This window comes from Micromonospora olivasterospora, assembly GCF_007830265.1.
GTDB lineage: Bacteria > Actinomycetota > Actinomycetes > Mycobacteriales > Micromonosporaceae > Micromonospora > Micromonospora olivasterospora.
In genome coordinates, this window is sequence record NZ_VLKE01000001.1 from 57,672 (window position 1) to 114,991 (window position 57,320).

50 protein-coding genes and 2 pseudogenes (2 of these 52 cut by a window edge) are annotated in these 57,320 nt (G+C 74.5%); 32 read left to right on the forward strand and 20 right to left on the reverse strand.

Annotated elements, in window-relative coordinates; all coding sequences use genetic code 11:
- The 5 genes from JD77_RS00155 to JD77_RS00175 form a co-directional block, all read right to left on the reverse strand.
- A protein-coding gene (locus tag JD77_RS00155) for an ABC1 kinase family protein (RefSeq protein WP_246140462.1) crosses the window boundary here: on the reverse strand, window positions 1-127 show its 5' end (the start). Its footprint begins 1,160 nt before the window's first position; 127 of the gene's 1,287 nt are visible here — the first part of the coding sequence; its start codon is at window positions 125-127; its stop codon lies off the left edge, out of view.
- A 5-nt stretch (window positions 128-132) separates the two neighbouring features.
- Window positions 133-771: an NHL repeat-containing protein gene (locus tag JD77_RS00160; protein ID WP_145772509.1), complete on the reverse strand. Its 639-nt coding sequence runs from the start codon at window positions 769-771 to the stop codon at window positions 133-135.
- Complete coding sequence (locus tag JD77_RS00165; RefSeq protein WP_145772510.1) at window positions 771-1,670, reverse strand: class I SAM-dependent methyltransferase; 900 nt, start codon at window positions 1,668-1,670, stop codon at window positions 771-773. Before JD77_RS00165 ends, JD77_RS00160 begins: the two co-directional genes overlap by 1 nt.
- A gap of 129 nt (window positions 1,671-1,799) precedes the next feature.
- Complete coding sequence (locus JD77_RS00170) at window positions 1,800-3,002, reverse strand: DUF6004 family protein (protein ID WP_145772511.1); 1,203 nt, start codon at window positions 3,000-3,002, stop codon at window positions 1,800-1,802.
- 424 nt (window positions 3,003-3,426) lie between these two features.
- A complete protein-coding gene (locus tag JD77_RS00175; RefSeq protein ID WP_170286324.1) occupies window positions 3,427-5,358 on the reverse strand; it encodes an AfsR/SARP family transcriptional regulator in 1,932 nt (643 codons plus the stop codon).
- Window positions 5,359-5,609: 251 nt separating this feature from the next.
- Here JD77_RS00175 and JD77_RS00180 point away from each other — a divergent pair, with 251 nt between their 5' ends.
- Entirely contained in the window at window positions 5,610-8,075 is a 2,466-nt protein-coding gene (locus tag JD77_RS00180; RefSeq protein ID WP_145772513.1) for an ATP-dependent Clp protease ATP-binding subunit, read from the forward strand.
- Window positions 8,076-8,218: 143 nt separating this feature from the next.
- Here the strand turns inward: JD77_RS00180 and JD77_RS00185 are convergent, their stop codons facing one another.
- The 3 genes from JD77_RS00185 to JD77_RS00195 all read right to left on the reverse strand — a co-directional run bounded on the left by JD77_RS00185 (window position 8,219) and on the right by JD77_RS00195 (window position 12,237).
- Window positions 8,219-9,358 (reverse strand): class I SAM-dependent methyltransferase, encoded by a 1,140-nt coding sequence (locus JD77_RS00185; protein ID WP_145772514.1) that lies wholly within the window; start codon window positions 9,356-9,358, stop codon window positions 8,219-8,221.
- 47 nt (window positions 9,359-9,405) lie between these two features.
- Window positions 9,406-10,575: an FAD-dependent monooxygenase gene (locus tag JD77_RS00190; protein ID WP_145772515.1), complete on the reverse strand. Its 1,170-nt coding sequence runs from the start codon at window positions 10,573-10,575 to the stop codon at window positions 9,406-9,408.
- Window positions 10,576-10,650: 75 nt separating this feature from the next.
- The gene (locus JD77_RS00195) at window positions 10,651-12,237 is read right to left on the reverse strand and encodes an MFS transporter (protein ID WP_145772516.1); all 1,587 of its coding nucleotides are present in this window, start codon (window positions 12,235-12,237) and stop codon (window positions 10,651-10,653) included.
- 291 nt (window positions 12,238-12,528) lie between these two features.
- On the opposite strand from JD77_RS00195, the gene JD77_RS00200 reads away from it, so the two are divergent.
- The gene (locus tag JD77_RS00200) at window positions 12,529-13,731 is read left to right on the forward strand and encodes a DUF885 domain-containing protein (protein WP_246140463.1); all 1,203 of its coding nucleotides are present in this window, start codon (window positions 12,529-12,531) and stop codon (window positions 13,729-13,731) included.
- A 42-nt stretch (window positions 13,732-13,773) separates the two neighbouring features.
- Here JD77_RS00200 and JD77_RS31710 read toward each other — a convergent pair whose 3' ends face one another.
- Both JD77_RS31710 and JD77_RS00210 read right to left on the reverse strand, forming a co-directional pair.
- Window positions 13,774-14,034 (reverse strand): LysE family translocator, encoded by a 261-nt coding sequence (locus JD77_RS31710; RefSeq protein WP_170286325.1) that lies wholly within the window; start codon window positions 14,032-14,034, stop codon window positions 13,774-13,776.
- Window positions 14,031-14,513 (reverse strand): LysE family transporter, encoded by a 483-nt coding sequence (locus JD77_RS00210; RefSeq protein ID WP_145772517.1) that lies wholly within the window; start codon window positions 14,511-14,513, stop codon window positions 14,031-14,033. Before JD77_RS00210 ends, JD77_RS31710 begins: the two co-directional genes overlap by 4 nt.
- A gap of 123 nt (window positions 14,514-14,636) precedes the next feature.
- Here JD77_RS00210 and JD77_RS00215 point away from each other — a divergent pair, with 123 nt between their 5' ends.
- Genes JD77_RS00215 through JD77_RS00250 form a run of 9 tightly spaced genes read left to right on the forward strand, consistent with a single transcriptional unit; the run spans window position 14,637 to window position 23,227 of the window.
- Complete coding sequence (locus JD77_RS00215; protein ID WP_145772518.1) at window positions 14,637-15,392, forward strand: M20/M25/M40 family metallo-hydrolase; 756 nt, start codon at window positions 14,637-14,639, stop codon at window positions 15,390-15,392.
- On the forward strand, window positions 15,380-16,036 hold the full coding sequence (locus tag JD77_RS00220; protein WP_170286326.1) for a M20/M25/M40 family metallo-hydrolase: 657 nt from the start codon (window positions 15,380-15,382) through the stop codon (window positions 16,034-16,036). The genes JD77_RS00215 and JD77_RS00220 overlap by 13 nt, the downstream gene beginning before the upstream one ends.
- Window positions 16,023-16,844: a sulfotransferase-like domain-containing protein gene (locus tag JD77_RS31715; RefSeq protein ID WP_170286327.1), complete on the forward strand. Its 822-nt coding sequence runs from the start codon at window positions 16,023-16,025 to the stop codon at window positions 16,842-16,844. The genes JD77_RS00220 and JD77_RS31715 overlap by 14 nt, the downstream gene beginning before the upstream one ends.
- Window positions 16,841-17,341 (forward strand): GNAT family N-acetyltransferase, encoded by a 501-nt coding sequence (locus JD77_RS31720; protein ID WP_170286328.1) that lies wholly within the window; start codon window positions 16,841-16,843, stop codon window positions 17,339-17,341. Before JD77_RS31715 ends, JD77_RS31720 begins: the two co-directional genes overlap by 4 nt.
- Before the next feature lie 29 nt (window positions 17,342-17,370).
- Window positions 17,371-18,540: a nucleotide disphospho-sugar-binding domain-containing protein gene (locus tag JD77_RS00230; RefSeq protein WP_145772521.1), complete on the forward strand. Its 1,170-nt coding sequence runs from the start codon at window positions 17,371-17,373 to the stop codon at window positions 18,538-18,540.
- Window positions 18,524-19,876 (forward strand): nucleotide sugar dehydrogenase, encoded by a 1,353-nt coding sequence (locus JD77_RS00235; RefSeq protein WP_145772522.1) that lies wholly within the window; start codon window positions 18,524-18,526, stop codon window positions 19,874-19,876. Before JD77_RS00230 ends, JD77_RS00235 begins: the two co-directional genes overlap by 17 nt.
- On the forward strand, window positions 19,873-20,871 hold the full coding sequence (locus JD77_RS00240; protein WP_145772523.1) for an NAD-dependent epimerase/dehydratase family protein: 999 nt from the start codon (window positions 19,873-19,875) through the stop codon (window positions 20,869-20,871). Before JD77_RS00235 ends, JD77_RS00240 begins: the two co-directional genes overlap by 4 nt.
- Window positions 20,872-20,882: 11 nt before the next feature.
- Window positions 20,883-22,007, forward strand: coding sequence for a DegT/DnrJ/EryC1/StrS family aminotransferase (locus tag JD77_RS00245; protein ID WP_145772524.1), 1,125 nt, complete (start codon window positions 20,883-20,885; stop codon window positions 22,005-22,007).
- Window positions 22,008-22,012: 5 nt separating this feature from the next.
- On the forward strand, window positions 22,013-23,227 hold the full coding sequence (locus tag JD77_RS00250) for a class I SAM-dependent methyltransferase (RefSeq protein ID WP_145777344.1): 1,215 nt from the start codon (window positions 22,013-22,015) through the stop codon (window positions 23,225-23,227).
- 27 nt (window positions 23,228-23,254) lie between these two features.
- Here the strand turns inward: JD77_RS00250 and JD77_RS00255 are convergent, their stop codons facing one another.
- Window positions 23,255-23,953, reverse strand: coding sequence for a class I SAM-dependent methyltransferase (locus JD77_RS00255; RefSeq protein WP_145777345.1), 699 nt, complete (start codon window positions 23,951-23,953; stop codon window positions 23,255-23,257).
- Between the two features lie 143 nt (window positions 23,954-24,096).
- On the opposite strand from JD77_RS00255, the gene JD77_RS00260 reads away from it, so the two are divergent.
- Complete coding sequence (locus JD77_RS00260) at window positions 24,097-25,128, forward strand: class I SAM-dependent methyltransferase (RefSeq protein WP_145772525.1); 1,032 nt, start codon at window positions 24,097-24,099, stop codon at window positions 25,126-25,128.
- A 75-nt stretch (window positions 25,129-25,203) separates the two neighbouring features.
- Here JD77_RS00260 and JD77_RS00265 read toward each other — a convergent pair whose 3' ends face one another.
- A complete protein-coding gene (locus JD77_RS00265) occupies window positions 25,204-27,177 on the reverse strand; it encodes a KedN5 family methylcobalamin-dependent radical SAM C-methyltransferase (protein ID WP_145772526.1) in 1,974 nt (657 codons plus the stop codon).
- Window positions 27,178-27,336: 159 nt separating this feature from the next.
- On the opposite strand from JD77_RS00265, the gene JD77_RS00270 reads away from it, so the two are divergent.
- On the forward strand, window positions 27,337-28,194 hold the full coding sequence (locus JD77_RS00270) for a class I SAM-dependent methyltransferase (RefSeq protein WP_145772527.1): 858 nt from the start codon (window positions 27,337-27,339) through the stop codon (window positions 28,192-28,194).
- A gap of 58 nt (window positions 28,195-28,252) precedes the next feature.
- On the opposite strand, the gene JD77_RS00275 is transcribed toward JD77_RS00270, so the two are convergent.
- Window positions 28,253-28,750, reverse strand: coding sequence for an SRPBCC domain-containing protein (locus tag JD77_RS00275; protein WP_211372444.1), 498 nt, complete (start codon window positions 28,748-28,750; stop codon window positions 28,253-28,255).
- A gap of 596 nt (window positions 28,751-29,346) precedes the next feature.
- Window positions 29,347-29,859, reverse strand: a complete 513-nt coding sequence (locus tag JD77_RS35300; protein WP_145772529.1) for a hypothetical protein — start codon at window positions 29,857-29,859, stop codon at window positions 29,347-29,349.
- 462 nt (window positions 29,860-30,321) lie between these two features.
- Between JD77_RS35300 and JD77_RS35305 the strand changes: the two genes are divergently transcribed.
- The 5 genes from JD77_RS35305 (at window position 30,322) to JD77_RS31725 (ending at window position 34,245) form a co-directional block, all read left to right on the forward strand.
- Window positions 30,322-30,633 (forward strand): alpha/beta hydrolase, encoded by a 312-nt coding sequence (locus JD77_RS35305; protein WP_425463584.1) that lies wholly within the window; start codon window positions 30,322-30,324, stop codon window positions 30,631-30,633.
- A gap of 17 nt (window positions 30,634-30,650) precedes the next feature.
- Window positions 30,651-32,117 (forward strand): alpha/beta hydrolase, encoded by a 1,467-nt coding sequence (locus tag JD77_RS00295; protein ID WP_170286329.1) that lies wholly within the window; start codon window positions 30,651-30,653, stop codon window positions 32,115-32,117.
- 19 nt (window positions 32,118-32,136) lie between these two features.
- A complete protein-coding gene (locus JD77_RS00300; protein WP_145772533.1) occupies window positions 32,137-33,225 on the forward strand; it encodes a cysteine synthase family protein in 1,089 nt (362 codons plus the stop codon).
- 196 nt (window positions 33,226-33,421) lie between these two features.
- Entirely contained in the window at window positions 33,422-34,150 is a 729-nt protein-coding gene (locus tag JD77_RS00305; protein ID WP_170286330.1) for a hypothetical protein, read from the forward strand.
- Window positions 34,075-34,245 carry a hypothetical protein gene (locus tag JD77_RS31725; RefSeq protein WP_170286331.1) on the forward strand — a complete coding sequence of 57 codons (171 nt, stop codon included), beginning with the start codon at window positions 34,075-34,077 and terminating at the stop codon, window positions 34,243-34,245. The genes JD77_RS00305 and JD77_RS31725 overlap by 76 nt, the downstream gene beginning before the upstream one ends.
- Before the next feature lie 1,267 nt (window positions 34,246-35,512).
- On the opposite strand, the pseudogene add reads toward JD77_RS31725, so the two are convergent.
- Window positions 35,513-36,331: pseudogene (gene add / locus JD77_RS00320) on the reverse strand (adenosine deaminase); the annotation flags it as partial.
- Window positions 36,328-37,119, reverse strand: a complete 792-nt coding sequence (locus tag JD77_RS00325; protein WP_145772535.1) for a helix-turn-helix domain-containing protein — start codon at window positions 37,117-37,119, stop codon at window positions 36,328-36,330. The pseudogene add and the gene JD77_RS00325, both read right to left, overlap by 4 nt.
- Before the next feature lie 450 nt (window positions 37,120-37,569).
- Here JD77_RS00325 and JD77_RS00330 point away from each other — a divergent pair, with 450 nt between their 5' ends.
- From JD77_RS00330 to JD77_RS00360, 8 genes and pseudogenes are all read left to right on the forward strand, one after another.
- Window positions 37,570-39,519 carry a CRTAC1 family protein gene (locus JD77_RS00330; RefSeq protein ID WP_145772536.1) on the forward strand — a complete coding sequence of 650 codons (1,950 nt, stop codon included), beginning with the start codon at window positions 37,570-37,572 and terminating at the stop codon, window positions 39,517-39,519.
- Entirely contained in the window at window positions 39,516-40,499 is a 984-nt protein-coding gene (locus JD77_RS00335) for an enediyne biosynthesis protein (protein ID WP_145772537.1), read from the forward strand. Before JD77_RS00330 ends, JD77_RS00335 begins: the two co-directional genes overlap by 4 nt.
- A gap of 38 nt (window positions 40,500-40,537) precedes the next feature.
- Window positions 40,538-46,294 carry a type I polyketide synthase gene (locus JD77_RS00340; RefSeq protein WP_145777347.1) on the forward strand — a complete coding sequence of 1,919 codons (5,757 nt, stop codon included), beginning with the start codon at window positions 40,538-40,540 and terminating at the stop codon, window positions 46,292-46,294.
- 3 nt (window positions 46,295-46,297) lie between these two features.
- Window positions 46,298-46,732, forward strand: a pseudogene (locus JD77_RS33180) (acyl-CoA thioesterase); the annotation flags it as partial.
- Between the two features lie 27 nt (window positions 46,733-46,759).
- A complete protein-coding gene (locus tag JD77_RS33185) occupies window positions 46,760-47,329 on the forward strand; it encodes a flavin reductase family protein (protein WP_342799674.1) in 570 nt (189 codons plus the stop codon).
- Window positions 47,319-47,882, forward strand: a complete 564-nt coding sequence (locus JD77_RS00350) for a hypothetical protein (protein ID WP_145772538.1) — start codon at window positions 47,319-47,321, stop codon at window positions 47,880-47,882. The genes JD77_RS33185 and JD77_RS00350 overlap by 11 nt, the downstream gene beginning before the upstream one ends.
- Window positions 47,882-48,502, forward strand: coding sequence for a copper resistance CopC family protein (locus tag JD77_RS00355; RefSeq protein ID WP_145772539.1), 621 nt, complete (start codon window positions 47,882-47,884; stop codon window positions 48,500-48,502). Before JD77_RS00350 ends, JD77_RS00355 begins: the two co-directional genes overlap by 1 nt.
- Window positions 48,499-48,696, forward strand: a complete 198-nt coding sequence (locus JD77_RS00360; RefSeq protein WP_145772540.1) for a hypothetical protein — start codon at window positions 48,499-48,501, stop codon at window positions 48,694-48,696. The genes JD77_RS00355 and JD77_RS00360 overlap by 4 nt, the downstream gene beginning before the upstream one ends.
- A 5-nt stretch (window positions 48,697-48,701) precedes the next feature.
- On the opposite strand, the gene JD77_RS00365 is transcribed toward JD77_RS00360, so the two are convergent.
- Entirely contained in the window at window positions 48,702-49,406 is a 705-nt protein-coding gene (locus JD77_RS00365) for a winged helix-turn-helix transcriptional regulator (RefSeq protein ID WP_145772541.1), read from the reverse strand.
- A gap of 188 nt (window positions 49,407-49,594) precedes the next feature.
- On the opposite strand from JD77_RS00365, the gene JD77_RS00370 reads away from it, so the two are divergent.
- The 3 genes from JD77_RS00370 to JD77_RS00380 all read left to right on the forward strand — a co-directional run bounded on the left by JD77_RS00370 (window position 49,595) and on the right by JD77_RS00380 (window position 52,227).
- A complete protein-coding gene (locus JD77_RS00370) occupies window positions 49,595-50,206 on the forward strand; it encodes an NUDIX hydrolase (protein WP_145772542.1) in 612 nt (203 codons plus the stop codon).
- Window positions 50,207-50,209: 3 nt separating this feature from the next.
- Entirely contained in the window at window positions 50,210-51,067 is an 858-nt protein-coding gene (locus JD77_RS00375) for a class I SAM-dependent methyltransferase (protein ID WP_145772543.1), read from the forward strand.
- A gap of 191 nt (window positions 51,068-51,258) precedes the next feature.
- The gene (locus JD77_RS00380) at window positions 51,259-52,227 is read left to right on the forward strand and encodes a DUF1702 family protein (protein WP_145772544.1); all 969 of its coding nucleotides are present in this window, start codon (window positions 51,259-51,261) and stop codon (window positions 52,225-52,227) included.
- Window positions 52,228-52,257: 30 nt separating this feature from the next.
- Here the strand turns inward: JD77_RS00380 and JD77_RS00385 are convergent, their stop codons facing one another.
- Both JD77_RS00385 and JD77_RS00390 read right to left on the reverse strand, forming a co-directional pair.
- Window positions 52,258-52,890 (reverse strand): YncE family protein, encoded by a 633-nt coding sequence (locus JD77_RS00385; protein WP_145772545.1) that lies wholly within the window; start codon window positions 52,888-52,890, stop codon window positions 52,258-52,260.
- A complete protein-coding gene (locus JD77_RS00390; RefSeq protein ID WP_145772546.1) occupies window positions 52,887-53,336 on the reverse strand; it encodes an SRPBCC domain-containing protein in 450 nt (149 codons plus the stop codon). The genes JD77_RS00385 and JD77_RS00390 overlap by 4 nt, the downstream gene beginning before the upstream one ends.
- A gap of 211 nt (window positions 53,337-53,547) precedes the next feature.
- On the opposite strand from JD77_RS00390, the gene JD77_RS00395 reads away from it, so the two are divergent.
- The gene (locus tag JD77_RS00395; RefSeq protein WP_145772547.1) at window positions 53,548-54,339 is read left to right on the forward strand and encodes an SAM-dependent methyltransferase; all 792 of its coding nucleotides are present in this window, start codon (window positions 53,548-53,550) and stop codon (window positions 54,337-54,339) included.
- 109 nt (window positions 54,340-54,448) lie between these two features.
- Window positions 54,449-55,129, forward strand: coding sequence for a class I SAM-dependent methyltransferase (locus JD77_RS00400; protein WP_145772548.1), 681 nt, complete (start codon window positions 54,449-54,451; stop codon window positions 55,127-55,129).
- 72 nt (window positions 55,130-55,201) lie between these two features.
- On the opposite strand, the gene JD77_RS00405 is transcribed toward JD77_RS00400, so the two are convergent.
- Complete coding sequence (locus JD77_RS00405) at window positions 55,202-56,437, reverse strand: aminotransferase class V-fold PLP-dependent enzyme (RefSeq protein ID WP_145772549.1); 1,236 nt, start codon at window positions 56,435-56,437, stop codon at window positions 55,202-55,204.
- A 423-nt stretch (window positions 56,438-56,860) separates the two neighbouring features.
- On the opposite strand from JD77_RS00405, the gene JD77_RS00410 reads away from it, so the two are divergent.
- Window positions 56,861-57,320: the beginning of an ABC transporter substrate-binding protein gene (locus tag JD77_RS00410; RefSeq protein WP_145772550.1), read on the forward strand. Its footprint extends 1,316 nt past the window's final position; only the first 460 of its 1,776 coding nucleotides appear in the window; it begins with the start codon at window positions 56,861-56,863; the stop codon falls past the right edge of the window.

Genomic DNA, 57,320 nt, shown 5'->3' on the forward strand with positions numbered 1-57,320 from the left:
GCAGCCCCGCCTCGCGCCCCCGTACCGCCGCGAGGACCGCCGCGGAGACGACGGCGGGCACCAGCACGCCGAGGCTCACGACCACCGTGTGCGCCGCCCGGACGGCCAGCGCGACCCTGCCCGCCACTGGTCTCAACTCCCCACGAGGCCGGGCACGTCGATGGCCCGCAGCTGCAGGGTGCCGTGGTCGCAGTACCAGATCCGGCTGCCGTCCCAGGTCACCCCCGTCGGCCTGCCCGCCACCGAGTACGCCGCGACCTCCCGGCGCTCCCGCAGGTCGTAGACGTTGATGGTGGCGGCGGCGTAGTCGGCGTAGACGAGGTAGCTGTCCGACACGGTGAGCCCGGCGACGCCGTGGCGGACCGGGAACGTGTCGATCAGCCCCATCCCGCGCGGGTCGCGCAGCTCCACCAGGCGCAGGTCCTCGTACCCGAGCCACAGCCCGTGCCGGGTGGCCTCCAGCCCCCGCAGCAGGTGCCCGGGCCGGGGGTTGGGCAGTTCGGTAACCTCCTCGCCGGTGGCCGGGTTCAGCCCGCGCAGGCAGCGTTGCTCCCCGCACACCTGCAGCAGGTACCCGTCGAGGGTGGTCAGGTCGGTGCGCACCTCCGGGCACGGGATCCGGTGCTCGACCAGCCCGGTGTGCGGATCCAGGGCCATGATCTGGTTGGACACCGCCTCGGAGAACCACAGGAACTCCCCGAACCACGTCAACCCGCAGAGCTTGAACGCGCGGACCGGGATGTCCCGGACCGTGCCGGCCGCGAAGGGCATCAGGACCTCCCCGCCCGGACGATCCCGCAGTCCAGGCGCCAGTCGGTGACCACCCGCGCCCCGGCCGCGTTGCGCGGGCGGCGCAGGTCGACCCGCAGCTCGTCGCCCTCGGCCACCCGGGTGTGGCGCAGCGGCCAGATCCAGACGGCCCAGTTGCACCCCGGGTACGAGGGGAAGTTCGACAGGGCGACGCCGTCGGCCATGTCGGCGGTGAACCAGCCCATCACGGCGTGCAGGGTGCCGGGACGCACGACCCGCAGCCGCTGGCTGGACCGGGGTCGGGTGGAGCCGGACCGGCCCAGCGCCGAGTCGGCGACGGGCGCCGGATCGCTGAGCAGGCGCGGCTCCCGCTGGAAGAAGTGCAGGTGCGCCTGCGGCTCGACCAGGTCCTGCACGGCGTCGAGCCGGTAGCCGAGGAAGTCGCCGCCCCACAGCCCCCAGCCCTCGCCGTCGAACTCGATGGCCGCCAGCCGGGTCACCAGCCGGCGCGGCACCACCCGTCCGCCCGGCCGCAGCACCCGGCGGGCGGTCACGGCGAGCACCTCGGCCATCTGCTCCTCCGGCCCGAGGTTGCCCATCATCTCGGAGACGAGCACGTCGGCCGGCTGCGGCAGCCGCACGGTGCGGGCGTCGCCCGCCACGAGGGTGAGCCGGTCCTTGAGGTCGTTGCTCTCGACGATCCGGGCGGCGACCTCGACCATCCGGGGGTCGGCCTCCACGGCGTACACGTGGCCGGCGCCGTGGCGCAGGGCCAGCAGGGACAGCGCGAGCGTCCCCGCGCCGACGTCCACCACCACGTCGCCCGGGTCGATCGACCGTTCGAGGGCCCGGTCGTACGCGGACAGGCGGGGAGCGTCGGCGAGCATCGTCTGGTGCATCAGGAGCAGGCGCTGGTCCACAGTGTCCTCCCCATGTCACGTGGCATCCCTCCCGGGCCCTGAGGGGACCGGCCCGGGAGGGATGCCACCAGACACCTGGCGCTATCGGATTTCTTAGTTAATCGACAGGCCGAGATGTCGTCAAGTGGTTCAGACGTTGACAGCCGCGGTCTCGCCGACGACCGCGTCCCGCATCACCAGGTTGACGCCGGTGAGGCGGGCCCTGGGCTGCTCGTCGGTGGTGACCAGCGCGGTGTCGCCGGCCTCCAGGCGCAGCTCGGTGCCCGTGGCCTCCATGTCGCGCAGCTTGCCGTTGATGTGCACGGCGTTGGCCGCGTACAGGGTCTGGCTCGGGGTGACGAGCTCGAACTCGGCGTCGATGTGCAGCTCGCTCGGGAACTTGACCCGGCTGAGGCTGTCCTCGTTGCCGTCGCCGAGCGTGCCGCCGGAGACCCGCGGCCAGCTGGCCCGCAGCATGACCCGGCCGCCGAGTTCGGGGCTGTGCCCGACCATGGCGACGCGGGCGAGCTGCGCGAGGACGCCGGCGCCCTCGTCGTGCTTCTCCGGGCCGAAGAGCAGCACCTCCGCACCGGCGGCGTTCCGGTAGTCACCGGCCAGGTCGATCCGGACGGTCCTGCCGTTGACCTCGACCTCGATCTGCCCCTCCATGGAGGTCTGCATGATCATGGAGGGGTCGACCAGCATGGACATGCAGGGACCGGCGCTCGGCGCGAAGAACAGGTTGGGCGTGATGCCCACCGGCTGGTTCTCGTCGTTCGCCGGGTACCACGCCTCCGGCAGCGTGGTGCCCCGCACCACGTTCGGCGCCTGCATGACGTCGAACGGGCCGTCGCCGCGCGGCTTGCCCAGGTACGGGCCTGTCAGCGGCTTCTTGAACGGCGGGACGCTGTCCACCACCCCGTAGATGTCGATCACGTTGCGGTGGGCCAGGCGCAGCGTGCTCGACTCCAGGATGCCGAACCGGCGGATGTAGAACTCGGCCGGGAAGTTCTTGCCCGGCACGATCTGCCGCACGTGCCCGCTGTTGGGCAGGAAGGGGTTCGACAGGACCTGGATCCGGTCGTCCAGCTCGTAGCTGAAGCCCTTGATGCCCACCTCCGGGGCGCTGATCAGCTCCGTCTCGAACTCCGCGTAGCCCTTCTCGTCCACCCGGTGCTCGAAGCCGGGCATCGGCCACTTGTTCAGTTGCACGAAGCCCGACAGGTTGATCGTCTCGCGTCGACCCGAGTAGTAGTCCTCACCGAAGACCACCGTCGCGGCCGCCAGAATATGCGGCCGGATCGGCTTCGGCTCGAGGTTCAACGACTCGTAGGTCTCCCGTACTCCACTCACCCCGTACACCTCCGTAGGGCGCTGACCGGTCACCGGGAGCAACCTGTCCCGGCCCGGGCCCGGGACCGGACCCGCGCCCGAAAGCTATATGTTTTTATAGCAAGCTGTCAATCACTCTCCGCCTATCTCCCCCGTGGATGCACATCGCGGGCGGCACAGCCGTCCGCCCCGGCGGGGGCGGGCGCCGGGCAGGGACGGGCGGCGAGGGCGGACGCCGGGCGGCCACGGCGAAACCGGCGGGGCAGGCGGGACCGCCGCCGCGTCGGCGGCGGGGCGGCGCAGCGCCGGCCGGGATCAGCGCGGCTCGGCGCCGTTCGGAATCAGCGCGGCTCGGCGCCGGCCGGAATCAGCGCGGCTCGGCGCCGGCCGGGATCAGCGCGGCTCGGCGCCGTTCGGAATCAGCGCGGCTCGGCGCCGGCCGGGATCAGCGCGGATCGGCGCCGGGCGCCTCGGCGGCGTTCAGCTCGGTCGAGAGCCGACGCAACAGGTTCAGGCAGCGGTGCCGGCGGCGGGGCCCACCGGGCTCCGGCAACAGGAGGGACTTCTCCTCCAGCCGGGCCAGCGCCCCGGCGACGTCCACCCCGTCCGACGACGAGTACCGCGGGAACAGCCGCCCCGCCTCCTCCTCGTCGAACACCGGCGGCAGGACGGCGAGCCGGGTGAACACCCACCGCTCCGCCGGGGTCAGCGTCCGCACGCTCCGCTCCAACACCGAGCGTAGCGAGCGGCCACCGGTGGACCCGCGGCGCACGGTGGGCCGCAGCCGGGCCAGCGGCGCGTCGAGCTGGCGCAGCACGGCCTCCAGGGAGCTGTCGGCCAGGTAGTCCGCGGCCATCTCCAGGGCCAGTGGCAGCCCATCCACGCGCCGGCAGATCCGCTCGACGAGGGGAAGGTTGCCGGCCGTGACGCGGAAGCCGGGCCGCGTCTGCGCCGCCCGGCGGCCGAACAGGTCGACCGCCGGCCCGGGCGCGGGCCGGTCGCCGGCAGCCAGGGGCAGCGGCCACAGCCGCCGGACCGCTTCGTACGGCAGGTTCAGCGGCTCCCGGGAGGTCACCAGGACCCGCAGCGGCCCGGGATCGCGCAGCATGGTGTCCACCACCAGGGCGCAGGCGTCGACGAGGTGCTCGGCGTTGTCCAGCAGGAGCAGGGCCGCCGGCCCACCGGGGGCCGGTGGCCCGGCGGCCGGGACACCCAGCGCGTCGCACACCCGCGCGCACAGCTGCGCCCGGTCGGCGAGGTCGGCGACGTCCACGGCCACGACCCCGTGCGCGAACGAGTCCCGCAACCGGCGTCCGACCACCCGGGCGAGGGCGGACTTGCCGCAGCCGGGCGGCCCGGCCAGGGTGACCAGACGGTGCCGCCGGAGCAGGTCGAGCACCACGCGCAGGTCGGCGTCCCGGTGCACCAGGTCGTCGGCGCGCCCCGGGTCGCCGATCCCCGCCGGGTCGCCGATCCCCGCCGGGTCGCCGATCCCCGCCGGGTCGCCGGCACCGACGACGCGGGCCACGGCGCGCGGGTCGGCCTCGGCGCCGACAGGCGCGGCGCCGGCCGGGCGGGTCGTCGGGTCGGCCTCGGCGCCGACACGCGCGGCGCCGGCCGGATGGGTCGTCGGGTCGACCAGCCGGCGGTGCACCACCTGGAGCGCGGGCCCCGGCTCGACACCCAACTCCTGGCGGAGCAGGTCACGCACCTTCCGGAAGTGGGCCAGGGCCGGCGAGCGTCGCCCCGTCCGCTCCAGGACGGTCAGGTAGTGCGCCTGGACCCGCTCGTCGAGGGGCTCCACCGCCGCCAGCCGGGCGGCGACCTGCCGCACCTCCGTCGGGCGGCCGACCCGTATCCCCAGGTCCACGTACTCGAGGGCGACGTCGGCCCAGGTCAACCGGAGCGCCTCGACCTCCACGGACCGGCCCAGCAGCGCGCTCAGCTCGCCGAGCAGCGGATCCCGCCAGAGCTGGAGGGCACGCCCGAAGAGCCGGAGGGCGGGCACGGCCTCGCCGCGCACCAGCCGCCCCCTCGCCTGACCGACGAGGTCCCGGAAGACGCCGAGGTCGACGTCGCGCTCGTCCATCCGCAGCACGTAACCGTCGGAGGTGGAGGCGATGACGTTGGTCCGGCCGCGGCGGGGAGCGTCGGGCTCGATGATCTGCCGTAGCCGGGCGACGTAGGTGTGCATGAGCTGGCGCGCCCGCGCCGGGGCCTCCTCGCCCCAGATCACCCCCTGGAGCTCGTGGACCGCGACGCCGCGGTCGGCCCGCACGGCCAGCGCCGCGAACAGCGCCTTCTGCTTGGTGGGACCCAGGTCGACGGCGACTGAGTCTCTGGTCAGCCGGAGCGGCCCGAGGAGTTGAAGACGCAACGCCGCATCCGACACCGGAACCGCCATTCGTCGTGGGGGGCCAGGAGAAACACCAAGAGTGTTCGTGACACTACCTGGAGTCTCAACCGAGCATACCGACCAACTTATCGATATCCATGAGCGCATTTCGGCACGCGGCCCGGCCGGGAGCCGCCCGCACCGCGAGCACGGACGCCCAACTCCGGCAGGAAACGATAAGTTACTATCGAAATCTATAGCTATCGCGTCGATGTCAGGCAGTGGGTGGTCCCATGTTCGAGCGGTTCACCGACCGAGCGCGACGGGTTGTCGTCCTGGCCCAGGAAGAGGCCCGGATGCTCAACCACAACTACATCGGTACGGAGCACATCCTGTTGGGCCTGATCCATGAGGGTGAGGGCCTGGCGGCCAAGGCCCTGGAGAGCCTCGGCATCTCGCTGGAGGGTGTGCGTCAGCAGGTCGAGGAGATCATCGGCCAGGGCCAGCAGGCGCCGAGCGGGCATATTCCGTTCACGCCGCGGGCGAAGAAGGTGTTGGAGCTGTCGCTGCGTGAGGCGTTGCAGCTGGGGCACAACTACATCGGCACGGAGCACATCCTGCTCGGTCTGATCCGTGAGGGTGAGGGCGTCGCCGCGCAGGTCCTCGTGAAGCTCGGTGCGGACCTGAACCGGGTGCGGCAGCAGGTGATCCAGTTGCTCTCCGGCTATCAGGGTAAGGAGCCGGCGGCGGCGGGTACCGCGACGGGTGAGGCCGCCCCGTCGACCAGCCTGGTGCTGGACCAGTTCGGTCGGAACCTGACCCAGGCTGCCCGGGAGGGCAAGCTCGACCCGGTGATCGGGCGGGAGAAGGAGATCGAGCGGGTCATGCAGGTGCTGTCCCGCCGCACGAAGAACAACCCCGTGCTGATCGGCGAGCCGGGTGTGGGTAAGACCGCCGTGGTGGAGGGCCTGTCCCAGAAGATCATCAAGGGTGAGGTGCCGGAGACGCTGAAGGACAAGCAGCTCTACACCCTCGACCTGGGTGCCCTCGTGGCCGGTTCCCGCTACCGCGGTGACTTCGAGGAGCGCCTGAAGAAGGTCCTCAAGGAGATCCGCACCCGCGGCGACATCATCCTGTTCATCGACGAGATCCACACCCTGGTGGGTGCGGGTGCCGCGGAGGGTGCGATCGACGCGGCGAGCATCCTGAAGCCGATGCTGGCCCGCGGCGAGTTGCAGACCATCGGCGCGACGACCCTGGATGAGTACCGCAAGCACCTGGAGAAGGACGCGGCGTTGGAGCGGCGGTTCCAGCCGATCCAGGTGGGTGAGCCGTCGTTGGCCCACACGATCGAGATTTTGAAGGGTTTGCGGGACCGGTACGAGGCGCACCACCGGGTGTCGATCACCGACGCCGCGCTGGTGGCCGCCGCCACGCTGGCCGACCGGTACATCTCGGATCGGTTCCTGCCGGACAAGGCGATCGACCTGATCGACGAGGCGGGTGCGCGGATGCGGATCCGCCGGATGACGGCGCCGCCGGACCTGCGGGACTTCGACGAGCGGATCGCGCAGGTGCGTCGGGACAAGGAGTCCGCGATCGACGCGCAGGACTTCGAGCGTGCCGCCCAGTTGCGGGACAAGGAGAAGCAGTTGCTGGGTCAGAAGGCGCAGCGGGAGAAGGAGTGGAAGGCCGGCGACCTGGACGTCGTCAGTGAGGTTGACGACGAGCAGATCGCCGAGGTGCTGGGTAACTGGACCGGTATCCCGGTGTACAAGCTGACCGAGGAGGAGACCTCTCGGCTGCTGCGGATGGAAGACGAGCTGCACAAGCGGGTCATCGGTCAGGAGGACGCGGTCAAGGCCGTGTCGAAGGCGATCCGTCGTACGCGTGCCGGGTTGAAGGACCCGAAGCGGCCGTCGGGGTCGTTCATCTTCGCCGGCCCGTCGGGTGTGGGTAAGACCGAGTTGTCCAAGGCGCTCGCCGAGTTCCTGTTCGGCTCGGAGGACGCGTTGATCCAGTTGGACATGTCGGAGTTCCACGACCGGTACACGGTGTCCCGCCTGGTGGGTGCGCCTCCCGGGTACGTCGGCTACGACGAGGGTGGGCAGCTGACGGAGAAGGTGCGCCGGCGTCCGTTCTCGGTGGTGTTGTTCGACGAGATCGAGAAGGCCCACCCGGATGTGTTCAACACGCTGCTGCAGATCCTGGAGGACGGTCGGCTCACCGACGGTCAGGGACGGATCGTGGACTTCAAGAACACGGTGATCATCCTGACCACGAACCTGGGCACCCGGGATGTGGCCAAGGCCGTGTCGTTGGGCTTCCAGGCGTCGGAGGACCAGGAGTCGAACTACGACCGGATGAAGCAGAAGGTCAACGACGAGCTCAAGCAGCACTTCCGGCCGGAGTTCCTGAACCGTATCGATGACACGATCGTGTTCCACCAGCTGCGTCAGACCGAGATCCTGTCGATCGTCGACATCATGATCGCCCGGATCGAGACCCAGCTGCGGAACAAGGACATGGGCCTCGAGCTGACCGACAACGCGAAGAAGTACCTCGCCACGAAGGGCTTCGACCCCGTCCTCGGCGCCCGGCCGCTGCGCCGCACGATCCAGCGTGACATCGAGGACAACCTGTCCGAACGGATCCTGTTCAACGAACTGACCCCCGGACAGATCGTCGTCGTCGACTGCGAAGGCGACCCCAACAACACCGACAAGTCCACACTCGTCTTCCGCGGAGCCGACGAGTAACGACGAGCCCTCCGCGATCTTGCACTTGTGGCCCCGGCAAATCCGGCAAACCACCCTATCCCGAGGGCCGAAAGCGCAAGATCGCGGTCGTGGTCGTCCTGCTCGGCGCGGGCCGCGTCCGGGGAAGCGTGCGCGCGAGCCGGTCAGTCGTCGCTGGTCCACGCCCCGGCGCGCAGGGCGTCGGCCACCGGGCTGCCGTCCCGGTTCGGCCCCTTCTCCACCACCACCAGGTTGTGGTAGAAGTGCACCCCCCGGACGGTCTGGTCGGTCGGCAGCGGCTTCCAGGTGTCCGCCCGGAGGTACTCCTGGTGGTGCAGGCCGTCCACGAGCTGCTTGAGGAAGCCGAGCGTGTAGGCGGTGTCGTTGAGGTCGTCCTCGCTGCCCTGGAACAGGAACGGCCAGAACGAGGTCTGCACGTCCTCCACGATGTACAGCCCGCCGTGCCGCAGCAGCGGGAACAGGGTGGTGAACGAGCTGATCACGTGGGCGCTGACGTGGCTGCCGTCGTCCACGACGATGTCCGGCGGGCCGATCCGCTCGACCACCGCCCGGAGCGCGTCCGGGTCGGCCTGATCCACCCGGAACGTCGTCACCCGCGGCTCGTCCACCGCCTGCTTGTCGACCACGTCCAGGCCGTACACCAGCGCGCGGGGAAAGTAGTGCTTCCACATCCGCAGCGACTCGCCGCCGTCCGTCGGGTCCTCGTAGCCGCCCACGCCGATCTCCAGGACCGTCAGCCGGCGGTCCCGGAAGGACGCCAGGTGCTGCTCGTACGGCAGCGCGTACTGGTGCAGCGGGCCCCACTTGTCGGTGCCGGTGTACACCGCGAGCCTGCTCAGCGTCGGGGCGTCGCGCCGGTCCAGCACGTCCAGCAGGCGCTGCACCGGCGCCGCCCACGTCGCCGGCGGCGGGTTCTTCGCGTACTCGCGCTCGACCACCTCGGCCCCCGGCCACCGCACCGTCCGCGTGCCGTCCGTCACGGACTCCCGCGGGCCGTACAGCGCGCGAACGCACTCGGCGAGGCCCTGGGTGATGACGACCGGCGGCAGATCGGGGTACGCCGACGGGTTCGGCACCGGGAACCGGTGTTCCGCCCCGTCGTGCACGAGGGTGAGCACGGTAGCGGCCCCGTCGGGCGCGGCGATCTCGTCGAGCCGGGCCCGGAAGAGGACCTCGTCGAAGACCGCCCGGGCGGCGGCCTCGGCGCCGACCCGCTCGATCGCCCCGGCCACGTCGCCGTCCCGGGTCTCCGCGGCCGCCAGAAGCAGGGTGGTGGGGTCCATCGGCTGTCCAATCGCTCGTCGCGTATGAGGGATGGGCCGGGACGCTGTCAGCTGCTGGCGGCCGCCCGGCGGTTGTTGCCGAAGAAGCGCCGGCCCGCCCAGCGGACGGGGCGGCTCCCGGAGAGCCGGAACGCCATCGTCCGCAGCCACAGCGCGGTCGCGTTCGGGGCGACGAACATGGCGGTGGCGCGCAGTGCCTCGCGCTGGCGGGACAGCACGAGCGGCCGGAACTCCGCCTCCCACGCCGCCAGGGCGCCGGAGGGGTCGCCGTGGTGCCTGTCCAGGACGTCCCCGAGCAGTTCGGCGCCGCCGACGGCCAGGGACGACCCGGACCCGGCGAAGAGGCTGACGCACCACGCCGAGTCGCCCAGCAGCACCACCCGGCCCTGGTGCCAGCGCTCCATCCGGATCTGGCAGATCCGGTCGAAGTAGATCGAGTCCTCCTTCGCCACCGCCGTCAACAGGTCGGGGACGACCCAGCCCAGGTCGCCGTACACCCGCCGCAGCGTCGGCACGGGCCCCTCGCGCAGGTCCCGCTCCACGTCGTCCGTCCGGAAGGCGAAGAAGGCGGCGCACCGGCCGTCCGCCGTCGGGGTGATCCCGACCCCCCTGCCGACGAGGCCGACGCCGACGGACTGGGCGGCGTCGAGGCGCGCCGCGCGGGGCGGCTCGGGCAGCAGGCAGCTGATCACGGCGTGCCCGAGATCGGCCCGGAAACGCTCCTCCGGGCCGAACACGGCGGCGCGGACCTGCGAGTGCAGCCCGTCGGCGCCGACGACCAGGTCGAACCGGCCGTCGGTGCCGTCGCTGAACCCGACGTCGACCCCGTCGTCGTCCTGGTCGAGCCGGGTGACCGTGGTGCCGAACCTGAGCCGGGCCCGGTCACTCAGCGCCCGGTGCAGGGCCGCCTCCAGGTCGCCGCGCAGCAGCGTGACGGAGGCGCCGCCGACCAGGGCGGCGTGCGCCTCGGGCGGCAGCGCGGCGACCCGCCGGCCGCTCTCGTCCACGTAGACGAGCTCCGGCGTCGGCTGCTCCGCCCGCTCCAGGTCGGGCAGGATGCCCAGCCGGCCGGCGGCCTCGTACCCGACGCCGGAGAAGTTGACGACGTAGCCGCCGCCGCGCGGGCCCGGCGCCTTCTCCACCACCAGTACGTCCCAGCCGCTGCGACCCAGCCGCAGGGCGGCGGCCAGCCCCGCGATCCCGGCGCCGACGATCAGCGCCGCCCGGGCACCTCCTGATGTTCTGCCACGATTCGGCCCCTCCCCTGTCGGCCCCGTGGTGTGCCCGCCCCGTCACTCCGGCGTGGCGGCCTCCGTGCGGTCCTCGGTCTTGATGAGCAGGGTCAGCAGCGCGACACCCACCGTCACCACGGCGGCGACGGTCAGCGACGTCTGCAGACCCACGACGAACGACTCCTGGGCCTTCGCGACGATGCTCTCGGCCAACGCGGCGGGCGTGCCGGGGGCGACCGGAAGGCTGCCCTGCGCCACGACGGCGCCGGCGTCGGCGATGTCGGCGGCCACGTCGTCCGGCACGCCGGCCTCGGCCAGCCGGTCGGGCAGCGCCGCGTCGACGCTGACGAACATGATCGAGCCGATGGTCGCCACGCCGAGGACCGGGCCGACGCTCGCCGCGGTCTCCGACATGCCCGAGCTGACGCCGGCCAGGCTGGGCGGCGCGCTGGCGATGATCGCCTCGGTGGCGACCGGGTAGATCGTGCTCATGCCGCCGCCGATAAGGATCAGGAACGGCCAGAGCGCGTGGTACGACGACGAGGTGGACAGCTGCGCCAGGCCGAAGAAGCCCACGGCCATCGCCAGCGAGCCGACCAGCAGCGGGACCCGCCGCCCGAACCGCTCGTTCAACTTGCCGGCGATCGGGCCGGCCACGATCGTCATCGCGGCGAGCGGAAGCAGGCCGAGCCCGGCCTGGATCGCGTTCATCCCCCGGACGTGCTGCATGTACAGCGCCAGGTAGAACCAGCTGCCGAACATGAGGGCGCCGGCCACCACGACCGCGATGGTGCCGGCGATCACGGGCGGCGCCCGGAACAGCGACAGCGGGATCACGGGCTCGTCGGTGCGGCGCTCCCGCAGCACGAACAGCACGGCGAGCAGCAGGGCGAGCGCGAGGCCGACGAGCGGCTGGACGCCCGTCCACCCGTGCTCGGTGACCCGGTCGACGCTCCAGACGAGCGCGAGGAGGGTGCCGGTGAGCAGGACGATGCCGGGCATGTCGAACGCGCGCTCGGCCCCCTCCGGCGGGGTCGGCCGGACCAGCAGCAGCACTGCCAGCAGCGCGGCGGCACCGACGAAGACGTTGACGTAGAAGGCCCAGCGCCAGTCCGCGAGCTCCACGATGGCGCCACCGACGAACGGCCCGGACACCCCGGCGACCGCGTACGTGCCCATGAAGACGCCGATGGCCGTCTTGAGCCGCCCCGGGGGGAACGTGAGCCGCAGGATCGCCAACGCGCTGGGCATCAGGGTGGCGCCCGCGACGCCCTGGACGACCCGCCACGCGATCAGCGCCTCGACGCTCTGTGCCCGGCCGACCAGGGCGGAACTGGCCATGAAGGCGGCCATACCGACGAGGAAGACGAGCCGGTGGCCGAACCGGTCGCCGAGCTTGCCGGCCACGACCAGGCTGGCGGCGAAGGCCAGCAGGTAGCCGGTGGTCACCCACTGGAGCTGCGACAGCGTGGTGTCGAGATCCGCGGCGATGGCCGGGTTCGCCACGGTCACCACGGACATGTCGAGGCTGATCAGCGTCACGGCGAGGGCCATGGTGAACAGGCCGACCCACGCGGCCCGCGACACGGTCTCCTCCGGAGGCGGCTCCCCGGTGCCGGGCGGGTCCTGCTCGACCTTCTGATCCATGCGGTTCACCTCTGTGCGGGGGCCGGGCCGGAGAGCCGGTCGGCGGGGCCGACCAGCCGGCGGAGGGCATGGGCGTGCGTCGTCACCTGAGCCGGCCCGGGGGCGCGCCCACGCCACGAGCCCTGGATGGGCCGCGAGCGGCACGGCGCACACGTCGGGCCGTTCACTAAACGATAGCAGTCGCTACGCCCCGGTGAGCGCTCCACACGCGCCGGCGGGTGCCGAGAACGGCTCGGTTTTGGTTTAGAGTCACATACCGACACTGTGGACGGCGCTGCTCTGGAGGTCCCCGTGGTCGATCCGGTGATCCGCGACTACCTGCTGCTGGGCCTCCGGCTGGGCCGACTGGTCGACGGCTTCGTCGACTGCTGGTTCGGCGACGAACGACTCTGGCGGCAGGTGCAGGACGAACCGACCCCGGAGCCCGCGCGACTGGCGCGGGACGCGTCCCGGCTGCGGGCCGCGCTGGCCGGAGCGGAGCTCGCCGAGGACCGCCGGCGCTTCCTGACCGCGCAGGCCCGGGCGCTGGAGTGCTCGGCGCGCCGCCTGGCCGGCACCGACATCGGGTTCCACGCCGAGGTCGAGGCGTACTTCGACGTGGAGATAGCCCTCACCGACACCGACCGGTACGCGGCCGGGCACGACGAGATCGCCGCGCTGCTGCCGGGGCCCGGCGACCTGCGCGCCCGCCTCGCCGCGTTCCACGAGCGGGACCGCATCCCGGCGGGCCGCCTGGGCGACGCCGTCCGGGCCGTCTCCGGCCGGCTGCGCGCCGTGGCCCGCGACCGGTTCCTCCTGCCGGAGCGGGAGTCGGTGGAGTACGAGGTGGTGGGCGACCGCCCCTGGAACGCGTTCAACCGCTACCAGGGCGGCTTCCACTCGCTGGTGACGCTGAACGCCGACGCGGGCCACGGCATGTCCGCGCTGCCCCACCTGGCCACGCACGAGGTCTACCCGGGGCACCACACGGAGCACTGCGTCAAGGAGGCCGGCCTGGTGCGGGCCGGCGGGCAGGCGGAGCAGACCATCGCGCTGGTGAACACCCCGCAGTGCCTGCTCGCCGAGGGCATGGCCGAGGTGGCGCTGCACGTCGCCCTGGGCGCGGGCTGGGGCCCGTGGACGCAGGGCGTGCTCGCCGAGGTCGGGCTACGGCTGGACGGCGAGCTGGTCGAACGGCTGCTGCCGCACACGACGACGCTGCTGGCGGCCCGCCAGGACGCCGCGATCATGCTGCACGACCGGGGCGCCGACCCCGAGGAGGTGGTGGCGTACCTGCGGCGCTGGATGCTCGTCGGCGAGGAGCGTGCCCGGCACATGGTGCGGTTCCTGACCGATCCGCTCTGGCGGGCCTACACCGTCACCTACATCGAGGGGTCCCGGCTGGTCCGGTCCTGGCTCGCCGGCGCGGGCGACCCGGCGGCGCGGTACCGCCGGCTGCTCGCCGAGCCGCTGCTGCCGTCGCAACTGCGGGCGGAGGCGGCCGCCCCGACGTGACCCGCCGCCCGGCCGGGGCGGGTCGGCCGGCCCCGCCGTGCCCTACCCGGGGACCAGCAGCAGCCGGGCGGCCAGGGCGAGGAACACGACGCCGACGCCCGCCTCGAGCCACCGGCGTACGCCCGGCCGCCGCAGCACCGCCCGGGTCCGCTCCAGCAGCAGCACCACCACCGCCACCCAACCGAGCCCGACCAGCACGTGCGTCAGCACCAGCACCGACAACTGCGGCAGGACCGGCTGCCGCGCGGCGACGAACTGCGGCAGCACGGACAGGTAGAACACGAGCACCTTGGGGTTGGTCACGTTGGCGAGCAGCCCCTGCCGGTACGCGCCGACTGGGTCGAGGGGCGGCGGCCCCGGCCGGTCGGTGCGTCTCCCGGCCCGCCCGAGCGCGGCACGCCGCCGTCCGCGTCCGGGTCGCGAGGGAACCGCCCGTTGTCCGCGCCCGCTTCTCGGGGGGTCCGGCCGCCGCCGTCCGCGCCGGGGTCGCGGCGGGCCGCGAGCGCCGACCGTACCGCCTGGACACCGAGGTAGGCGAGGTAGAGCGCGCCGGCGACCTGGATCGCCCGCAGGGCCCAGCCGGTGCGGACCACCACGGCGGCCACGCCGCCGGCCACGGCCGCGCCCTGGAGCAGCAGGCCGGTGGCCGTCCCGCAGCCGGTGAGCAGCCCGCCGGCCGGGCCGGCGACCACGCTGTTGCGCACGATCATGGCGAGGTCCGGGCCGGGCGCGAGCACCACGAGCACGACGAGGACCAGGTACGCCGGATAGTCGGTGGGCATCGACCCCGCCTCCCGTGAGCCTTGCGCGACCTTCCCAGAATGCTATTCTTTTATCAAGTTTGATGTCAGGCGCGTGATTATCCCGCCGCCCCCTGTCGCCCACTCCGGAAGGACGTGTGTGGCGTGCCCAGCGACGTTGACTCGTTTCTCACCACACACCGCGACCAGCTGATCGGCCAGTACCTCGACTTCCTGCGCGTGCCGGGGGTGGCCGTCACGGGCGGACCCGACATCCGGCGGATGGCCGAGTTGGCCGCCGCCAAGTGCGCCGAGGCGGGCCTGGAGGTCGCGGTGCACGAGACCCCCGGACACCCCGTGGTGTACGCGCACGGCGGGCCGCCCGACGCGCCGTTCACCCTGCTGACGTACGGCCACTACGACGTGTTCCCCGTCGACGACCAGCCGGGCTGGCGGTCGGACCCGTTCGAGCCGCTGGTTCGCGGGGACCGGGTCTACGCCCGCGGGGCCGGCGACAACAAGGGACAGTTCCTGGCGTACCTGAACGCGGTGCAGTGGTGGCAGCGCGCGGCCGGCGGCCTGCCCGTGCGGGTGAAGGTGCTGCTGGAGGGCGAGGAGGAGTACGGCAGCCGCCACCTGCCCTGGTTCGTCGAGCGGCACCGGGCCGAGCTGGCGGCGGACCTGTGCGTCTACTCGGACGGCCCGATGCTGCCCGGCGACCGGCCGGCCCTGCTGTTCGGCGCCCGGGGCGGGGTGGCCCTGGAGTTCCACGCCGCCGGAGCGGCGGTGCCGTTGCACTCCGGGAACTTCGGCGGGGTGGTCGCGAACCCGATCCTGGCGCTGGCCCGGCTGTTCGCCGCCATGGTCGCGCCCAACGGCGACCTGCGGGTCCCGGGCCTGGAACGGGGGTGCCCCGACTGACGGCCGCCGAGCGGGCGGCGCTGGACGGGCTGGAGTTCGACCCGGACGAGTTCCGCGCCCGGGTCGGCACCGAGGCGCTGCCCGCCCGGTTCGGCGAGTCGTACTACGAGCGGCTGCTCTGCCGCCCCAGCCTCACCGTCTCCGGCATCGTCGGCGGCCACACGGGCGCGGGTGTGAAGTCGCTGATCCCCACCTCGGCGACCGCGAAGGCCGACGTGCGCCTGGTCGGGCAGCAGGACCCCGACGAGGTGGTGGCCGCGATCGCCCGCTTCGCCGCCGCGGAACACCCCGAGGTGACGGTGCGCAAGCTGTTCGGGCAACCGCCCTCGCGCACCCCCATCGACCACCCGTACGCCGACCTGGTGGAGCGGGCGGTCGCCGAGTGCGTCGGCGAACGGCCGCGCCGGGTGCCCAGCCTCGCGGGCACCACGCCCGACCACGTCTTCACCCGCCAGCTCGGCGTCCCCGCCGTCATGGTGCCGCTGGCCCCGGCGGACCAGAACCACCACGGGCCCAACGAGTACATGCGCGTCTCGTACCTGCTACGCGGCGTCCGGATCGTCGCCCGCCTGATCGAGCTGCTGGCCACGGCCGGCCGGGACACGTCGCCGGCGACGGAGAGGGGGGCGGGTGTCCCTGGTTGAGGAGGCGGACGCGCCGCCGACTGTCGCGCCGGCACGCTTCTGCCCGGTGCTGGTCATCCTGTCGCCGCCCCGGTGCGGTTCCACGGCGCTGGCCCGCGCGTTCTGGCGGCACCCGGCGTTCCGCTGGTACGTCCACGAGCCGTACGACCGGGCGTACCACCGGGGCGCGGGACCGGCGGCGGCGCGCGCGGCGTTGGCGGAGCCGCTGGAGGTCGGGCGGCCCGGCGCGACCGGCCTGGTCGTCAAGGAGATGACCTTCCAGGCCGGCGCGGGCCTGGCCGACCTGCTGCGGGCCGCGACGCTGCCGGTCGTCGTCCCGGTCCGGGATCCCCGCCTCGCCGTGCGGTCCCGGGCCCGGCAGCGGGCACTGGCCGGGCAGCCCGCCGCCTTCCCGGCCGTCGAGTCCGGATGGCCCGACCTGGCCGCCGCGCTGGACCTGATGCGCGCCACCGCCGTGCCGTACGTCGTGGTGGAGTTCACCGCGCTGCGGCGCCGGCCGGCCGCGCTGCTGCCGGTGCTCTGCCGCCAGCTCGGCCTCGGCTTCACCCCCGACCTGCTGTCCTGGCCCGCGCGCGCCGGCCTGCCGCTGGGCCAGCTCGGCGCGGAACAGCGCCACTGGTACGACCGGGCCCTGTCCAGCAGCCGGTTCGTCGCCGACGACGAGCGGCCGCCCGGGCCGGACGACGTCCCCGCGCCGCTGCGTCCGCACCTCGCCGAGTGGCTCGACGTGTACCGGCGGGCGATGCGCGACCCGCACGCCGTCGGCCCGGCCCCCGCCGGCCCGTCGCTCGCCGGGCGACTGCCGTGAGCCGGTTCGCCGGGGCGGTGCGCCCCGCCGCCCACGCCGACGTCCCCGCGATCACCGAGGTCTACAACCAGGCCGTGCGGGACCGGATCGCCACCTGCGACCTGAGCGACGTCCCCGAGGACGGCCGGCACGCCTGGCTCGACCGGCACCACCACCCGTACGGGGTGTTCGTGGCCGAGGAGGGCGGCGGGGTGCGCGGCTGGGTGACGCTCGCGCCGTACGACCAGAAGCCCTGCTTCCACCGCACCGCCACCTTCTCCACGTACGTGCACCGCGACTGGCGGGGCCGTGGCGTCGGCAGCGCGCTGCGGGTGTTCATGATCGACGAGGCGCGGCGGCGCGGCTTCCACGCGCTGGTCAACCGCGTGTGGTCCAACAACGAGGCCAGCATCGCGTTCGCCAAGCGGTTCGGCTTCACCCAGGTGGGCCACATGCCCGAGCTGGTCCACATCGACGGCGAGTACGTCGACTGCCTGTTCTTCCAGCTGCTCCTGTAGGGACGTCCCGGCGGCAGAGAGGACTCTTCATGCGCGTGTTGTTCGTGGTGGTGCCCGGCGTCGGCCACCTGTACCCGCTCGTGCCGCTGGCCTGGGCGTTCCGCGCCGCCGGGCACGACGTGCTGGTGGCGGTGGCCGAGCACGCCGACAGGGCGGCCGCCTCCGGCCTCACCGTGGTCGACCCGGCGCCCGGGCTCGACCTGATGGCGGCGATGGGGCAGGCGCTGCGCGAGAACCCGGAGCTGGCGGCCGTCGTCCAGCGGCCGATGCGCGACCCCGCGGACTGGGCGGCGCACTTCGCGGCGGTGAACCGGCCGCTGGTGGCCGGCGCGGTGGAGCTGGCCCGGCGCTGGCGGCCCGACCTGGTGCTCTTCGACCACGCCTGCACCGCCGGGCTGATCGCCGCCGCCGCCGCGGGCGCGCCCGCCGTGCAGCAGATCCTGGGCGTGTTCCGCAGCCGCGGGCTGCACGAGCGTACGGCCGCCCACCTGGCCGACGTGTGGCGCCCCCTCGGCGTGACCGAGGTCGCCCCGCCGGTGGCCACGCTCGAGTACATGCCGCCCGGCATGATGACCGGCGAGCCGGAGGGCCGGTTCACCCGGTTCGTGCCGTACACCGGCGGCGGCGTGCTGCCCGACTGGCTGCGGCGGCGGCCGGACCGCCCCCGCGTCGCGGTGACCCTCGGCACGATCGCCCCGCAGCGGCAGGGGATCGGCCAGCTCGCACCGCTCGTCGCCGCCGCGGCCGAGGTGGACGCGGAGTTCGTGCTCGCGCTGGGCCACCTGGACCCGGCGCCGCTGGGCCCGCTGCCGCCCAACGTCCGCGCCGCCGGGTGGGTGCCGCTGGACCCGCTGCTGGCCACCTGCGCGGCCGTCGTCCATCACGGGGGCGCCAGCACCATGCTGACGGCCATCACCCACGGCGTGCCGCAACTGGTGATCCTGGCCCCGGGCGACACCATCCGGCCGCTGATGGGCGAGGCGCTGCGCCGCAGCGGGGCCGGCCTGGTGGCCGGTCCCGCCGAGGTGGACGCGGCCCTGATCCGACGCCTGCTGACCGACGAGGGGCTGCGCGCCGCCACCGGGCGGGTGCGGGCCGAGAACCTGGCCCTGCCGACGCCCGCCGACACGGTCGCCTGGCTCGAGGACCTGCTGGTGCGGCAGGGAACGGTGGACGGCAGCCATGCGGTTCTTCACTGACCGCCGCCCGCTGCGGGTGGCCGTCGTCGGCTTCGGCCACGTCGGCGCCTGCCTGGGCGTCACCCTCGCCGGCCGGGGGATGACGGTGACCGGCATCGACACCGACGCGGCGCTGGTCGCGGAGCTGCGCGCCGGCCGGTGCCGGCTGCGCGAGCCGGGTCTGGCGGAGGTGCTGGCCGCGCTACGGGACTCGCCCCGGCTGCGGCTGAGCACCGGGTACGGCGCCGTCGCCGACGCCGACGTCGTCGTGCTCACCGTCGGCACCCCGCTGGGCGACGCCGGCGCCGTGGTCGCGGACCACCTCGAACAGTCCTGCCGCGCGCTGGCGCCGCGGCTGCGTGCGGGGCAACTCGTCGTCGTCAAGAGCACCGTCCCGCCCGGTACGACCCGCCGGGTGCTGGCCCCGCTGCTGGAGGGCGGCGGGCTGCGGCAGGGGCGGGACTTCGGCCTGGCGTACTGCCCGGAGCGGCTGGCCGAGGGGACCGCCCTGCGGGACCTGCGCGAGCTGCCGGTGGTGGTGGGCGGGCTCGACGCGGACAGTGCCGCGGCGGCCGTCGCGTTCTGGAAGGAGGCCCTCGACGTGCCGGTCCACGTCGTGCCGGACGCGGAGACCGCGGAGATCGTCAAGCTGGCCACGAACTGGTGGATCGACGTCAACATCGCGGTGGCCAACGAGCTGGCCCGGTTCTGCGCGGCGTACGACACCGACGTGCTGGAGGTCGTCGGGGCGGCGAACGCCCTGCCCAAGGGCACGGGCCGGGTGAACCTGCTGCTGCCCGGCGTCGGCGTCGGCGGCTCCTGCCTGACCAAGGACCCGTGGATCGCCTGGCGGGCGGCGGACGCCCACGGCGTGGAGCTCGAGACGGTGGCCACGGCGCGCCGGGTGAACGACGCGATGCCGGCGCGCTGCGGCGCGCTCATCGCCGCCGAGCTGGCCCGGCTGGGCAGCGACCCCGCCGCGTCGACCGTCGCCGTCCTCGGCCTGGCGTACAAGAACGACACCGGGGACCTGCGCCACACCCCGGTGCGCGGCGTGGTGGACACCCTCCGGTCGGCGGGCGCCGCGATCCGCCTGCACGACCCGCTCGCCGACCCCGACGAGGTGCGGGCGTGCTTCGGCCAGCGCCCCGTCCCGACGCTCGACGAGGCGGTGACCGGCGCGGACTGCGTCGCCGTGCTCGCCGGCCACCGGCAGTACCGGGAGCTGGACTACGTCGCGCTGCGCGACAGGGTCGCCATGCCGTGCCTGGTCTTCGACGGGCGGCTGCACCTGCCCCCGCCCACGATCGCCGACCTGCTCGGGCTCGGCTACGCGTACCGGGGGGTGGGGCGGTGAGGCCGCTCGACGTCGTCACCGGCGGCTCCGGGTTCCTCGGCAGCCACCTCGTCGAACGCCTGGCCCGCGCGGGCCGGCGGGTGGTCAGCTACGACCTCGCTCCCCCGCCGCCCGACCTGGACTGTGACCCGTCGGCGGTGCGACACGTCACGGGCGACATCCGCGACCCGACCGCGCTGCGGCGGCTGGTCACCGACGAGGTGGACACCGTCTACCACCTGTCCGCGATGGTGGGCGTCGACCGCTACCTCCGCTCGCCGCTCGACGTGATCGACGTCAACCTGCTCGGCACCCGCGCCGTCCTGCAACGGGCCCTCGAGGTCGGCGCCCGCGTCGTCGTGGCCAGCACCAGCGAGGTGTACGGCCGGAACCCGGCGGTGCCCTGGGCGGAGGACGCGGACCGGGTGCTCGGCAGCACCGCGACGGACCGGTGGTCGTACTCCACCAGCAAGGCCCTGGCCGAGCACCTGACCCTCGCCTTCGCCCGCGAGCTGGGGCTGCGGACGACCGTGCTGCGGTACTTCAACGTCTACGGGCCCCGGCAGCGGCCCGCCTACGTGGTCAGCGGGACGGTGCACCGGCTGCTGCGGGGCCTGCCGCCGCTGCTGTACGACGGCGGCGCCCAGACGCGCGCGTTCACGTACGTCGACGACGCGGTTACCGGGACGCTGCTGGCGGCGGCGCACCCGGCCGCCGACGGCGAGGTCTTCAACATCGGCAGCGACCGGGAGACGACCGTGGCCGAGCTGGTCCGGCTCGCCGGCGAGCTGGCCGGCGTCGACACCCCGCCGTTGCCCGTCGACACCGACCGGGCCCTCGGCGGCCGGTACGAGGACATCCCCCGCCGCGTCCCGGACGTCGGCAAGGCCCGGCGCCTGCTGTCGTTCCGCTGCGCGACGCCCCTGCCCGAGGGGCTGCGGCGCACGATCGAGTGGGCCCGGCGCAGCCCGTGGTGGACGGACTCGCCGGTCGCGGACGCCGGGGCCCGGACGTGAGCGGGCGGCCGATGATCCCGCTGCTGAGGCCGGCGATGTCCCCCGAGGTGCCGGCCCGGGTGGCCCGCGTGATCGACAGCGGACTCGTCGGGCACGGGCCGGTGGTGGAGGAGTTCGAGCGGGCGCTGCGGGCCCGCGTCGGCAACCCCTACCTGGCGGCCGTCAACAGCGGGTCCTCGGCGCTGCACCTGGCGCTGCGCCTGGTCGCGGACCGGCCGGGCGGCGACGGCCGCCGCCGCGACGAGGTGCTCGCCACGCCGCTGACCTTCGAGGCGTCCAACTGGGCCGTGCTCGCCAACGGGCTGCGCCTGCGCTGGGTGGACGTCGACCCGGCCTCGCTCAACGTGGACCTCGACGACCTGGAGCGCAAGCTGTCGCCGGCCACCCGCGCGGTCGTCGTGGTGCACTGGGGCGGCTACCCCGTCGACCTGCGGCGACTCGCCACGATCCTCGACCGCGCCGAGGCCGCCTGGGGCCACCGGCCCGCCGCGGTGGAGGACTGCGCCCACGCCTGGGGGTCGACGTTCGAGGGGCGCCCGCTGGGCAACCACGGCAACCTCTGCGTGTTCAGCTTCCACGCCATCAAGCACCTCACCTGCGGCAGCGGCGGCCTGCTCGTGGCTGCGGACGACGAGACGTACCGGCGGGCCCGGCTGCTGCGCTGGTACGGCATCGACCGCTCGGCCGACCGGGTCCACGGCGACTACGACGTGGCGGAGTGGGGCTACAACTTCCACCTCAACGAGATCGAGGCCGCGATCGGCCTGGCGAACCTCGACCTGGTCGACGCCAACGTCCGCGCCCACCGGGACAACGCCGCCTACTACGACCGGGAGCTGGCCGGCGTCGCCGGGGTGGAGCTGACCGAGCGACGCCCCGACCGGGAGTCGTCGTACTGGCTGTACCCGCTGAAGGTGCGCGACCGGCCGGCGTTCATGCGCCGGATGACCGCGGCGGGGATCATGACCAGCGTCGTCATCCGGCGCAACGACGCCCACAGCTGCGTCAGGGACGCCGCCACCGACCTGCCCGGGCTGGACCGGGTCCACGAGCGGATGGTGCACATCCCCGTCGGCTGGTGGCTGTCGGAGCGGGACCGGGAGCACGTCGTGCGGACGATCAGGGCGGGCTGGTGACCACGATGGACTGTCGGATCTGCGGCGGCACGGTGACCGAGTTCCTGGACCTGGGGCGGCAGCCCTCGGCGAACCGGTTCGTCCCGCCCGGGCGGGCCGCCGAGGAGCCGCTGTTCCCGCTGGCCGTCGGCGCCTGCGGCGGGTGCACGATGGTGCAGCTCACCACGGAGGTGCCGCGGGAGCTGAAATACCACGACGAGTACCCGTACCGGGCCTCCGGGTCGGCGCTGCACCGGGAGCACTTCGCCCGCGCCGCGCGCGACCTGCTGCGCACCGAGCTGACCGGGCCGGACCCGTTCGTGGTGGAGGTCGGCTGCAACGACGGCGTCATGCTCGGCACGATCGCCGACGCCGGCGTACGGCACCTGGGCGTCGACCCGGCCGCCGAGGTGGCGGCGCTCGCGGCGGCGCGGGGCGTGCGGGTGCTCACCGACTGGTTCGAGGCGCGTACGGCCGCCGCCGTCCGGGCCGTCCACGGCCCCGCCGACGTGGTGTTCGGCGCCAACACGATCTGCCACCTGCCGTACCTGGGCTCGGTGCTGGCCGGCGTCGACACCCTGCTCACCGCGGACGGCGTGTTCGTGTTCGAGGAGCCCTACCTGGGCACGATCGTCGAGCGGACGGCGTTCGACCAGATCTACGACGAGCACGTCTTCTACTTCACCGTCCGCTCGGTGCGGGAGCTGGCCCGCCGGTTCGGCTTCGAGCTGGTCGACGTGGCGCCCACGCCCCTGCACGGCGGGGAGCTGCGCTACACCCTCGCGCGGCCGGGCCGGCGGCGGCCGTCGCCCGCCGTGGAGCAGTGGCTCGACCGCGAGCGGGCCACCGGGCTGGCCCACCCGCGCACCGTCGAGCGGTTCGCCGAGGCGGTGCGCCGGGTGCGGACCGACCTGGTGGCCACCCTGGAGCGGCTGGCCGCCGAGGGCCGGCGGGTCGTCGGGTACGGCGCGCCGGGCAAGAGCACGACGGTCACGAACTACTGCGGCATCGGGCCGGCGCTGCTGCCGTTCATCTGCGACTCCACGCCCGCCAAGCAGGGCCGGGTGGTGCCGGGCGCGCGCATCCCGATCGCGCCGCCGGAGGCGTTCCGCGCGCCGTACCCGGACTTCGCCCTGTTGTTCGCCTGGAACCACGCCGAGGAGATCATGGCGAAGGAGCGCGACTTCGCCGAGCGGGGCGGGCGCTGGATCGTCTACGTGCCGCGGGTGCAGGTGCTCTGACCCGGCCCGCGGCACCCGGTCCGGCGACTATGCCGCGACGCCCACGAACAGGCCGCGCCCGGACGGGACCGCGTCGGGCAGATACTCCACCCGGCAGCCGGCGGCCCGGAACGCCGCCGCGTAGTCGTCGTACGCGAACAGGGTCAGCCGTTGCACGTGCCGGAAGTGCCGTACCCCGCCGGCGTCCGCGACGAGGTAGTGCGTCTCCTGCCGGGCCACGTCCCCCTCCCGGACGGAGTGGGAGAGCCGGGCCACCGTCCGCTGCGGCCCGCGCACCACGTCGTCGCCGACGTATCCGTCGAGGAACCGGTCGGGGAACCACCACGGCTCGACCAGCAGGACGCCGCCGGGGGTCAGGTGCCGCGCCATCCGCCCGACCGCGGCGGTCAGCTCCCGCGTGCTGGACAGGTAGCCCAGGGCGCTGTACAGGCAGCAGACGGCGTCGAAGCGGTGGCCCAGGTCGAGGCCCAGCATGTCGGCCTCGTGGATCGGCACCCCGGGGAGCTTGCCCCGGGCGACGGCGCACATGTCGGGCGAGACGTCGACGCCCTCGACGTGGTCGAACATCGCCCGCAGCGGAACGAGGTGCCCGCCCGTGCCGCAGGCGACGTCGAGCAGCGACGCCGCGTCGGGCCGTCGGGCGCGGACCAGGTCGGTCACCAGGGCGGCCTCGGCGGCGTACGGCTTGCCGCGGCCCTCGTAGACCAGGTCGTACAGGTCGCTCATCTGCGGCCCGTAGGCGCTGTTGCTCACGCCGATCCTCCACCCTCGACTGCCAACCTCACCGTTCGGCTGATACTATATCAATCTAAAGCGTCCTCGCCGCGCCAACACGGCGGCCCGCGCCGCCGCCTGACCCGAGGAGTTCCATGACCGTCCACGTGGACAGCGACGACCTGGTACGCGTTCCGCCCGAGCGGATGGAGGCGGCCTACCTGGAGTACCGCCGGGCCTGCTACGACGTCCTGCGCCGGCAGTGCGCCGCGCGCGGGCTGCTGGACCTGCTGCGCACGCCCGTCACCGCCGACGAGTTCGGGCGGCGCATGGGCGTCGTCCCGACCAAGCTGCCGATCGCGGAGCTGCTGCTGAGGGCCCTGGCCAAGCACGGCGACGTCACGCGCGTCGAGGGCGACCCGCCGCGCTACGCCGCCGTCGCGAGCCCCACCCCCCGCGACTTCGACGACGACCTCGTGCGACTGGCCACCGGGCGGGGCTCGCTGACCGAGCTGCGGCACAGCCAGAGCTACGCCGGCATCCTCGACGCGCTCACCGTGGAGGGCGACCCGATCGCCGCGGACTTCACCGCGGGCGCGCCGCCCGAGATCGAGGAGATCTTCACCATTCCGTTCTACCGCTGGTGCCGCCTCCAGGCCGTACACGAGGCGCTGGCGGCCGGGCCGCGCGTCCTGGACCTGGCCTGCGGCCCCGGTTACGGGCTGCTGGAGATCGCCGACCGGCTGCCGGCGGACCCGCGCGCGGCCGTCTTCGGCGTCGAGCTGACCCCGCACTACGCCGAGGCGGCCATGCGCCGCACGGCCGGCGACGACCGGGTGGCGGTGGTCCGGGGCGACCTGCAACGCCCGCAGGAGTACCTGCGCGACGGGCACTTCGACGGCGCCCTGATCGTCGGCGCGTACCACTTCCTGCGCGAGCCGGAGCCGCTGTGGGCGACGGTGGCCCGCGCGCTGCGGCCCGGCGGGGTCTTCGCCCTCGGATACGTGCAGTCCGACGTGGCCACCGACGACCGCGAAATCATGGACCTGCGGTTCGCGCTGCGCAAGCCGCCGGTGTACCGGCCGACGCCGCAGGACATCGACCACCTCGCCGCCCGGTACGGCCTCACGCCGATACGGCGGTTCGGCCTCGGCGTCTGGCGGTCGTACTCGTTCCGGCGCGCCTGAGCGCCGCGGCGGCCCCGGGCCCGCGGGAGTCCCCCGGCCCGGGGCGCCCGGCGGCGTCCGCCACCGCGGCGCGGCTCAGCAGGCGCCCTCGATCACCCGCACCGCGGCCTCGTCCGGGCGCTCGGCCCCGCCCGCCTCGGCGACCTCCGCCCCGGTCATCCCCATGAAGTAGACGATCTCCTCGTGGTTCGTCGACCCGATGAAGTTCTCCACGCCGGGCCGGTAGTACAGGTCCACCGGGTGCGGTCGAGGACTCAGGGGCGCCTCGGCGTGGGCGCGCAGGGCGCGGACGACCGCCGGCACGTCGTAGGTCAGCTCCACCCCCGCGCGCAGGCGGTACTCGCCACCGTGCAGCCGGACGAGGGGCAGCTCCTCCGGCTCCCCCTCGGCGTCGGGGTGCCGGTAGTACGGCTGGGTCAGCAGGTCGTAGCGGAACATCTCGTCGAGGACGGCGACCCGGTCGGTCGGCAGAGCCGGCCGCACCCGCTCGGCCCACCACCGGGTGAGCAGCCGCCTCGCCTGCGGGGCGCCCATCAGGTAACTGACGGCGTCGCCGTACGCGACGTCGCTGCTGGCCGATCGGGCGACCGCCGCCCGCAGCGGCTCGGCCGCCGGGTCGTCCACGGTGGCGATCCACTCGTCGAGGCCCCGCAGCACCCGCGACTGGGTGAGGTCGGTCAGCTCCCGGACGCCGACCCACACGTGCCGCAGCACCGCGTTCTCGGCCATGACGCGGCTCCAGAACAGGAACCGCCGCACCATCCGGTTGTCGGCGAGGGTCATCGTCCGGTGGGAGAGGATGTACTCGAAGTCGTCGTCGTCGCCCCGGACGGCGACGATGCCGTACTCCTCCTTCTTGTCGCCGTACTCGGTGTTGGGCAGCAGGTGCAGCGGGTAGACGGCGATCCGGGAGACGTGCCGGGACAGCCTGTCGTAGCCGTCCATGAAGGACTCGACCGTCTCGCCGGGCGCGCCCCAGATCAGCTCCGCGTAGCAGTCCAGGCCCTCGCGGTCGAGCCACGCCGCCAGGTCCTCCCACTCGTTCAGCCTCATGTTGCGGCGGTTCATCGCGGCGAGGGCGTCCTCGCTGAGCGTCTGCAGGGCAAGGGTGAACGAGCTGCGCATCCCGCTGCGCTTCATCATCCGCACGATTTCGTAGAACACGGCCGACTTGTTCTTCGCCCACGACGTCTCCAGGGCGCGGGGGTACCCGTACCGGTCGCGCAGCTCGATCATGTCCTCCACGAACTCGCGGTCGATGGGCTGCATCCCGAAGTTCGCGTCGCAGAGGACGATCGTGTGCACCCGGTGCCGGGCGAACAGCTCCAGCTCGGCGCGCAGCCGCTCCCGCGAGAAGGCCCGGATGCGCTGGCCGACGGCGCCGCCCCAGTAGCAGAAGGAGCACTTGTACGGGCAGCCCCGGTTCGTCTCCATCAGCGCCACGTCGTACCGGAACCGGCCGGCGGCGTCGGTCAGCTCGATGGCGCCGGTGAGGAACGGCGAGGGAACGGCGTCGAGGTCCTCGATCCGCGGGCGGGGCAGGGTCGTCAGGACCTCCTCCTGGTCCGACCGGTAGGAGATGCCGGCGATGCCCGCGAGGCCGCGCCGGGACGGGCCGGCGAGACGGGCGCGCACGATGTCCCGGAACGTCAGCTCGCCCTCGCCGTTCACGACGATGTCGACGTCCGGGAACAGTCGGAACGTGCGGGCCGCGCGGTTGGCGACGTGGGTGCCGCCGAACACCGCCCAGCCGTCCGGGTTCACCTGCTTGAACGTCTCCGCCAGCGCGCCGAACTGGCGGAAGTTCCAGCCCAGCACGGAGAACGCGATGATGTCCGGCGGATCGTGGCGGAAGATCTCCTGCGCCATGGTGACGAGCCGGTCGCCGCCCTTGAAGTTGTGGATGGTGACGTCGACGTGGGGCCGGATGTCCTCGTCGCCGAGGACGGCGGCCTTCAGGTAGCCGGCGGCGAGCGGCATGGATTCCAGGGGCAGGTTCCACACGCCCTGCTGAACGATGAAGATCGAGAGTCGCTCGGTCCGCTGCATCGCGGCACCCTCCAGCGAGACGGTATTAACTATGGAAGTTAGCAGTGAGAAATGCTCGCTACAAGACTTCCATGGCCCACGACCTCGCCAGTAAGGTCGGGTTTCCGATACAAGCTTTAGAATCAGGTTTTTTTCGTCGCCTCCGGGAGGGCACACGACATGAACGCGGAAGCCGCACGCGAGCAGCAGCGGACGGAGTGGGCGCTCTCGGCGCCCGGCTGGCTCACCCACCGGGACCGCCTCGACGCCGCCGGCGGCGAGATGACGCCGCGGATCCTGGCGGTGGCCGACCCCCGGCCCGGCGACCGGGTGCTCGACCTGGCCTGCGGCATCGGGAACCCGTCCTGCGCGCTCGCCGAGCGGGTCGCGCCGTCCGGCACGGTGCTCGGGCTCGACCTGTCGGCCGACATGATCGAGGGCGCGCGCACCTGGGCGGCGCGGCGCGGGCTGACCAACGTGGAGTTCCGGACGGTCGCGAGCGAGGCCGAGCTGGGCGTGGAGCCGGAGAGCTTCGACCTGGCCACCTGCCGGGTCGGCCTGCAGTACATGCCGGAGCCGGTGGCCGCGGTGCGCGAGGTGCACCGGGCGCTGCGGCCGGGCGGGCGGTTCGTGGCCACGACGCTGGGCGACCCCCGCCACTGCATGGCCTTCAGCATCAGCTCCCCGGTCATCGCCAGGCACGCGCCGACACCGCCGCCGTCGGCGAACGGCGGACCCGGCCCCGTGTCGCTGTCCGACCCCGACCGGCTGCACGAGATCCTCGTCGAGGGCGGCTTCGACGACGTGTGCGTGGACCGCTTCCGCACCACCATCATCGAGGTGGCCGACGCGGAGGCGTGCTGGGACCTGTTCGAGGAGACGATGGGCCCGATGATGCGCAACCTGCGGATGATGACCCCGCGGCAGCGGGCCGCGCTGCGCCGCGACGGCGTGGCGGCCGTCGCCGAGCGGTTCCCGACCGGGCCGGTCCGGCTCGGCGGCGAGGTGCTGATCGCGACGGCGACCAGGAAGGGCTAGTGGGCCCTCGCCCCAAGGCCGGGGACGCCGCGCGTCCCCGGCCTTGCCCGGGCGGCCGCTACGGCACGGCCTCGGCGTACTCGCCGCGCAGCTCGGCCTCCCGGTCCCAGACCGACCAGTCGACGTCGCGGCCGGTCAGCCGCGCCTCGAACAGGTCGAGCACGGCGTGCCAGCTCGACGCCATCTGGGCCGCCAGGCTCCGGTCGTCGAAGATGTCCACGAAGGTGAGCAGGGTGCCGTCCGGGCCGTCCGGATCCAGCGTCCAGCGGAAGATCTCCTCGCCCCAGGTGTACTCCAGGTGGCGCGGCGCCTCGTACCGCAGCACCTCGCCCTCGGCGCTCATGTCCTCGTCGGGGCCGATGCCCATGTGCTCGCGCTGCTCCGCCGTGAGATCGAAGGTCAGCTTGGCGCCCGGCGCGAAGTCGGTGCTGACGACCGACGGGAACCAGCCCTCCAGGCGGCGCGCCTCCGTGATCGCCGGCCACACCGTCTCCGGCGGGACCGGGATCCGGCGGGTCAGGCGGAGGCACAGCCGCCCGTCCTCGGTGGTGGTCACTGTGCCCAGCGCAGACATCTCTTCATCCCTTCAGGCTGCTCGTCCTCGCCAAGACGCTACCGGAGTCCGTAGCGACACACCGGACATCAGGCGACCGGCTGGCGTGTCCGGGGGCGCAAGTTCCACGGCCCACATCCGATCGACATTCTTGATTTTCATGTAGCGCTATCTCTAGACTCAGCGCCAGACCCGACGACCGGCCGAGCCCCGCGCCCGCCCGGCGGTCGCTTCCCGAGCCACCTGCGCCGCTCCACCCACCGGAGTCGAGCGCTGGCCATGACGGCTGAGGTTCGCCACGGACCTCTCGGACGGCAACGGAGAAACCTCATGAAGCTACGAGCCCTCGGCGCCATCGTGGTCGCGGCCGCGCTGGCGTCCGCCTGCGCGGCACCGGCCGCCGAACCCCCGGCGGGCGACGCGCAGACCTGGAAGCCGCCGTCGCGACTGGACTGGCGGCCCTGCGCGGCGGACGCCACCACGCGGTGCGCCACCCTGCGGGTGCCCCTCGACTGGTCCGCCCCGGGCGGCGGCACGACGGCCGTCGAGGTGACCCGATCCCGCGCGACCGATCCGGCGCGACGCGTGGGGGTGCTCGTCTACCCGCCGCCGACCGGCGTCGCCGGGCTCTCCCCGGCGCTTCGGGAGCGCTTCGACCTCGTCACGTACACCGAGCGGACCCTCGAGGTCGTCGACGCGTCGGCGTCCTGCGTGGTGCCGGCGGACGTCACCACCTCGCCCCGCGACGCGGCCGAGTTCCAGCACCTGGTGCGCCGCAACCGGGAGGCGTTCCGGGAGTGCGCCCGCCGGCACGGCGCGAGCTGGCACCACCAGGACAGCGCGACCGAGGCCCGGGACGTCGACGCCATCCGGGCCGCGCTCGGCGAACGGCAGATCAGCTTCCTGAACACGTCCGCGACGAACCTCGTCGGGCAGGCGTACGCCGAACTGTTCGCCGACCGGCTGCGGGCCCTCGTGCTCGACGGCAGCCCCGACCACAGCATCGCCTCGACCGGCCCGTACCTGGCGAGCGCCGCCACCGGCATCGAGGCCACCTTCCAGGCCTTCGCCGACTGGTGCGAGCGCACCCCGGAGTGCGGCTTCCACGGCATGGACCTGCGCGGGTTCTACCGGAGCCTCGCGGCACAGGCACAGGCCGGCGGGTTCAAGGACCTGCGCGGGTTCCCGTTCGACTTCCCGGGCCTGGCCAGCGTGCTGGAGTTCCGCCTCGCCGAGCCGCACCTCGGCTGGTTCGACATGGCCGAGCGACTGCGGGAGATCAGCGCCCGCCAGGTCTACGGCCGCACTCACGCCGACGCGGCCGGGGCCGGCGCGACGGCGGCGGGCGGCGCGACGGTCCCGGCGGGCGGCGCGACGGTCCCGGCGGGCGGCGCGGGCGCGGCGGGCGCCCTCGGCTCCGGGGCGGCGGCCGCCCCGGGCGGGGGCGCGGCGGCCGACCGGGCTACCCCGGGGCGAGCCCCGCGACCTGCTCCGACTGGAACCTGCGGATCAACTCGTACCCCGAGCTGGAGCGCCTGCGGCGGCAGATGGCGCAGGCGGCCCCGACGGTCGCCATGCACGGGCAGCGGTGGGAGGCCGTGCTGGGCTGCGTCGGCTGGCCGTACCGGGTCGCCTACCCGCAGCACCGGCTGGCCGTCGACCGGCCCGTGCCGACCCTCGTCGCCTACGGCGCGTTCAACCCGGAACAGCCGGTGGCCTGGGCCGAGTCGGTCGCCCGGCAGATCCCCGGCGCCCGCACCCTGCGCTACGCCGGCCCGGGCACCAGCACCTACCGGTCCAGCCCCTGCGCCCGGGCCGTGATCGACACGTTCCTCGTCACCCGTAGCGCGCCGACGTCAACCACCTGCCCGGCGATCTGGCCCTGACGGCACCGGAGGCCCCCATGAGATCACCCAAGACCACCAGACTCCTCGCCGCGGCGGTCTCCGTGCTCCTGGTCGGCACCGCCTGCGCGGCGCCGGCCGCGAGCCCCGAGGCGGCGGCGCGGTGGCGGCCGCCGGCCGACGGGCTGCGGTGGGGCCCCTGCGCGGACGACGCCACCCAGGACTGCGCCGTGCTGCGCGTGCCGATCGACTGGGCAAACCCGGGCGGCGCGCAGGTGGACCTGAACGTCCGACGGATCAGGGCCGCCGACCCGGCCAAGCGGATCGGCGTCCTGGTGCTCAAGGGCGGCCTGCCGCTCACCGAGCCCACCCGGCGCCTGCGCGAGCACTTCGACTTCGTCAGCTACCGCGCCAAGCCCGAGAAGACCTGCTGGATCCGCGGCCCGCTGGTGCCGCAGTTCCCCGCCAGCCAGGCGGAGTTCGAGGTGGTGCGCGCGGGCATGCGCACCTGGTACGAGCAGTGCGCGCGGCAGACCGGCATCGGCTTCCAGCACGACAACAGCGCCGCCCAGGCCCGCGACGTCGACGCGATCCGCGCGGCCATGGGCGAGGACACCATCAGCTTCATGCACACCTGGGAGAACGAGATCGTCGGCCAGCTGTACGCCGAGCTGTTCCCCCACCGCGTGCGGGCGATGGTCCTGGACGGCAACCTCGACCACAGCGTGCGCACGGCCGAGGAGTACATGTCGACCAAGGCCGGCTCGGTGGAGTCCACCTTCGTCGGCTTCGCCCGGTGGTGCGACCTCTCCCCCGCCTGCGAGCTGCACGGGCGGGACGTCAGCGGGATCTACCACGAGCTGCGGGCCCGTACCGAGCGGGGCGAGGTCGGCCCGTTCACGCCGATCGACCTGTCGGCGTACGTCGGCGCCGCCGGCGACTACCCCGACGCCTCCTTCGGCCGGCTGTCGGAGAGCTTCCGCCACCTCTACGAGGAGAGCAGCCCGGCGACCGCGGCGCCGCGGCTCGGGCCGGCGCGACCGGCCGCACCCGCCGCCACGGCCGGCGAACCGCTGGTCTACCCCACCGGCGTCGGGCGCGGGCTGTCCTTCGGCCACTTCTGCCAGGACTGGAACCTCCCCATCCGGGACTACGCGGAACTGCAGCGGATCGTCGCCGCCCAGGCCGTCAAGGCGCCGCACGTGCGGATCAACCAGAACCAGTACCTCAACGTGGTGGGCTGCGCCGGCTGGCCGTTCGCCGTCGGCAACCCCACCCACCGGCTGCGGATCACCACGCCGCTGCCCGTGCTGGTGGTGCACGGCCGGTACGCCCCGGGGCAGCCGGTGGAGTGGGCCGAGTCGGTGGCCGAGCAGATCCCCGGCTCCACCCGCCTGCTGTACGAGGGCCCGGGGACGCTGGCGTACCGGGAGAGCGACTGCGTGCGGACGAGCGTGGACGACTTCCTCATCTCGCTCAGGCGGCCCGCGCGCGACACCTGCCCGCCCGTCTGGCCGACCCGGTGACCGGGGCGGTGCGCACCAGGTGGACACACCAGCGTTGACCGGCGGGCGCGCCCACCCGGGCCCGACGTGGCAGCGGCTGGGACGGCTCAGCCGGGACCAGTTGGAACGCCTCGTCGGCCGGGTGGGCGCGACACCGGTCGCGGCGGTCACGGTGACCGTCGACGGCCGGCGGTGCGAGGTGCTGCTGAAGCTGGAGGGACACAATCCCGGGGGCTCGGTGAAGGACCGTACGGCGCTCAGCCTGGTCCGCGGCCTGGAGACGGCCGGGACGCTGCACCCGGGCGACACGCTGGTCGAGTCGACGTCGGGCAACCTCGGGGTGGCCCTGGCGTTCATCGCCCGGGCCCGCGGCTACCGGTTCCACGCGGTGGTGGACCCGCACGTCACCGCCGAGAACCTCAGCACCCTGCGCGAGCTGGGCGCGCTGGTCGACGTGGTCGACTCCGCCGACGAGAACGGCAACTACCTGCGGGCCCGGCTGCGCCGCGTCCGGGAGCTGTGCGCGGCCGACCCCCGGTACGTCTGGACCGACCAGTACGGCAGCGCGCACAACCCGTTGGCGCACTACGCCACCACCGCGCCGGAGCTGGACGCCCAGGCGGGTGGGCGGTTGCAGGCCGTCGTCGTGGCGGTCTCCACCGGCGGGACCCTCGCCGGCATCGGCCGGTACTTCCGGGAGCGGCGGCCCGGGGTGCGCATCGTGGCCGTGGACGTGGCGGGCTCCGTGGCGCTCGCCGGGCGGCCCGCGCCCCGGCTGCTGACGGGCATCGGGTCGAGCCAGCGGTCCCGGTTCGCGACCGACGACCTGTACGACGAGACGGTCTTCGTGAGCGAGCTGACGGCGGTGGCCACGGTGGCGACGGTGCGCGAGCGCACCGGGATCAGGATCGGCGGCTCCGGCGGCGCCGCCCTGGCCGCCGCCGCGGTGGTCGCCCGCGACCACGGACTCTCCCGCGTCGCGTGCGTCTGCCCGGACGACGGTCGCAAGTACGAGGGGTCGTTGTTCAACGACCGGTGGCTGCGCGAGCACGGGCTCGCGGACTGGTCCGGCACCCTGCCCTTCACCGACCTCACCCGGTCGCCCTCCGTGCCGGCGGTGGTGCGGTGAGCGGCGCCGGGGACGCGATCCTGTACCTGTGCGCCGGGGACGTCCGGGCGGCGCTGGCGGACGTCGACGCCGTGGCGGCCGTGGAGTCCGCCCTCGTCGCGCACGCCACCGGGCTGACCGACCTGCCGCCCGAGGCAGCGCTGCGCTGGACGGCCCCGGCGGCGGCGCGGCCCGCAGCCTCGCCCTGCCCGGCGCCGTGCTGGACGGCGCCGCCCGGTACGGCATCAAGGTCATCAACGCCTCCGTGGGCAACCCCGCCCGGGGGCTGCCCCGGGCCAGCGGCCTGACCATGCTGTTCGACGCCGAGACCGCCCGGGTGGTCGCGGTCCTGGCCGCCGACCGGATCTCCGCGCTGCGCACGGCCGCCGTCACGCTGCTGGCCGTACGGGCGTTCGGCGCCGCGCACGCCCGGGAGATGGCCGTCGTCGGCGCCGGCGAGCTGGCCCGCGCCCACCTGCTGCTGTTCGCCGAGCGGCTGCCGCGCGTCGAGCGGTTCCACGTCTTCGATCTCGTGCGGGCGCGGGCCGAGGCGCTCGCCGGGGAGTTCGGCGACGCCGACGTGCGGGTCTGCGACTCCGCGGAGCAGGCCGTCCGGGCGGCCGACGTCGTCGTCCCGGTCACCACCACCACGACCGGCTACATCCCGTACGGGTGGCTGCGCCCCGGCTGTGTGGTGGTGAACGTGTCGCTCGACGACGTCCTGCCCGACGTGGTGCGGCGCGCCGACCGGATCGTGGTGGACGACTGGGGGCTCGTCGCCGCCGACGGGGTGCGGCTGCTGGGCCGGCTGGCCGCCGGGGCGAGCTGGTCGGCCCGGCGGACGGGCCGCCCGCCGCCCACCAGCGCCGGGTGGACGCGGAGCTGGGCGCCGTCCTCGCCGGGCGGGCGCCCGGGCGCCGCCGGCCGGACGAGGTCGTCCTGGTGAATCCGTTCGGCCTCGGCATCGAGGACGTGGCGGTGGCGGACGCGGTGTTCCGGGCGGCGGTCCGGCGCGGGCTCGGCCGGTGGCTGCCCCGATGAGGCGGGGAGGAGTCAGGTGACCTCGCACCCGCTGCGGACGCTGCTCGGCGACCTGGGGTTCGGGCAGGTCCGCCACGTGACCCCGGTACGCCGCGGCGCGGCGCACGGGCCGGTGGCCGAGGTCTACCGGCAGATGGACGAGGACTTCGGCGTGCTCGCGCCGCCGGTCGTGCTGCACAGCCCCGCCCCGGACCTGCTCGCCGCCGCCTGGGTGATGCTGCGCGAGACGGTGGTCGCCGACGGCGTGGCCCCCCGCGCGGCGAAGGAGGCGGCGGTGTACGGCGTCTCGCTCGGCAACGCGTGCCCGTACTGCGTCAGCGTGCACCGCGGCACCCTGCGGCGGCTGCTGCGCGGCGCCGGCGACGACCTGCCCTCCGGCGCGCTGCGCGACTGGGGCCGGGCCGCCGCCAGCGCGGCCGCCGCGGCCGGCGCCGCCGCGCCATTTCCGGCCGCGCAGGCCGCCGAGATGGTGGCCGTGGCGGTGCTGACGCACTACCTCAACCGGGTGGTGTCGGTGTTCCTGACCGAGGCGCCGCTGCCGCCGGGCGTGCCGCGCCTGGCGCTGACGCCGGTCAGCCGGGTGCTCGGGGGGCGGATCGGCCGGGCCGCCGACCGGCCCCGGCCGCCGGGCGCGTCGCTGCGGCTGCTGCCGGCCGCCCCGCTGCCGGCCGACCTCGCCTGGGCCCGGGCGAGCCCGACCGTCGCCGCCGCCCTCGCCCGGTCGGCGGCGGCCGTCGAGGCCGCGGCGTCGTCCGTCCCGGCGGGGGCGCGTGCGCTGGTCACCACCTGGCTGGCCGGCTGGGGCGGGGAGCCGCCGGGGATCAGCCGGGCCTGGGCCGACGCGGCCGTCCGGGTGCTGCCCCGGCGGAGCGGCCCGCCGCCCGGCTTGCCCTGCTGGTCGCCGCGGCCCCGTACCAGGTCGACGACGAGGCGGTGGGGCGGTTCCGCCGGGACCGGCCGGAGGACCGGGCACTGCTGGAGCTGTGCGCCTGGGCGGCTCTCGCGGCGGCCCGACGGGCGGCGAGCTGGATCCCGGCCCAGTCCTAGTGGCCTGGCCGCCGCGGGGCCACGGGGGCGGGGGCAGCCGCGGGGAATCGACGGCGGCCGGGCCGTGGTGGGCCGAGCCGCGCGCCGCGACCGCCGCCCGGGTGGTCTCGTCGCACAGCGCCCCGGCGAGGCCGGCGGCGAACGCGGCGGCCGGCGGATGGCCGAGCGCGGCGGCGAGGGCGTACTCCCGGTCCAGGTCGGTGTCGAACATGGCGGGGTCGTCCGTGCCGACGCTGCACGTGACGCCGGCGGCCAGCAGCTCGGGCAACGGGTGCCGGGCCAGGTCCGGCACCACCCGGGTCCGCAGGTTGGAGGTGGGGCAGACGTCCAGCACGACGCCGCGTTCGCGCAGCTCGGCGAGGAGGTCGGGGTCCCGGGCGGCGGCGATGCCGTGCCGGATGCGCGCCGGCCCGAACCGGAGCGCCTCGCGCACCGACTCCGGGCCCGCCGCCTCCCCGGCGTGCGGGACGAGCGCGAGCCCGCCGTCGCGGGCGATGGCGAACGCGGCGGCGTACCGGGCGGCCGGGGCGGCCCCTTCGGGCCCGCCGAGTCCGAACCCGAGCACACCCCGGTCCCGGTACCGCACGGCCTGCCGGGCGCACTCCTCGGCCAGTTCGACCGGCAGCGACCGGTCGATGTCCGGGGTGAGCCGCACGACGACGCCGTGCCGCTGCTCGGCCTCGACCGCGCCCTCCGTGTAGCCGGTGAAGACGGTGTCCCAGTCGACGCCGCGGGCGACCCGCTCGGCGGGCGAGAAGATCCCCTCCAGGTAGACCGCGCCGCAGCGGGCCGCCTCGGCGGCGTAGTCCACCACGACCCGGCGGAAGTCCTCGACGGTGAGCAGGCTGTTCGTGGTCATCGCCCAGACCCGCAGGAAGTGGTCGAAGTCGGTGAACGCGTAGAGTTCGCGCAGCCCGGGCACCGTGTCCCGGGGCAGCGGACGGTCGTTGCGGCGGGCGATGGACAGCAGCGTCTCCGGGCGTACGGTGCCCTCCAGGTGGACGTGCAGCTCGATCTTCGGCGCCGGCGGGGCGGTCATCGGCACGCCTCACCCGTGCCCGGGGCGCGCAGCGCGGCCAGGAGCCACGCGAACGGCTCGGCGCTGAGCAGCGGCGGGTCGGCGGGGCGCGGCCGGCGCATCGGGATCGGCACCGTCCCGGCGCGTTGGCCGGCGGGTACGACGACCGTGCCGACCCGATAGGCGTCCGGGCGCTCGTCGACCAGCGCCGCGGTGGCGTGGGCCGCGGCCAGCAGCAACACCCTGACGTGGTACTCGCGCCCGTCCCGGGGGATGTCGACGCCGACCGGGCCGGGCCGGGCGACGAGGCAGCTCTCGGACTCGCCGCCCCGCCCCACCGGCCGCCAGCCGACGACCAGCAGGTCGCCGGGGGCGTACGGGTCGGGCCGCAGCCACAGCCCGGCGCTCGGCCGGGGCGCCGGCGGTCGGACCGACCCGCCGGCCAGCGTCCGCTCGGCGTCGCGGACCGCGCGGACCACCCGGCGGAACTGCTCCGGGGGCGTTCCGACGAGGCGGGTGAACTGGGTGGTGAACGTGCCGACGCTGGTGTAGCCGACCGTCGTGCTGATGGCGGCCACCGTCAGGAACGAGTGCAGCAGCAACCGCCGGGCCTCGGCCATCCGGCTGGCGGCGAGGAACCGCGCCGGTGTCATCCCGGTGACGTCGCGGAAGACCCGGTGGAAGTGGAAGCGGCTGAACGGCACCGTCCGCGCGAGGCTGTCGAGGCTGGAGGGCCTGGTCAGGTCGCGTTTCACCACGTCGATGGCGGCGGTCACCTGATCCATGCGGGTGCGCGGCGGGCTCGTCATGATCCTCCTATCCCGAATGGAGCCCACATTCTTCGACAACCAACTTGAATGCCTCTTGAATTTCACATAGTGAATGAAGCGCGAATGTTTTCCTGCTCCGACGTCACACGGAGCCGGTAGAGCAACATGGGAGAAGACGGCGCCCGACCGATCGCCGATTATGGGTCACGTGCTTCGACGGAGAGCCCGGAAGCGCTGATTCGCAGGTCGCCACCCACACCGCCCGACAGCTGCCGCCGGTGTTCGGCTCCACGCACAGATCCCCCTGGGAGCTCGCATGCGCTCTTCCCCTCGTGCTGCCCGCCGGACGGCGGCACGGCCGGCGCCCGCGGAGAGCCACCCCCGGCGTTCCCGGTCCGGGCGGCTGCCCGGACGCCGGCCCGTCCCGCGCCCGGACCGCCCCGCCCGACGCCTCGTCTGAGGCCCATGCCGACCGGAAGGAGCCGACCGTTGTCGCCGTTACTCGGATGGGGCCGTCGCCACTTGGCGGGTCTCCTCGGACTGGTACTGGTCGCCGGAATGTTCCTGGTCGCCCGCCCTGACGGGGTGTCGGCGGAGACCAGACGGGACATCGCCGGCGGCTACCGGTTCACACCGATGTCCGTGCAGCTGCCCGGCGGCTATCCGCAACAGACGATCAGGAAGGTCAACCGCGCGTACGCCCACCTCGCCGGCTGGATCTCCTCGGTCGGCGCCGGCATCGCCATGAATGACCTCGACGGCGACGGGCTCGCCAACGACCTGTGCCTGACCGACGTGCGGATCGACCGGGTCGTCGTCGCCCCGACCCCCGGCGCGCGGGCGGACCGGTACGCCTCGTTCGCGCTGGACCCGGCCCCGCTGCCGATGAACCCGCACATCGCGCCGATGGGCTGCCAGCCGGGCGACTTCAACGGCGACGGCCGCACCGACCTGCTGGTCTACTGGTGGGGCCGGACCCCGGTGCTGTTCCTCAGGCGGGCCGAGGCCACCGCCCTGAGCGCCGCCGCGTACGCCCCGGTGGAGCTGGTGCCCACCGCGGCCGCCGGGGAGTATCGGGGCCCGAAGTGGAACACCAACAGCGTCACGGTGGCCGACTTCGACGGCGACGGGCACGACGACATCTTCGTCGGCAACTACTTCCCCGACGGGCCCGTCCTCGACCACACCGTCCACGGTGGCGTGACGATGAACAAGTCGATGTCGAACGCCGGCAACGGCGGCACCAACCACGTGTTCCGGCACGCCGGCGGCACCGTCGGCGGCATCCCCGTGTTCACCGAGGAGCGGGGCGTGTTCAGCGAGCGCGTCGCGCACGGCTGGACGCTCGCCGCGGCCGCCAACGACGTCGACGGCGACCTGCTGCCGGAGCTGTACGTCGCCAACGACTTCGGCCCCGACCACCTGCTGCACAACCGGTCGCAGCCCGGCCACATCCGCTTCGGCCTGGTCCGCGGCACCACCAACCGGGCCACCGTGCCGAAGTCGAAGGTCCTCGGCCACGACTCGTTCAAGGGCATGGGCGTCGACTTCGGCGACCTCGACGGCGACGGCCTCTACGACATGTACGTCGGCAACATCACCACCTCGTTCGGCATCGAGGAGAGCAACTTCGCCTTCGTCAACGCCGCCCGCGACCAGGCGGACCTGCGTAAGCAGCTGAGCGCCGGCCGGGCACCGTGGGAGGACCGCAGCGCGAAGCTGAACCTCGCCTGGAGCGGCTGGAGCTGGGACGTCAAGATCGCTGACTTCACCAACCGGGGCCGCCCCGACATCGTGCAGACGGCCGGGTTCGTCAAGGGCGACGTCAACCGGTGGGCGCAGCTGCAGGAGCTGGCCGCCGCCAACGACATCCTGCTCGACGACATGAGATGGTGGCCCAACGTCCGGCAGGGCGACGACATCGCCGGCGGGCAGCACCCGGCGTTCCACGCCCGCACGCCGGACGGCGGGTACGTCGACGTCAGCGCCGAACTCGGCCTGGACATCCCCGTACCCACCCGGGGCATCGCCGTGGGCGACGCCGACGGCGACGGGCGGCTCGACATGGCGCTGGCCCGGCAGTGGGACGCGCCGGTCTTCTACCGCAACGACAGCCCCGGCACGGGAGCGTTCCTCGGGCTGCGGCTGACCCGGCCGGCGGCCGGGCCCGGCGCCCTGCCCGCCGCCGCGATCGGCGCCCAGGTACGCGCGACCACGCCCGACGGCCGGGTGCTGATCGGCCACGTCGACGGCGGCAACGGGCACTCGGGCAAGCGCAGCCCCGAGGTCGTGCTCGGACTCGGCGCGCACACCGGCCCCGTCGACGTCACGGTCTCGTGGCGCGACCGCGACGGCAGCACCCATCAGCAACAGCTCAGGCTCCAACCGGGCTGGCACTCGGTAGAGCTCGGCGCCCAGGCCCGGGAGGTAACCCGATGAGCAAGGCTCCCCGCGACCCGCGGGTCACCGCGCTGCGGCGATTCGCGATCTCCATCTCCGCCCTGAACGTCCTCGGGTACACCGTCCTCGGCTTCGAGCAGCCCTGGCTGTGGCCGATCGTGGCCGTGCTGACCGCGTACGCCACAGAGGCCGTGCTGGAGGTCGTCGGCGCCCGCGCCGAGCGGCGCGCCCCCCGGTTCCGCGGCGGCGGCGTCCGCGGGGCGGTGGAGTTCTTCTACCCCGCCCACATCACCGCCCTCGCGGTGAACATGCTGCTCTACCCGAACGACCGGATCCTGGTCATGGTGTTCGGCGTGGTGACCGCGGTCAGCTCCAAGTGGATGCTGCGGGCACCGGCGCGCGGCCGGCTGGTCCACTTCATGAACCCGTCCAACTTCGGCATCACGGTGGTGCTGCTGCTGTTCCCCTGGGTGTCCATCTCCCCGCCATACCAGTTCACGGAGCACGTGGACACGCTTGTCGACTGGTTGCTGCCCGCGGCGATCCTGGTGCTGGGCACGATGCTCAACGCGAAGCTGACCCGGCGGACGTGGCTCATCGCCGGCTGGCTGTCCGTGTTCGTCGCGCAGGCGGTGTTCCGCGGGCTCGTGCTGGACGTCTCCATCCCGAACGCGCTGTCGATCATGACGGGGGTCGCGTTCATCCTGTTCACCAACTACATGATCACCGATCCCGGTACCACGCCGTTCCGGCCGGCGTCCCAGTTCGCCTTCGGCGGCGGCGTCGCCCTGGTCTACGGGCTGCTCACCGGCGTCTCCGTCGTCTACGGCCTGTTCTTCGCCACCGCCATCGTGTGCCTCGTCCGGGGCGGGTTCCTGTGGGCCGTACACGCCGTCGAGCGGCAGCGGGCCACGGCCGAGGCCCCGGCGCCGGCCCTCGGCGCGGGCGCGGCACCCGCCAACGGCCGCGCGCCGGCGCCGGTTCCCGAGCCGGCGGCCCCCGCCACGGTGCGGGCGTGACGCCTCGCCGGGCCGCCGCCGGAGACCAGGGGGACATCATGGACCGCATCGCCATCGTCGGCATGGCCTGCCGCTACCCGGACGCCGACTCACCGGGCCAGCTGTGGGAGAACGTCCTCGCCGGCCGGCGCGCCTTCCGCCGGATCCCCGACGAGCGGACCCGCCTGGAGGACTACTGGTCGCCCGACCCGGCCGCGCCGGACCGGTTCTACGCCCGGCACGCCGCCCTGCTGCGCGACTACCAGTTCGACCGGCTGGCCCACCGGGTGGCGGGCAGCACGTACCGGTCCACCGACCTGACCCACTGGCTGGCCCTGGACGTGGCCGGGCGGGCGCTGGCCGACGCCGGCTTCCCCGACGGCGCGGGACTGCCCCGCGACCGTACCGCCGTCATCGTCGGCAACACCCTGACCGGGGAGTTCTCCCGCGCCAACGTGATGCGGCTGCGCTGGCCGTACGTGCGGCGGACCGTCGCGGCCGCGCTGGCCGCCGAAGGCTGGCCGGACGCCCGCACGAGCGGCTTCCTGGCGGAGCTGGAGCAGCGGTACAAGGCGCCGTTCCCCGCGGTCGACGAGGACACGCTCGCCGGCGGGCTGTCCAACACCATCGCCGGGCGGATCTGCAACCACTTCGACCTCAACGGCGGCGGCTACAGCGTCGACGGGGCATGCTCGTCGTCCCTGCTGTCCGTCGTCACCGCGTGCCGGAGCCTGGCCGAGGGGGACGTCGCCGTGGCCCTGGCCGGCGGCGTGGACCTGTCCATCGACCCGTTCGAGATGGTCGGGTTCGCCAAGGCCGGCGCGCTGGCCCGGGACGAGATGCGCGTGTACGACCGGTTCTCCCAGGGCTTCTGGCCCGGGGAGGGCTGCGGACTGGTCGTCCTCATGCGCGAGCGGGACGCCCTCGCCGGGGGGCACCGGATCTACACCACCATCGCCGGGTGGGGGGTGTCCTCCGACGGGCGGGGCGGCATCACCCGCCCGGAGGCCGACGGGCACCGACTCGCGCTGGACCGGGCGTACCGGCGGGCCGGCTACCCGGTCAGCTCCGTGCCGTTGTTCGAGGGGCACGGCACGGGCACCGCCGTCGGCGACGCCACCGAGCTGCGGGCCCTGTCCGAGGCCCGGCGCGCGGCCGATCCCGGGGCGTCGCCGGCCGCCATCGGCTCGGTCAAGGCGATGATCGGGCACACCAAGGCCGCCGCGGGCGTCGCCGGGCTCATCAAGGCCGCCCTCGCCCTGCACCACGAGGTGGTGCCGGCGACCACCGGCTGCGTGGAGCCGCACGAGGAGTTGTCCGGGGCCGCCCCCGCCCTGCGGGTGCCGCGGCGGGCCGAGCCGTGGCCGGGTGACGCGCCCGTCCGGGCCGGCGTGACCGCCCTCGGCTTCGGCGGCATCAACACCCACCTGGCGCTGGACTCGGGTCCCGCGCCCCGGCGGGCCGCCCTGCCCGCCCGGTCCGCCGCCCTGGCCCGCACCACCCAGGACACCGAGCTGCTGCTGCTCGACGCGGACGGGCCGGACGCGCTGCGTACGGCGGCCACCCGGCTGGCCGACCGCGTCGGCGCCCTGTCGTACGCCGAGCTGGCCGACCTCGCCGCGGCGTTGCAGCGCCGGCTGCGGGACCGGCCCTGGCGGGCCGCCGTCGTGGCGGCGTCGCCGGAGGCGGCCGACCGGGGCCTGCGCCGCGTCGCCGGGGCGCTGGACCAGGGCCGCGACGCGCTCGTCGAGCCGGCCGCCGGGGTCTTCCTCGGGCACGCCGCGCGGCCCGCCCGGTTGGGCTTCCTCTTCCCCGGCCAGGGCTCGGGCCGGCGCACCGACGGCGGGGCGCTGCGCCGCCGCTTCGCCGTCGCCGACGAGGTGTACCGGAACGCGGCGCCGCCGCCGGCCACCGGGGACCCGACGGGCACGGCCGAGGCCCAGCCCCGCATCGTCACCGCCTCGGTCGCCGCCCTCCGCGTCCTCGCCTTCCTCGGCCTGGACGCCGACCTGGCGGTCGGGCACAGCCTCGGCGAGCTGACCGCCCTGCACTGGGCCGGCGCGTTCGACGCGGACGACCTGCGGGAGACCGCGACGGCCCGGGGCGCCATCATGGCCGACAGCCCGGACGGGGCGATGGCGGGACTGGCCGCCGCCCCGGCGCGGGTCCGCCGCATCATCGGCGCCGAGCCGGTCGTCGTGGCCGGGTACAACGGGCCCGAGCAGACCGTCGTCGCCGGCCCGCCCGACGCGGTCGCCCGCTGCCGCGCCGCCGCCACGGCGGCCGGGGTGGGCAACGCCGCCGTCGCGGTCAGCCGGGCGTTCCACTCGCCGCTGATGCGCGAGGCGGCCGACCGGTTCGGCAGCTGGCTCTCCCACCGTCCGTTCCGGCCGCTGCGGCGGCGGGTGCTGTCCACGGTGACCGGCGCGGCGCTGCCGGCCGACGTCGACCTGGCCGACCTGCTCGTCGCGCAGGTCGTCCGGCCGGTGCTCTTCGCGCAGGCGGTGACCGAGGCCGCCGCGGACGTCGACCTGTTCGTCGAGGTCGGCCCGGGGCGGGTGCTCACCCGGCTCGTCGCGCCGCTGACCCCGGTCCCCGCCGTCTCCGTGGACACCGACGACGACACGCTGGCCGGCGTGTTCGCCGTGTTCGGCGCCGCGTACGCGCTGGGCGCACCGGTGGCGCACGCCGCGCTGTTCGAGGGCCGGCCGAACCGGCCGCTCGACCCGGAGGCGACGCCGCGTTTCCTGGCCAGCCCGTGCGAGTCCGCGCCCCAGGTCACCGGCGGCCCGCCGCCGGTGACCCGCGAGACGCCGGCCGAGGCGCCGGCCGAGGCGTCCGGCGACGACGAGCTGGAGGTGCTGCGGCGCCTCGTCGCCGAACGCGCCGAACTGCCCGCGCACACCATCGGCGACGACGTCCGGCTGCTCGACGAGCTGCACCTGAGCTCCATCACCATCGGCCAGTTGGTCAACCAGGCCGCGCGCCGGCTGGGGCTGGCCCCGCTGCACGCCCCCACGAACGTGGCCACCGCCCGGCTGCGGGACCTCGCCGAGGCGCTGCGCGACCTGTCCGACCGGGAGGCCGCGCCGCCGCCCGTCGTGGCCGGCGTCGCGCCGTGGGTGCGGCCGTTCGCCGTGGAGTGGACCGCGGAGCCGGCGGCCGGCGCGCCGGGACCGGGCGGGCCCGCCGGGCGCTGGCAGGCCCATCCGAGCGGCCCGTCGCCCGGCGCGACCGCCCTGGCCGCCGCCCTGGAGCGGGCCGGGCTCGGCGACGGCGTGCTGCTGGTGCTGGCCGGCCGGGACGCCGACGAGCCGCCCGGCGAGGACGAGCTGGCCGTGGCGTTGACCGCCGTGCAGGCCGCCCTGGACCAGCCGCCCGGCGGCCGGCTGGTCGTCGTGCAGCGCGGCCGGGGCGTCGCCGCCCTGGCCAGGACCGCGCACCTGGAGGCCGCCGACCTGACCACCACCGTCGTCGACGTCGACCTCGCCGAGCCCGGCGCCGTCGGGCGGGTGGTGGCCGACGTCGCCGCGACCGCGGGGTTCGCGGAGAGCCGCCACGACCGCGACGGTGTCCGCCGGGTGCCGGTGCTGCGGGCGCTGCCCGAGGCCGCGGGCGACGACGCGCCGCCGCTGGGCCCCGGGGACGTACTGCTGGCGACCGGCGGGGGCAAGGGCATCACGGCCGAGTGCGCGCTGGCCCTGGCCCGCGACACGGGCGCCCGGCTGGTGCTCCTCGGTCGTTCCGACCCGGTCACCGACGCCGAGCTCGCGGCCAGCCTGGACCGGATGCGGGCGTTCGTGCCGACGCTGCGCTACGAGCGCGTGGACGTCACCGACGCCGCGGCCGTCCGGGCGACCGTCGCGGACGTCGCCGCTACCTGGGGCCACGTGACCGCCGTGCTGCACGGCGCCGGGCACAACGAGCCGACGCCGCTGGCCAAGCTCGACGTCGGGCAGCTCGCCGACACGCTCGCGCCCAAGCTCACCGGCCTGCGCACGGTGCTCGACGCGGTGGACCCGGACCGGCTCCGGCTGCTGGTGACGTTCGGCAGCATCATCGGCCGCGCCGGGCTGCACGGCGAGGCCCACTACGCCCTCGCCAACGACTGGCTGGCCGGGCTGACCGAGCGGTTCGCCGCGGGCCACCCCGCCTGCCGGGCGTTGTGCCTGGAGTGGTCGGTCTGGGCGGGCATCGGCATGGGCGAGCGGCTCTCGGTGGTGGAGGGGCTGCGGCAGGCGGGCATCCAGCCCGTCCACACCGACCAGGGCGTGGCGGTGCTGCGCCGCCTGGTGGCCGACCCCGCCACGCCGGCCAGCCTCGTCGTCGCCGGCCGGGTCGGCGGGCTGGACACGGTGCGCTTCGCCCGGCCGGAGCTGCCGCTGCTGCGCTTCGTCGAGCGGCCGCTGGTCCACTATCCGGGCGTCGAGCTGGTCACCGAGGCGACGCTGGGCGTCGACAGCGACCCGTACCTCGACGACCACCGGCTGGACGACAACCTGCTGTTCCCCGCGGTCCTCGGGCTGGAGGCGATGGCGCAGGTCGCCACGGCCCTGCGCGGCGGCCGGGTGGTCGCGGTCGAGAACGCCGGGTTCCCCCGGCCGATCGTGGTGGCCCCCGGCGGACGCACCACCGTGCGGATCGCCGCGTTGGCCGCCGGCCCGGACGCCGTACGGGTGGTCATCCGCAGCGACGAGACCGCCTTCGCGGTCGACCACTTCACCGCCACCGTGCTGTTCACCACCGGCACGGACCGCGCCCCGGGCCCCCGCCCGGTCGCCGGGCACCTGGCGCCGGTGGAGCTGACCCCGCAGGAGCTGTACGAGGGCGTACTGTTCCAGGGCGGGCGGTTCCGGCGGCTGGCCCGCTACCGCCGGGTGACCGCCCGCGACGTCGAGTTCGACGCGACGGTGGCCGACGACGCCCGGTGGTTCAGCCCGTTCCTGCCCGACCGGCTGCTGCTCGGCGACCCCGGCGCCCGCGACGCGCTGATGCACGGCATCCAGGTGTGCGTGCCGGACGCGACGCTGCTGCCGGCGGCGATCGGCCGGATCGAGCTGGCCGGGCCGCCGCCCGCGGCGCCGGCGACGGTGTCGTGCGTGGCCACGGAGCGCCGGCACGACGGCGACACGTACGTCTACGACCTGGCCGTGCACGGGCCGGACGGCGCTCTCCTCGAGCGGTGGACCGGACTGCGGCTGACCGGCGTCGGCCGGCGCGACGCGGGCGGACCGTGGCCCGCCGCGCTGCTCGGTCCGCTGCTGGAACGCCGGCTGGCCGCCACCTCCGGCGCCCCGGTCGGGCTGGCCGCCGAGCCGGCGCCCGCCGGGACCGCGCGGCGGGCGGCCACCGCGCTCGCGCTCACCCGGCTGCTCGGCCGGGAGCCGGCGCTGCGGCACCGCGCCGACGGCCGGCCGGAGCTGGCCGTCGGCCCGGCCGTGTCCGCCTCGCACGGCGCCGGGCTGACCCTGGTCGCTGCGGGAGACCCGGTCGTGGCGTGCGACGCCGAGCCGGTGGCGGCCCGGTCCGCGGCGGACCGGGCCGGGTTGCTGGGGCCGCACGCCGCCCTGGCGGAGCTGCTCGCGCGCCAGTGCGGCGAGCCGCCGGACGTGGCCGCGACCCGGGTGTGGTGCGCCGTCGAGTGCCTGCAGAAGGCGGGCCGCCCCACGGACACGCCCCTGACCGCCGGCCCGGACGGCGCGGGCGCCTGGCAGGAGCTGACCTCGCCCGGCCTGCGGATCCTCACCCTGGCCACCCGGCTGGGCCCGACCGGCGCCGCGGCGGTGCTCGCCGTGCTCACCACGCGGGAGGGCTGAGCGGTGCCCCGGTACTACGAGTACCGACACGTCGTCGGGCTGGAGGAGACGAACGTCGTCGGCAACGTCTACTACGTCAACTACCTGCGCTGGCAGGGCCGCTGCCGCGAGCTGTTCCTGCGCGACCACGCCGCGGACGTCGTCGCCGACCTGCGCGGCGACCTGAAGCTGTTCACGCTGCGGGTGGACTGCGAGTTCGTCGCCGAACTGGCCGCCCTGGACGAGGTCAGCGTGCGGATGCGGCTGGTGGAGCTGGCCCAGACGCAGGTCGAGTTCGCGTTCGACTACGTACGGCTCACCGGCGGGGAGCAACTCGTGGCGCGCGGCCGGCAGCGGATCGCGTGCATGCGGGGCGAGAACGGGCGCACCGCGCCGACCCGCGTGCCGGCGACGCTCGCGCGGGCGCTGGCGGCGTACGCCCCGGGTGTGGGGCGGGGTCGCGTGGCTGACCACCTGACCGAGCCGCTGCCGGTCGCCGCGCCCGCCGACCGGGGCCGCGCCCTGCGTACCGTGCTCGGCAGCTTCGCCACCGGGGTGACGGTGGTGGCGGTGGGCGGTACCCGGCCGCACGCCATGACCGCCAACTCGTTCACCTCGGTGTCGCTGGACCCGCCGCTGGTGCTGGTCTGCGTCGACCGGCGGGCGCACATGCACGACCGGATCCTGGCCGCCGGCGGGTTCGCCGTCTCCGTCCTCGCACGCGACCAGGAGCACATCGCCCGGCACTTCGCCGACCGGCGCCGCGGGGCGTCGTTCGCCCAGTTCGAGCGCGTGTCCTGGACGCCCGGCCGGCACGCCGGCGCCCCGCTGATCGACGCGGCGCTCGCCTGGCTGGAGTGCGACCTGTGGCGCGCGTACGACGGCGGGGACCACTCGATCGTCGTGGGCGAGGTACGCCGGGCCCACGACCGGGGCGCCGGCGACGCCCTCATCTTCGCCGACGGGACCTACCGGGGCCTGCGCCGCGAGCCGCCCGCGGCCCCGGTGGGCCCGCCGTCCGCCCATCCGTCGACAGGAGGACAACGTGGACACTGACCAGCATCGGGCGCCGGCCCCGCTCACGCGGGCGCTCAACGGCGCGCACCACCGCGCCGCCCTCACCGTGTTCGGCCTGATCGTGCTCGCCCACTGGGCGGAGCACCTGGTGCAGGCCTGGCAGGTGTGGGGCATGGGGATGCCGCGGCCCGAGGCGCGCGGCGTGTTGGGCATGCCGTTTCCGTGGCTGGTGCAGTCCGAATGGCTGCACTACGGGTACGCGCTGGTGATGCTGGCCGGCCTGTGGCTGCTGCGGGACGGGTTCGTCGGCCGGGCCCGGCTGTGGTGGCTGGTCGCGCTGGCCATCCAGGTGTGGCACCACCTCGAGCACCTGCTGCTGCTGATCCAGGCCCTGACCGGTCGGAACCTGTTCGGCAGGCCCGTGCCGACCAGCCTCGCCCAGCTGCTCTACCCGCGCATCGAGCTGCACCTGTTCTACAACGCCGCGGTGTTCCTGCCGATGGTCGTGGCCATGTACTTCCACCTGCGGCCGTCGCGGTCCGAGCACGAGCTGATGCGGTGCAGCTGCCGGCGCGTGGCGGTCGCGGGCTGATGGTCGTCACGACCGACCGTCCCCGCCGGCGGCTGCGCGGGGTGCTGGGCGCCGCGGTGGTGCTGCTGGCGGCGGCGGCCATGGTCGCGGCCGGGATCGTCGCGGCCCGCCCCGGCCGGCTGGTCTCGGCGACCCCGGCCGACGGGGCACTGCTGGCCACGGCGCCGGGCACGGTGGGGCTGGAGTTCTCCCGGCCGGTCGACCCCGGCCAGGCGCACCTGTCCGTCGCGCCGGCCGGCGGCGGCCGGGTGCTGTCCGGGCCACCCCGGGCGGACGGGGCCCGGGTCACCGCGCCGCTGCCGGGCGCGCCCGCCGGGGCGTACCTGGTCGCGTACCACGTGGTGCTCGCCGACGGGACGAGCCTGACCGGCTCGCACCGGTTCACCGTCTCGCCCGCGGGCGGGGCCGACCCGGCACCCCGGGCGGCGCCGCCCGACGCCGGCTCCGCGGGCCACGAGCACGGCGTCGTCGACCCGGCGACCGTCGTGGTCGTGGCGCTGGACGCGCTGGCCGTCGCGGTCGTCGTCCCGCTGGCCCGGCGGCGCTCGCGGGAGCGGCTGACGAGGCTGGCGGGGATGCTGGGCGGCCGGGCGGCCCGTCGCCGGAAGGAGGAACGGTGATCGCCCCGCTGGCGTGGGACGAGCCGCCCTGGCGGCCGCGCGACCCGGATTCCGACGCGGTGGCCGGGCCGGACCGGCCGACGGCGCCGGGGGACGACGAGCGGGCGCTCGCCGCGTCCGACCTGCCGGACTGGGCGCTGCCCCCGGGCGCGCGCCAGCAGCGCCTGGCGGAACGGCGAGCGTGGGTGCCGTGACGCCGCTACCGGGAGGGGGCCCTGCTGGGGGCGGTCATCGCGCCGGTCGCGATGCCCAGCAGCTCGCAGCAGCGGACGACCGCCTCGGCGTCGCCCTCGATCGTGAGTCGACCCGACACCATGGCGATCAACGGCGTGAGCCGGCCGGCGCCGATCTGCACGAACGTGGCGGCGTCGGTGACGGCGACCATGGCCGGGTTGTCGGCCGGGCCCTTGCCGACCCGCGGGACGCGGCCGGCGACGGTCACGTGGAAGACCTGGTCGTCGACCCGGAACTCGTAGCTCTCGTCGATCGCGCTGGCCTTCTCCGGCTGGAACATCGCCTCGACCGCCAGGAAGCCCCAGTGCGGCCGGACCGTGTCCGCCGGCGAGAGGTCGCCCACGTGGTCCATGCCCCAGTGCGCGAGCCCGAGGACGATGGGGCGCAGCGACTCGCCGGGCTCGGCCAGCTCGTAGGCCAGCCGGGACCCCGTGCCCTTGAGGTCGATCTGCTGGACGACGCCCTTGTCGACCAGGAACTTCAGCCGCTCGGCCAGCAGGTTCGTCCCGATGCCGGGCAGGTCAACCAGGAGGTCGCTGTAGCGTCGCGGCCCCATCAGGAGCTCACGGATGATCAGCAGCGTCCATCGCTCACCCAGGATGTCGAGCGCCGAGGCGAGCCCACAGTACTGGTTATAGCTGCGCTTGGCGCCGGAGCCGGGCCTTTCCATGCCCGCTATCATATCCGGTAGCGCACCCGCTCTCGATCACCCCCACCGTCACGCGAGTCCACCACCTCGACCACGGTCCGTCACCGCATCGCGCAGCGCGACACATGGACCAGGTTAACTTGAATCGCATATAGTTGTTCGCGGTGGGGTTCGGGCACGACGGAACGGCCCCGCGACGGGAGGGGCGGATGACTCGGACGCCACTGGACGAGGCGGACACCGAGGAGCTGCTCCGACTGCTGGGCCTGCTCCGGGAGCGCGGCGGGCACGTCCCCCACATGCCGCTGGCGATCTGGCGGGCGCTGTCCACGTTGACCCCCCAGCCGGCGGTCGAGCTCCTCGTCACCTCCGACGGCTCGGACGTGCTGTGCACCTGGCGCGAGGACGAGCACTGGCACGGCTGGCACCTGCCGGGCGGCTTCGTCGGCCCCGGAGAGTCCGCCGAGCAGGCGTGCGACCGGGTGGCCCGGCGGGAGCTGGGCTTCGGCGTCGACGTGGTCGGCCACCTGGGCACGTTCGCCTGGCCCGATCATCCGTACGCGAGCACGCTGTCGCTGCTGTACGCCTGCCGCGCCCGCGGCGGCCCCGCCGCGCTGGCCGACCGCCGCGACGGCTCACTGTTCCGCTCGCCCCCGCCGGTGCTCATCCCGCACCACCGCGCCTTCGTGGACCGCTTCCTCGCCACCGCGCCGCACCATGCCGGCGCCCAGCCGCCCCCGCACCATGCCGGCGCGCTCCCACCCACGCCGCACCACGCCGACGGCGCGCTGCCGCTCGCGCCCCACCCATCGAAGGAGTGACGAATGGACTCGCCGGTCAAGCTTCGGCAACGACAGAACTGGGACGCGATCAGCGCGGGCTGGGAGTCGGCGATGACGGTCTTCGAACGGGGGGCCCGGCCGGTGACCGACCGGCTGCTCGACTGGGGCGGGGTGCGCCCCGGCCAGCACGTCCTCGACCTGGGCACCGGGGTCGGCGAGCCGGCCGCGACCGCCGCCCGGGCGGTGTCCCCCGGCGGCCGCGTCGTCGCCATGGACATCTCCCCGGCCATGCTGGAGGCCGCCCGCCGGCACGCCGGCGGCCTCGACAACGTCGAGTTCACGCTCGGCGACATGGAGGACATCCCGCTGCCCGCCGGGTCGCTCGACGTGGTGCTCAGCCGGTGGGGGCTGATGTTCTCGGAGGACCCGGACGCCGCCTTCCGGTCCGTGGCCCGGGTGCTGCGGCCCGGCGGGGTGCTGGCCGCGGCGGTGTGGAGCACCCCGGACCGGGTGCCGATGATGTCGCTCGGCTACCGGGTGCTCAGCGAGCGCCTGGAGCTGCCCGCCCCACCGCCCGGCACGCCCGGCCCGTACACGCTGTCCGATCCCGACCAGCTCGCCCGGCGGCTGTCCGCGGCGGGCTTCCACGACGTGCGGGTCGAGGAGTTCGTGGTGCCGTTCCGGCCGGCCTCCGCGGCCGAGTACGTGGGCTTCACCCGGGCCACCATCCCGCCCCTGCTGCGCGAGCGCATCGCCGAGCGGTGCGGCAGCGCCGACGACCCGGAGACCTGGGCGGCCGTCGGCGCCGCGGCGGAGCGTCACGCCGACGGCGCCGGCCTGTCCCTGCCGTCGACCGCGCTGACCGTCCGCGCCGTGGCCGGCCCCGCGCTGGCGCGCTGAGCCACCGCGCGTCGCGCCGCGGGCCGGGGCGCGACCGGCGGCGACAGAGCAAGCTCCGAGAAGACCGAGCCGGCACGGTCGGCAATCATGGGGGTACGCCCGGTCGCCGCGTCGGCGGTCGCGCGTCCGCCCCGTACGCGGACCGCCGCGGCCGACGTCTCCCAGCCCTCTCCCGTGACGACGGAGGAACCATGCCCGCTACCTGGTTGGCGCTGCGGCGCCGGCTGCTCACCCCGTCCCCGCGCCAGACCGACCTGGCCGAGCGCGGCTTCCGGGTGAAGGACCCGGCGGCCCGCGCGGCGCTGGAGGGGGCCGGCCGCGGCTTCGTCACCGGATTCGGCCACGCGGCCGGGTCCGCCACCCCCGCGGACGCCGAGCGGCTGCTGGAGGCCGTCGACCGGCCGTTCCGGGGCTTCGCGTACGAGGGCGCGGCGATGGCGTACAGCCTCATGGCCGGCCTCGGCCTCGGCGACCACGTCGGACCGTTCCTCGCGGGCCGCGCACAGCGGCACGTCTACATGGCGTACGTGGGCGCGGGCTGGGCGATGGCCCGGCTGCCCCGCTGGCGGTGGCGGCGGATCTTCCCCACCGACCCGCTGCTGCGCTGGCTGGCCCTGGACGGGTACGGCTTCCACCAGGCGTACTTCCACACCCGGCGGTACGTCCACCGCCAGCAGCGGCCGGCCCCCGCCGCGTGGCCGCTGCCCGAGCTGGCCGCGTACGCCGACCAGGTGGTGGACCAGGGGATCGGCCGCGCGCTGTGGTTCGTCGGCGGCGCCGACGTGCGGCACGTCGTCGAGCTGGTCGGGCGGTTCGCGCCCGAGCGTCGCGGCGACCTGTTCAGCGGCGTCGGCCTCGCCGCGACGTACGCCGGCGGGGTCGACCCGGAGGAGCTCGACGCCCTGTGGCGGCTCGCCGGCGACCACCGGCCGGCGGTGGCGCAGGGCTCGGCGTTCGCGGCCAAGGCGCGGCTGCGGGCGGGGCTGGCGACGGAGCACACCGCCCGGGCCACCGCCGCGCTGTGCGCCGCCACTCCGGAGGAGGCCGCGCGGATGACCGACGACGCCCTCCGGGATCTGCCCGGCGACGGCGCGCTGCCCGGGTACGCGGTGTGGCGTCGCCGGATCGCCGACGAGTTCGCCCGCCTCGCCAAGAGCTGACCGGCGTCCCCGTGCCGGCGGCGGGCCGGCTCAGCCGGTCAGCTCGGGCAGGGTGACCGCGCGCAGCCGGCAGCCGGTGTAGTCGCAGTACCAGACGCGCCCGCCGTCCCAGGTGAGGCCGGTAGGGTTGCCGGCCACCCGGTACGAGGCGATCTCGCGGCGGCGGGCCAGGTCCACCACCGTGAGCGCGCCGGCCGGGTAGTCGGCGTAGACCAGGTGCTTGTCCGTGACGGTGACCCCGGCGACGGCGCCGCTGACGGGAACGCTGTCGAGCAGCAGCCCGTCGTCGTCGCGCAGGTCGATCAGCCGCAGGTCCTCGTAGCCCAGCCACCGCCCGTGCCGGCTGACCTCCAGCCCGCACAGCTTGTGCCCCGGGCGCGGGTTGGGCAGCTCGCCGAGGACCTCGCCCGTGTCGGGGTCGATGGTGCGCACCGCCCGCTCGACGCCGACGACCTGGAGCAGCGCGCCGTCGCGGGTGGCGAGATCGGTGCGCACGTCGGGACAGTCGAGGCGCCGCGCCACCGTGCCGGAGAACGGGTCGACGGCCATGATCCGGTTCTGGTCGGCCTCGGAGAACCAGAGGAACTGGCCGGACCAGGCGAGGCCGCAGAGTCGTCGTGCGCGTAGCGGGATGTCACGTACCTGATCCGCCCTGAGGGTCATCGGGGCGCTCCTCGTGCCCGGTCACCGGCCTCCACGAACTCCCGCAGGTTCCGCAGGATCGGCGTCCAGCCCTCCCGCCAGCCGTCGACCTCCTCGGGGCCGGACAGCCGGTCGTGCACCAGGCGCAGCCGGACCCGGTCGCCGGGCAGGGGCAGCAGCTCGAAGGTGACCCGGGTGTACGGCCGGTCGGCGGCGCCCTCCTGGAGCTCGTACCGGAAGCTGTACGACAGCCGGCGGGGCGGATCGCACTCCAGCACCGTGCCGGTGTCGGTGACGTCGTCGCTCGCCCCGTCGTAGAAGCGCAGCGGCGCGCCGGGCACCCAGGTGGAGTCGATCCGACGGTCGAACCAGTACCGCCGCGTCAGCCGGCCGTCGGTCAGCGCGCGCCACAGCCGGTCGGGGTTGGCGGCGAGGTCCATCTCGTGCACGAAGGCCGGATCGGTCATCGACGTCGCTCCCTCTGCCTCGCGGACAGCCCTACCACATCCTTCGACAAAAGCTAGTCATCCGCCCCGGCACGGTCAAGCAGCGACCCGCCGACCCGCGGACGACGGAGGCGATGGAGAAAGATGCTTCTTTATTTTATAGTTTCCATGCGAGGCGTCCCCGCATCCCACCCGGCCGTCGGCGGTGACGGGCGCCACCAGGAGGAGCACGATGGACAACCCGCCCGGCACCCCCCGCCGCGCCAGTGTCGCCAGCGTCTACGACTACTACCTGGGCGGCGACCGCAACGACGACGTGGACCGCGAGTTCGCCCGCCGGATGATCTCCAGCGTCCCGGAGGCGCCCGAGGTGGCCCGACTCAACCGCGCCTTCCTCACCCGGGCGGTACGGCACTGCGCGGCGGCCGGGGTCCGCCAGTTCCTGGACATCGGCTCGGCCATCCCCCGGGTCGCCCCGGTTCACGAGACCGCCGGGGAGAAGCACCCGGACCGCCGGGTGGTCTACGTCGACGTCGAGCCCGAGGCGGTCGCGCACGGCCGGGACCTGCTGGCGGGCACGCCGGGCGTCGCCATGATCCAGGGCGACCTGCGCGAGCCCGACGTCCTGCTCGCCCACGACGAGGTGCGCCGGCTGATCGACTTCACCGAGCCGGTGGCCGTGCTCATGCTCGGCGTCCTGCACTACGTCGCCGACGCCGACCGGCCCCGGGACCTGGTGGCGCGCTACCGGGAGGCGATGGCACCGGGCAGCTTCCTGGTGGTCTCGCACGGCACCGACGACGGCGCCCCGGAGCGGGTCCGGTCCATGGTGGACATCACGGCCGAGGGCCAGACGACGGCGTACATGCGCGCCCGGGCCGAGGTGGCCGCGTTCTTCACCGGCTTCGACCTGCTCGACCCCGGGGTCGTCTTCCTGCCGCGATGGCGGCCCGACCCCGGGGACCCACCCGCCTCGCCGCGCGCCGCGGTCATGGCGTTCGCCGGGGTGGGCCGCCTGCCCTGACCCGGCCGGCGGCGCACCGAGTCGCCGTCGTCCGTATCCACCACCGCCGGCGCGCCGAGCCGGCGGACGCCCGGTCGGCTTCCCGGCCGGCGGTCCCGAGGAGGTTGCCGTGTCCACATCCGCCACCGGGTCCGCCCGGCCGCGCATCGACGGTCCCACCGGGGAACTCTCCCTGCTCCTGGCATTCCTCGGCGACCTGGGGGGCCGAGCGGTCCTGGACGTCGGCTGCACCGACCCGGGCCTGGTCGGGTACGCCCTGCGCAAGGGGGCGCTCAGCTACACGGGCGTCGCGGCCGACGAGGAGACGGCCCGACCCGTCCGGCGGCTGATCACCCCGGACGTCGGGGAGCTGCGGGTACGCGACCTCAACGCCTGGTCCGGCCGGGACGACGCCACCCGGGTCGACGTGGTGGTGTCGCGGCAGGCGCTGCACCGGGTGCGCAACCTGCCCCGCCTGCTCGCCGCGGTGCACCACGACCTCGTGCCCGGAGGACGCCTGGTCTTCTCCGTGCCGCACCCGATGGTGACCGCGGCCGTCGGCAGCGCGCACGGCCGGGGCTGGCTGCGCACCGCCGACTACTTCCGGGAGGGCGAGCGGCCCGTCACCCCGGCCCTGCCCGGCGGGGTGCCGTGGCACCGCACGATGGAGACGTACCTGCGGGAGCTGCGACTGTGCGGGCTGCGGCTCGACGAGTTCGCCGAGGGGCTGGCCGGGATGGACCACACGGCCGGCCCGACGGGCCCGGGCGACGGTCCGCGCTGGGCCGTGTTCCGCTGCGTCCGGGCCTGATCCCTCGTGGTCATGGAGTCGACGGCACCGACACCGCCGTCGACTCCATGACCATGCGGGGGCGGGCGGCGGTCAGGACATCGCCTCGGTCAGCTTGATCATCGACTCGACGGCGTGGTCGATCTCCTCGCGGCTGTTGTACAGGTGCGGGGCCAGCCGGATCGCGAACCGCTCGGCGTCCGAGCCGTGTACGGGGAAGAACGTGAACCGCAGGTTGACCCCGTACTCGTCCTCCATCCGCTGCTCGAACTCGACGAACCGGCTCATGTCCAGGGCGTGCTCCGGGTCGCGGAAGGGCTGGAACGCGACCATGCCGCAGTGCAGCCGCTCGTCGTGCAGCGGGCTGAACAGCGACTCCTCGCCCCAGTGCTCGGCGACGCGGTGCTTGAGGTGCCGGCTCAGGCCGTGCACGTACCGCTGGATGTTCTCCTGCCCGATGGTCGCGAAGATCTCGCAGGCGGCCTGCAGCGCCGGCCCGCGCGACAGGTCGGCCGAGCCGGTCTTCTGGATCAGCGTGCCGATGTCGTACGCGGGCTCGCGGGTGGTGGTCCGCGGCGGCAGCTGGCCCTCGATCGGGTACCACAGCGAGATGATGGGCCAGAAGTCCGGCAGGGGCAGCGGGTTGTACTCGGGCAGCACCTTGTTGCGGGCGTACAGGATGCCGGTGCCCATCGGGCCGCACTGGTACTTCGAGCCCGAGCCGCTGAGGAAGTCCACCCCCAGCTCGTGCAGGTTCAGCGCGAACTGGCCGGGCAGGTGGGCGCCGTCGACCACGCTGATCAGCCCGTGCCGCTGCGCCAGCTCGACCAGCGCCCGGGTCGGCATCGTCGTGCCCACGGTGAAGGTGACCGCGGCCCACTGGAGCACCCGGGTGCGCGGGGTGATCGCCTCGGCGAACATCTCCACGATCTCCTCGGCGCTCTGGTCCGGGCCGAGCTTCGGCGTCAGCTTGCGGACCACCACCCCCCGCCGGTTGCGCAGCAGGTTCAGCGGCGCCTGCATCGTGTAGCACTCGTGGGTGGTGGTGACGACCTCGTCCCCCTCGTTCAGGTCGAGGCCGTTGAGGATCCGCGAGTTGCCGTCGGTGGCCCCCTGCACGATCGCGATCTCGTCGGGGTCGCAGCCGTAGCTGGCGGCCAGCACGGCGCGCGGCTCCGTCATCGTGGTCGGCGGGTAGGGGTCGCGCGGGTAGCGGGCGAAGTCGTAGTCGGCCAGCTTCAACATGTCCAGCACCCGCTTGGGCGCCGACCCGATCGTGCCCACGTTGAGGTGGCTCAGCTTCGGATCGATGGTGAACAGCTCGCGCACCCGCCGCCAGGTCGCCTCGTCCTCCAGCGGGCCGGTGGGGACCTCGGGGAACCGGGCGGCGGCCCGGCCAGCGCCGCGGCCACCCGGCTCGCCTCCGCCTCGGTGCGCTGGCGGGCCAGCACAGCGGCGATCGACTCGTTCTTCGCGCTGGTGTCCTGGATCAACGGGACTCCCTCCGTCGTCGGGCCGGGCGACCACGCACGGGATCGCCCCGCAGCCGCCATACTATGTGTTTCCATAGTGACCGGAAACCACCGTGGCTCCACCTACCGCAGGAACACGTCGCCTGTCCGGGCTGACGGCGCCCGCGCCGGATCTCTTGAAGTTCAGTATCATATAGCTTTCACATCGACGGCCGCCTAGACTCGGGGGCGGTCCGCTCCCCCGCAGGCCGTCGTCCACGCCAGATGGAGGTCGACCCTCATGGCCGGTACCGCGCAGCCCCTCGCCACCACGGACACCGCGCTCTCCCCCACCCGGGACGACCCCCGGTACGGGGGGATCCTGCGGCTGGTCGGGCCGGGCGGGGTGGATCACATCGACACGGCCAGCGCCTACTACGCCACCTCGGCCCAGATCCTGCGGGCACTGTCCCGGCAGCTGTTCGCCTACCCGGCCACCGACGACCTGTCCGCGCCGGAGCTGGCGTTCACCCCGGCGCCCGACCTGGCCGCCGAGACGCCCTCGGTCGACAACGGCGGGATCAGTCCCGACCGCCGCACCGTGACCGTCCGGCTGCGCGAAGGCGTGCTGTGGGACACGACGCCGCCGCGCGAGGTAACGGCGCACGACGTCGTCCGCGGGTTCAAGCGGCTGCCGAACCCGGTGGCCGGCGCCGGGGCGCTGCCCTACTTCACCAGCACCATCGTCGGCTTCCGGGAGT

What these genes read in the sequence shown, in the direction of transcription:
- JD77_RS00365 (WP_145772541.1), bottom strand. Translation starts at nt 49,406, where the DNA reads ATGGAAAGGCCCGGCTCCGGCGCCAAGCGCAGCTATAACCAGTACTGT.
- JD77_RS00160 (WP_145772509.1), bottom strand. Translation starts at nt 771, where the DNA reads ATGCCCTTCGCGGCCGGCACGGTCCGGGACATCCCGGTCCGCGCGTTC.
- JD77_RS00395 (WP_145772547.1), top strand. Translation starts at nt 53,548, where the DNA reads ATGGACAACCCGCCCGGCACCCCCCGCCGCGCCAGTGTCGCCAGCGTC.
- JD77_RS00180 (WP_145772513.1), top strand. Translation starts at nt 5,610, where the DNA reads ATGTTCGAGCGGTTCACCGACCGAGCGCGACGGGTTGTCGTCCTGGCC.
- JD77_RS00210 (WP_145772517.1), bottom strand. Translation starts at nt 14,513, where the DNA reads ATGCCCACCGACTATCCGGCGTACCTGGTCCTCGTCGTGCTCGTGGTG.
- JD77_RS35305 (WP_425463584.1), top strand. Translation starts at nt 30,322, where the DNA reads ATGCACGGGCAGCGGTGGGAGGCCGTGCTGGGCTGCGTCGGCTGGCCG.
- JD77_RS00375 (WP_145772543.1), top strand. Translation starts at nt 50,210, where the DNA reads ATGGACTCGCCGGTCAAGCTTCGGCAACGACAGAACTGGGACGCGATC.
- JD77_RS00340 (WP_145777347.1), top strand. Translation starts at nt 40,538, where the DNA reads ATGGACCGCATCGCCATCGTCGGCATGGCCTGCCGCTACCCGGACGCC.
- JD77_RS00355 (WP_145772539.1), top strand. Translation starts at nt 47,882, where the DNA reads ATGGTCGTCACGACCGACCGTCCCCGCCGGCGGCTGCGCGGGGTGCTG.
- JD77_RS00390 (WP_145772546.1), bottom strand. Translation starts at nt 53,336, where the DNA reads ATGACCGATCCGGCCTTCGTGCACGAGATGGACCTCGCCGCCAACCCC.
- JD77_RS00385 (WP_145772545.1), bottom strand. Translation starts at nt 52,890, where the DNA reads ATGACCCTCAGGGCGGATCAGGTACGTGACATCCCGCTACGCGCACGA.
- JD77_RS35300 (WP_145772529.1), bottom strand. Translation starts at nt 29,859, where the DNA reads ATGCCGTGGAAGCCGCACTCCGGGGTGCGCTCGCACCAGTCGGCGAAG.
- JD77_RS00270 (WP_145772527.1), top strand. Translation starts at nt 27,337, where the DNA reads ATGAACGCGGAAGCCGCACGCGAGCAGCAGCGGACGGAGTGGGCGCTC.
- JD77_RS00185 (WP_145772514.1), bottom strand. Translation starts at nt 9,358, where the DNA reads ATGGACCCCACCACCCTGCTTCTGGCGGCCGCGGAGACCCGGGACGGC.
- JD77_RS00260 (WP_145772525.1), top strand. Translation starts at nt 24,097, where the DNA reads ATGACCGTCCACGTGGACAGCGACGACCTGGTACGCGTTCCGCCCGAG.
- JD77_RS00335 (WP_145772537.1), top strand. Translation starts at nt 39,516, where the DNA reads ATGAGCAAGGCTCCCCGCGACCCGCGGGTCACCGCGCTGCGGCGATTC.
- JD77_RS00295 (WP_170286329.1), top strand. Translation starts at nt 30,651, where the DNA reads ATGAGATCACCCAAGACCACCAGACTCCTCGCCGCGGCGGTCTCCGTG.
- JD77_RS00245 (WP_145772524.1), top strand. Translation starts at nt 20,883, where the DNA reads ATGATCCCGCTGCTGAGGCCGGCGATGTCCCCCGAGGTGCCGGCCCGG.
- JD77_RS00325 (WP_145772535.1), bottom strand. Translation starts at nt 37,119, where the DNA reads ATGACGAGCCCGCCGCGCACCCGCATGGATCAGGTGACCGCCGCCATC.
- JD77_RS00230 (WP_145772521.1), top strand. Translation starts at nt 17,371, where the DNA reads ATGCGCGTGTTGTTCGTGGTGGTGCCCGGCGTCGGCCACCTGTACCCG.
- JD77_RS00235 (WP_145772522.1), top strand. Translation starts at nt 18,524, where the DNA reads ATGCGGTTCTTCACTGACCGCCGCCCGCTGCGGGTGGCCGTCGTCGGC.
- JD77_RS00250 (WP_145777344.1), top strand. Translation starts at nt 22,013, where the DNA reads ATGGACTGTCGGATCTGCGGCGGCACGGTGACCGAGTTCCTGGACCTG.
- JD77_RS00195 (WP_145772516.1), bottom strand. Translation starts at nt 12,237, where the DNA reads ATGGATCAGAAGGTCGAGCAGGACCCGCCCGGCACCGGGGAGCCGCCT.
- JD77_RS00265 (WP_145772526.1), bottom strand. Translation starts at nt 27,177, where the DNA reads ATGCAGCGGACCGAGCGACTCTCGATCTTCATCGTTCAGCAGGGCGTG.
- JD77_RS00255 (WP_145777345.1), bottom strand. Translation starts at nt 23,953, where the DNA reads ATGAGCGACCTGTACGACCTGGTCTACGAGGGCCGCGGCAAGCCGTAC.
- JD77_RS00370 (WP_145772542.1), top strand. Translation starts at nt 49,595, where the DNA reads ATGACTCGGACGCCACTGGACGAGGCGGACACCGAGGAGCTGCTCCGA.
- JD77_RS00380 (WP_145772544.1), top strand. Translation starts at nt 51,259, where the DNA reads ATGCCCGCTACCTGGTTGGCGCTGCGGCGCCGGCTGCTCACCCCGTCC.